The following is a 54,092-nucleotide window of genomic DNA, read 5'->3' on the forward strand; positions in this document are numbered from 1 at the left end:
CCTGGACGTCAAAGCTGCCGATCGCCGATCTCAAGGGCTTCTTCGGCGCACTCGGATGCTCATGCTGGGCCGTGTGACGATAGTGGAAGGGCGCAAAATGAAAACGATCGTCGGCGCCGCCGCATTGGCGGCCTCCATCCTGATCACTTCGTCGGCCGCACTCGGCGACGATGGTGCACCCGCAAAAGATAACAAGCGACCCTCCTGGGCGAAGGTCGTGGTGAACCAATCGCCGCCGAAGGCGGGTGCCTATTACAAGGGCATTTCGCGGACCGCGTTCAGCAATTCGAAATGGCCGCAAACGCGATGAAGGCGGCCAAGCCGCCCGTTAAGTCGAAGACCGTCTAACAAGGAAACAAAATGCTGAGCCTGTCTTCTCTCGAAAAACATCTCGCTGCCCGCCTGCGGCCAAGCCACGCCGGGCGATGGATCGTCTTCGTCGGCCTGTTGGCGCTTTGCTCGGCCTATATCCAGGGGCCGCTGACGAAGATCTTCGACTTTCCGGGTGCGCTTGCCGAGATGGATCACTTCGGCCTGCATCCGGCGCCGCTCTTTGCCGTCGGGGTCATCGTTTTCGAGCTTCTGATGTCGGCCCTCATTCTCATAGGTTTCTATCGCTGGGCGGCTGCCAGCGCGCTTGCGGCTTTCACGCTTGCCGCCACCTTCCTCGCGTTTCGCTTCTGGGAGCTTCCGCCCGGCATGGAGCGTGCGATGGCGACGAACGGCTTCTTCGAGCATATAGGCCTCAGCGGTGCCTTCCTGCTCGTCGCCTGCTACGATCTTCGTGAACGGGCATCCGCAGGAAAGGCTGGGCAATGACGGCAGCGAAAGAGGGCGCAGGGACGTTTGCGCCGTTGCGGCAGAAGGTCTTTGCGGTCCTGTGGGTGGCGACGATCATCGGCAATACCGGCAGTTTCATCCGTGATGTCGCCAGCTCCTGGCTCGTTACCGACCTGTCGGCGACGCCGGCCGCCGTTTCCATGGTCCAGGCAGCGGCGACCCTGCCGATCTTCCTGCTCGCCATTCCTGCAGGGGTTCTCTCGGATATTCTCGATCGGCGCAAATTCCTGATCCTGGTGCAGTTTCTGCTCGCATTGACGAGCCTCTGTCTGCTGTTTCTCTCCGCCACGGGCCTGCAGTCCGTGAGCTCGCTGATCGCGCTGACCTTCGTCGGCGGCATAGGGGCGGCACTGGTCGCCCCCACCTGGCAGGCGATCGTGCCTGAGCTCGTCTCGAGGCAGGACGTCAAGGGCGCCGTGGCGCTGAATTCGCTCGGCATCAACATCGCCCGCGCGATCGGTCCGGCGTTTGGCGGCCTGCTGCTCGCCTGGTCCGGAGCAGCCGTCACCTATGGCGTCGATGTCATCAGCTATGTCTTCGTGATCGCGGCGCTCCTGTGGTGGCGGCGCGGTGTATCGGAGGACGACGTTCTCGCGGAACGCTTCTTTGGCGCCTTCCGGGCGGGGTTGCGCTACGCACGCGCCAGTCGCGAGCTGCACGTGGTCCTGCTGCGTGCCGCCGTGTTCTTCGCATTTTCGAGCGCGATCTGGGCCCTGCTGCCGTTGGTCGCCCGCCAGCTTCTCGGCGGTGGCGCCAGCTTCTACGGCATCCTGCTCGGTGCCGTCGGCGCGGGTGCGATCGGCGGCGCGCTGGTGATGCCGCGCCTGCGTGCCCGGATGGATACCGACGGGCTGCTTTTGCTTTCCGCGGTGCTCACGGCCGCGGTAATGGGCGTGCTCTCCCTCGCGCCGGCGCAATGGGTGGCGGTTGTCGCGTTGCTCGTTTGCGGTGCCGCCTGGATCACGGCGCTGACGACGCTGAACAGCACCGCGCAGGCCATCCTTCCCAATTGGGTGCGCGGGCGCACGCTCGCTGTCTACCTCACCGTCTTCAACGGGGCGATGACCGGTGGCAGCCTGGCCTGGGGCGCCATCGCCGAAGCGATCGGCGTGCCCTTCACCCTGGCGGCGGCTGCTATCGGCCTTCTCTGCGTCGGGGTCGTCTTCCACGCCATGAAACTGCCGAAGGGCGAGGCGGACCTCATTCCCTCCAACCATTGGCCGGAGCCGCTGACAAGCGAGCCGGTCGAACACGACCGCGGCCCCGTCCTCGTGCTCATCGAATACACGGTCGACAAGGCGGACCGCTCCGAATTCCTGAAGGCGCTCGCCCGCCTGTCGCATGAGCGCCGCCGTGATGGCGCCTATGGCTGGGGCGTCACCGAGGACGCGTCTGACACCGGCCGCATGGTTGAGTGGTTCATGGTCGAGTCCTGGGCCGAACATCTGCGCCAGCACAAGCGCGTGTCCAAGGCCGATGCCGATGTCCAGGAAGATGTTCGTCGTTTTCACAAAGGGCCGGCGGCGCCGGCCGTACACCACCTTCTCGCGATCAACCGGCCGCAGCTCGGTTGACGTGGGTTGCGTTCCATGGCGTCCATCCGGCGCCGCGGAACGTGCCAGGAAGACACAAACACTAGAACCCAAGCAAAGGAACCGTTCCCATGACCGAAAACTTCGTCAGGACTGAAGACGGCATCGATATCTTCTACAAGGATTGGGGCTCGGGCCAGCCAATCGTCTTTCACCATGGCTGGCCGTTGTCGGCAGACGATTGGGACGCGCAGATGCTCTATTTCGTCAACAAGGGCTATCGCGTCATTGCTCACGACCGCCGCGGTCATGGGCGCTCTACACAGGTGAGCGAAGGTCATGATATCGCGCACTATGCGAAGGACGTCGCGGCACTGGTCCTCAAGCTCGAACTCAGTGATGCCGTCCACATCGGTCACTCCACGGGTGGCGGCGAGGCGGCGGCTTACGTTGCACGCCACGGTGCGGGACGGGTCGCCAAGCTGATCATGGTCGGTGCCGTTCCGCCGATCATGGTGAGGACCCCGAACAATCCCGGTGGCCTGCCGATCGAGGTATTCGATGGCTTCCGTTCCGCGCTTGCCGCCAATCGCGCTCAGTTCTTCCGCGATGTTCCAGCGGGTCCCTTCTACGGCTTCAACCGACCGGGGACTGAAACATCGGAAGGCGTCATCCAGAACTGGTGGCGGCAGGGCATGATGGGCAGCGCCAAGGCGCATTACGAGGGCATCAAGGCTTTCTCGGAAACCGACTTCACCGAGGACCTCAAGGCGATCGATGTGCCGACGCTGGTCATGCATGGCGACGACGATCAGATCGTTCCGATCGACGATTCGGCGCGGCTTGCCGTCAAGCTCCTGAAGAACGGCACCCTCAAGGTCTATGAAGGGTATCCACATGGAATGCTGACGACCCATGCCGATGTCATCAATCCTGACCTGCTTGCCTTCATCAAGGCCTAAAGGGCTGGCATGATCCGCGGCGTCTCGGTTACCGCGGACCGTGCCGGGACAAATCTTGGTGCCCGCACCGTGTTGATCGCGGTGCGGGTTCTGTCGTTCAAGCGTTTCCCTTCGCGGTTTTGCCAAGTGCCCCCATCAACCGGTCGATGAAGACGCGTACCTTGGGTGCGACAAGCTTCGTCGTCGGGTAGACGGCCCAGATCGCCAATGTCTCGGGCGCCGCATCTTCGAGGCGAATGCGTATTAGCCGACCTGCATCGAGATCGTCGGCGATATTCCAGTCGGAGAGCAGGGTGATGCCGGCACCAGCGAGGCAGGCCGCATGGCATCCTTCGATGCTTGTCGACGAAAAGCGGCTCTGCAGCCGCACATGCCTCTCGACCCCGGCGCTCAGAAAGGTCCAATGGCTGACGCCGTGCAGCGGCAGGCATTGATGATTGATGAGATCGCCACTGGTCCGCGGGCTCCCATGCTTTTCGACATAGGATGGCGAGGCGACGAGGGAACGCGGGTTTTCGGCCAGTTTTTTGGCGATCAAACTGCTATCTTTCAAACGCGCGACGCGGATCGCCAGATCAATGCCCGATGCCACCAGGTCAGGCATTGTGTCGCTCATATCGAGCGAGACCTTGAGCCCCGGGTGATCATCAAGCAGCGAAGGCATGAGCGGAGCAATCAGCTTGATCGAGAAGGCAACCGGCGCCGAGACGCGCAGGAGACCGGTCGCTCCGTCCCCGTCACCCCTCAGGAGCGTTCGCGCCTGCCGTTCGGTTTCGAGCAGACCCTGGGCATAGGGCAGAAAGGTTTCGCCCTCTGGCGTCAGCGACAGTGAGCGGGTCGTGCGGTGCATCAGCCGGACGCCAAGCGCCTGCTCCAAGGAGGCGAGCCGCCGGGTTGCGATCATGGGGGTGATGCCAAGCCGTCGCGCGGCCTCGGCGAGGCTGCCGCCGCTTGCCGCTGCGGTGAAGACGAGGACTTCGTCGAGGTCCATTGTATCGAAATCCGATATTCTGCTATTTATGATGGCGACACTACAGCGAATTTCGATAAGGCGATAGATCAAGCCCATCTCTCCAGTGAGAAGGGCAAGTGAAATGGTTACCCACGAAACGGAGCATTCCGGCCTCGGTCGAACCCGCATCTACGCCATGGCCGTCGCCAGCGGCATCGCGGTTGCAAACATCTACTATAATCAGCCATTGCTGGGGCTCATCGAAGCCGAGTTTCCTGGCGAGGCGGCCGTCGGCCTGCTTCCGACGGCGACGCAACTCGGCTACGCGCTCGGGCTGCTGCTTCTGTTGCCGCTCGGCGATATCGTCCGGCGCAGACGACTGATCGTCGGGCAGTTCCTGGCGATCGCGATAGCCGCGACCGCCGCGGCTTTGGCCCCGTCGCCGTTCTTGCTGATCGCCGCCTCGGTGCTGCTTGGAGCCAGCGCCACCGTCGCGCAGCAGATCGTCCCGATCGCTGCGATGCTGTCCACGCCTGACAAACGCGGGGCGGCGATCGGCACGGTCATGGCCGGAGTTTTGACCGGCATCCTGCTCAGCCGCACGGTCTCCGGCTTTGTCGGGGCCCATGCCGGCTGGCGAGAGATGTTCTGGGCAAGTGTGCCTCTCGCACTTGCAGCTTCGTTCCTGATGTTTCGGACCTTGCCGGATCTGCGCCCGGCATTGCGTTTGCCCTATCGCGAAGCCCTGGCCTCGCTCGCCACTCTTTGGCGGCGCGAGCCCGCGCTCCGTCTCGCTTCGATGGTGCAGGCGGCGCTTTTCGCATCCTTTACGGCATTCTGGACCGTGCTCGCGCTTTATCTTGCGACGCCGCGTTTCAATCTGGGCGCCGATGCCGCCGGTCTGTTCGGCATTGTCGGGGCAATCGGCGTGTTTGCGGCACCGGTCGCCGGCAGGATAGCGGATCGGCGAGGTGCGCGGTCCGTCGTCTGGTTCGGGGCGGCTCTGACGCTCGCTGCCTGGGTCGTACTCGGAGCCTGGGCCTCGATCGCCGGACTGGTGGTTGGCGTCATCGTGCTTGATATCGGCATCCAGGTCGCGCTGATTGCCAACCAGCACATCATCTATGCGCTCGAGCCCGCGGCGCGCAGCCGTATCAACACGGTCTTCATGACCAGCATGTTTCTTGGGGGAGCGGCGGGTTCGGCCCTGTCCTTCGCCGCCTGGAGCTATGGCTCCTGGCCGGGCGTCAGCGCACTCGGCCTCGCGCTTGCGGCGCTGGCGCTGGCCGCCAAGCTGCTTGCTCGACGAGCGGCCAGGCTGGAGACCTTGCGCTGAGGGATGAACCTAGGGAGCATGCTTCTTCGGCCGGCGGACGGCCCGGATCGTTCCGCTCCCGCCGCCGCCGCAGAAGAAGCGCTCGCCGCCATCGGACTCCAGCCCCGAGACACCGGCGCCTGATGGCATCACGATCCGCTCGAGCACCGACCCAGTCTCGGGGTCGACGCGCCTCAAGTCGCTGTCGTCGCCTTCCCAGGTGCCGTGCCAGAGCTCTCCGTCGACCCAGGTGACGCCCGTCACGACGCGCTTGGATTCGATGGTGCGCAGGATTGCGCCGGTTTCGGGATCGATCTGATGGATCCTCCGACCTCGGTGCTGCCCGACCCAAAGGGTTCCCTCCGCCCAGGCAAGGCCGGAATCGCCGCCGCCGCCCGGTGCCGGGATCGTTGCCAGCACGCGGCCGCTCTCGGGATCGATCTTCTGGATGCGGTCCTCGGCGATCTGGAACAGATGCTTGCCGTCAAAGGCGGTACCGGCATGCGCCGCGACATCGATCGAGCGCACCGGGTTCCCGCTTTCCGGATCGAGGGCATTGATCTTGTCGCCGGAGGCAAACCAGATGTTCCGACCGTCGAAGGTGACGCCATGGATGTGGTCGGCGCCAGGGAAGGGGCCATATTCGCGGAGGATTTCGGCTTCGGATCGTTTCATGGTTTCAATCCTAATTGCTTGGCAGTGGACCGGGGAGTAACAAGACTGTCGGGAATGTGGGCACAGGCGGGATCACCCAGCGTCGCGCCCGCCCGCGGCCGACCGGCAGAACCTTGCCTTCCGAGGAGAGTTCTTCGAGCGCCCGTTGCACCGTGCGCGGGCTGGCATCGAGCGCGATGGCGAGAGCGGAGCTCGACCATGCCTCGCCGTCGCCAAGAAGCGCCAGCATCGCCGCATGCCGATCGTCGACCGGCGGTGCAAGCACCACGACCGCGTGGTCGCCACGCGGAGCCAGCCGGAAGCCGTCGCTGGTCGCGCTGATATCCGCGAATGCGCGGAGTTCGTCGCGAAGCCGGCCGATCTCGACCCTCAATCGTGCCCGGTGAGATTCGTCGACATGTTTCGCGCCGAAGGCACGGGCGAGCAAGGCGCGCCGCGAGACATCGGTCGGCCACGCCTCTGCGAGAGCACGCGCCAGCGCGAAGAGCACCGGCCGCGTTGCAAGCGAAACGGCGGAGGCCTCGCGCCGGATGATGTTTCGGCACGCATCGACCACCAGGGTACCGGAGTTGAGCAGGGCTTCGACGTCGTCGAGCAGCAGCAGGCGCTCGCCTCCCCTGGTCAGAAGCCGGGCCGCCGGCGTCTTCAGGACAAGCGCCGCGCCTTCGACTTCCGCGACCAGCGCTGCTATGCCGGTTGCTCGCGCCGCTTCAGTCGCCCGGGCGAAGGCGCTGGCCGCCGAAGCGGTTTGCAATCGTCGAACGGCGAGGCCGGCAATCGCGAGCTCGTGCGTGGCTCTCGCCGGTGGAGTCAGCCGGCCCAGATCGACACCGGCAAGCATCTGTTCGGCCTCGTCGAGACGGCCGATCAGTAGCAGGCGGCGGGCGCCGAGATTGCGGGCGTGAGCGGCATTGAGGTGGTCGCCATGGTCTTCGAGCGTCGCGCGGGCTGCGTCGAGCGCCTTCATCGGCCAGGAGAGATCGCGCGAGACGATGGCGATCTCCGCTTCGGCAACGATGCATCGCGCGCGGGCCACGGCCTCCTTCGGGCCGAAGCCGCGCGCCGCCGCCTTCAACAGCGTCTTGGCGCGGCCGAGATCTCCGAGCTGAGCCATCGCGATGCCGCGGAGCGCCAGCGCCGGCGGGTCGTCGCGCAAGGCGACCCGCTTCAGCACGCCGAGGAGGTCACCAGCGGCCAGCGCCTGGCCTGCCGCGGTAATCAGCGAATCCATCGAAATCCCGTCACACTTGTCACTCCCCCAACAGTGCTTCGGCCTCTATCTATTGCTCGAACGGCCCGGGACAACAGAGAGGACCTTCGAGGCACAATCAAGTGGGTTGGATCCAGACGGGTTGAAGGCATGCCGCGAGCGACGCCCAGGCGAACCTGCAATAGTTACAAAATTCTGCAAATTTCGGTGTCGGCTTTCCGCTGGCGCCTGCGTCTTACAGGAACCAGTAAGAGGAGGTGCTCTGCACGTCCAAACCTGCTGCGCGATCAGTTTTGCACGTTATCGGCGCTGCCGGCCGTCTAACCGGGCGCTGCCAAGGAGATTGCAATGAGCAATTCGATTTATCGTTGGGTGATCGTGGCGGCTGGCGGCCTGCTTGGCTGCTTGGCGATCGGCGCCATGTTCTCACTTCCTGTTTTCCTGCTGCCGATCTCGCGGGATACCGGCTGGTCCGTCACCGGGGTCTCCAGTGCCATGACCATCGGCTTTCTGGCGATGGCTTTCGCCAGCATTGCCTGGGGCAGTCTCTCCGATCGCTGGGGTGCGCGGCCGATCGTGCTCATCGGCTCGGTGCTTCTGGCCGTGAGCCTGATGGCGGCCAGCTGGGTGACTTCGCTGATCGCCTTCCAGGTCGTCTTTGGCGTCGTTGTCGGCACCGCCACGGCGGCGATCTTCGCGCCGATGATGGCCTGTGTTACCGGCTGGTTCGATACGCACCGGAGCCTCGCCGTTTCGCTCGTTTCGGCCGGCATGGGCATGGCGCCGATGACCATGTCGCCGTTTGCGGCATGGCTGGTTTCAGGCTATGATTGGAGAACTGCATTGCAGATCATCGCCGTCGTCGTCGCGGTCATCATGATCCCGGTGTCGCTTCTCGTTCGCCAGGCGCCGGCACTTGCTGTCGGTGCTGCGGAGGCCTCTCCCGAGGAAGAGGCGCAATCGACGATGACGACGAGCCAGGTGCTGAAATCGCCGCTCTTCATTATCCTGCTGCTCACCAACTTCTTCTGCTGCGCAACCCATTCCGGCCCGATCTTTCACACGGTGAGCTACGCCATCACTTGCGGTATCCCCGTGATAGCGGCCGTGTCGATCTACAGTGTCGAGGGGCTCGCTGGCATGGGCGGACGCGTCGTCTTCGGCCTGCTCGGCGACCGCTTCGGGGCAAAGCGCGTGCTGGTTCTCGGGCTGCTGGCGCAGGCTTTTGGGGCACTGGCCTATGTCTTCGCCGCGGGGCTCGGCTCATTCTACGCTGTCGCCGCCCTGTTCGGCTTCATCTATGCCGGCGTCATGCCGCTTTATGCCGTGCTCGCGCGCGAGAATTTCCCCCTGCAGATGATGGGAACGGTCATCGGCGGAACGGCCATGGCCGGCAGCCTCGGCATGGCGACGGGACCGATTGCCGGCGGCATGATCTATGATGCGATGGCCAGCTATACCTGGCTTTATGTCGGCTCCTGGGGCATCGGTCTCGGGGCGTTCCTGATCGCGCTCACCTTCAGGCCCGCACCGCGCTATCAGCAGGCGGTTGCAGCGGCGTGAAGCAGTGCACTGAGATCGACGAGAAAGGGCTCCACCGGAGAGGTGGAGCCCGATCGAGTTGAGCTTTCATTTCGAGACGGCTGCGCCCGTCTTAGCGATCGTCGATCCTGACCGTTCGTGCGCCGACATGGAGCGCCCGGCCGGCCCCCATGCCCATGATCGCCACGCCGATGCCAAGGGCGATGAAGAGTATGGAGCTGGCTGCGAAGTTGCCGGTCCAGCTGCGAATGAAGCCCACGAACAGCGGGCCGATGGCGGCGAGCACGTATCCGACGCCCTGGGCCATGCCGGAGAGGTGGGCTGCGACATGGGAATCGGGCGAGCGCAGCACGATGAGGGTCATCGCCGCGGCAATCAGGCCACCCTGTCCGATACCTTGAAGAACGGCCCAGACGAGCACCGTCGACAGCGGCGCAAAGAGGATGCCGATCAGGGCGATGACGGCAGCGGCCGCGAGCGTCACGCAGACGGCGCGCTGGTCCCGGCGGCGGACGGCAAAAGACGGCACGAGCAGGCAGGTGACGACCTGCATCATGATCGAGGCCGAGACGACCGCGCCGGCGGTTGCGGCATCAAGGCCGCGCTCGCGAAGGATCGGCGCCATCCAGCCGAAGACGCAATAGGCCAGTGCCGACTGCAACCCCATGAACAGGGTTACCTGCCAGGCGAGGCGATCGCGCCAGAGGCCGACAACGCGGAAGCCGCTGTGGCGGGCCTGCGCCTTGCCACGCAGCGCCTGTGGCGCCCAGATCAGGAGCACGATCAGAGCTGGCACCGCCCAGGCTGCGAGCGCGCCGGACCAGGAGCCGGCGACATGGTGCTCGATCGACAAAGTGAGGCCGGCGGCACTGGCCGCGCCAGCGCAGAGCGCCATAGTGTAGAGGCCCGTCATCATCGCGGCCCGGTCGGCGAAGTCACGCTTGACGAGGCCTGGGAGGAGGACGTTGCCGACCGCGATCGCCGCACCGGCGGTAAAGGTCGCGAGGAACAGCAGCGGCACGGATTGAACGCCGCGCAGGCCCGTGCCGAGCGTCAGAAGCAGCAGCACGCCAAGAAGCGTGCGCTCGGCGCCGAAACGTTGCGCGAGTTTTGGCGCAAGCGGCGCGAAGATGCCGAGGCAAAGCACCGGCAGGGTGGTGAGTACGCTGGCGCCTGCGGTCGACAGGCCGGTTGCCTGCATCACCTCGGGCAGCAGCACTGAGAGGCTCGAAAACAGTGGCCGCAGGTTGAAGGCGATCAGGACGAGGCTCACGCCAAGAAGAACACGGGCGCTGCGGCTCAAGACAGGCGGTTGCGGCGCCGGCAGGCTGTCGGCCTCGGCATCGATGAGCTGGTCTTCGAGGTCCAGTGGCTCGGCGGTTTCGGCCTTGTGGGGGTCACGAAAAGTCTGGTTCATTGGGTAAGAAGCCGATCAAGTTCAGCGAGGACGGGGGCCATGAACGCCCGGACGGAGGCCGCGGCCTGGTCCGGATCACCGGACGCGATGGCCTCGACGATCGCCGCATGCGCCCGGTCGTCCGGTTCGGGAAGGTCGCCGCGAAGGGTCGAGTGGATGGTTTCGAGGATGGCCGAGGTGAAGAAATCATAGAGCTCGACGATCGCTTTGTTGCCCGATGCCTCGACGATCGATCTGTGGAAGGCGATGTCGCGTTGGCCAAAGGCATCGCGTCCTCCATCGGCCACCGTGCCGCGGGCGCCAAGCAGCTTGAACATGCGCTCGAGGTCTTCAGGCGTATGGCGGAGTGCCGCCAGCCGCGCCGCCTCGACGTCGAGTGCCGCGCGTGCTTCCCATTGGTCGCGCAGACCGGTGCGCTTGACCCGGTCGAGCGCGCCCGAGGTGTCGACGGTCGAGCGGACATAGGTGCCGGAGCCCTGGCGGGCGTCGAGAAGGCCCTTCGAGATCAGGACCCGAACGGCTTCACGCACGGTGCCGCGGCTGACGGCGAGTAGTTCGGTGAGTACCGTTTCGTTCGGAATGCGCTCGCCGACTGCCCAGCGGCCGCTAAGGATTTCCGTTCGCAGGCTTTCGGCTGCGCTCTCGGTGAGATTGGTACGATTGATCGGCTGCATCGTCTGCTCATCAAGTCATCAGATGATTTGACGAATAGGCCAAGTTGATGCGTGAGTCAACGCGGCCGGGCGGCACCAAGGGGCAGCGAACCGGCTCGAGTCTCTTTCCCTGAAGCGTGCCTCGTCGAGGAGCTGCGAGCCAGCACAACCGACAGAAGCCGGAAATGCTGGCTTGATGTCTAGAGCATCCCGCTCTCAGGTGAAGTCACTGGAGGCGGGATGCTCTAGAATCAAAGTGCTAGAGCGTCCTTTGTGCGTTCAGTTGACCGCACGGCGCTCTGGCGTTGAACCGGCCGAAATACAGCCGGACCGCGGACCTCAGTTGAGCCTGAGATCGAGGCCGGGATGCAGCTTCTTGAGGTTCGGTAAGGATTTCGATTGCCACGGGATTTCGGAGGTTCCGCGCACCGTCAATTGCACGTTCGGGCGATTGCGCGCCTCGATCGTCAGTTTGGCGAGCAGGTTGATCCCGGACGAGTTCAGAAACTGCAATTCGGTCAAATCGATCGTGATGTGCTCAGGCTCGGTTTCGAGCACGCCCATGACGGTCGAGAAGATCGGGGCATAGGCTTCCGTTCCCGGCAGCCGCATCGTGCCTTCGAAATGGATGTCGTTGCCTTCGGACCAAACGCGATACTCTTCTACGTCCTTGTTTTCCATGTTCACCGGCTCATCAGTTCGAGAGGTCTGGGACCGTAATGGAGGCATAGGTCTCCAAGGAGGTTTCGCCGTCGTCACCCTGGGCGCCAAAAACCCAAGCGAAACGAACGCCATAATCGCTCATCAGCGTCAAAAGACCAAGCCCCGAGCCGCTCTTGCCGAGCCCGGTTGCGTTTGCCTCGATACGCTCGATGAGCAAGTCGCCGGGGTCGCCGTCGGCGATCTCGGAAAGCAGTTCCTGGAAGCGGGCGGCCGCTTCGTTGTCGATCACGTTCGACACCTTCGTGCGGAAGCTGTGGCCCTCGAGGGCAGCCTCGACGACGACAGAACCGGAGGCGCGGAACTTCACGGCATTCTCGACCAGTTCGTTGGTCAGGTAGCCGATATTGTGGCGCACTTCCCGATAGGTGTTGCGCGAAGCGCGGTAGCGCAGCGCGGCGAGTTCGGCGACGAAATCCGAAGCCATGGCGCAATGCTTCCAGCTGAGATCGAGCGGCCCGTCGTAGAGACGCAGCCGGGTCATCTTCTGGTGGGCACCGATCGTCAGGTCCGCCAGTCCGTAGAGCGTGGTCATCTGATCACCTGTGTCTCATGACGACGAGCGTGATGTCGTCATATATCTTCTGCTTGCCGATATGCGCCATCAGGTCGTTGATGATGCCCGCTTTGACGTCCTCGGCGCTTTGTCCGTAAAACTTTCCGGCGCTTGCGCACAGCCGCTCGATGCCGAACAGTTCGCCCTTGGCGTTCGCCGCCTCGGTCACGCCGTCCGTGTGTAGCACGATCATGTCGCCGCGGCCGAAGGATATCTCGCGGGTGGCGACGAAGCGCGAAATATCCGATTCGAGACCGATCGGCAGGCCGAGGTCGAGCGTGTCGATCCGCTCGATTTCGGCACCCTTGCGCACCACGATCAGCTCCTCGTGCTGCCCCGACAGCGTCAGGCGGCCGTGGTCGTAGTCGAGGAAGGCCAGCGACAGATGCTTGTCGGTGTTGGTGCGCACGATGTTCTTGTAGATGGCGCGGTTGAGGCGGTTGAGGAACTGCTCCGGGTCCATGTCGCCGGCTTCCTGCAGGGCGCGGGCGACCGACTGCACCATCAGCATCAGCACACCGCTTTCAAGGCCATGACCGGTCACGTCGCCGATGCCGATCTTAAGGCGCTCGCCGTCACGCAGCACGTCGTAGTAGTCGCCTCCCACCTCGTCGGCCGGCCGCATATAGGCGGCGATCTCGAGGTCGGCGATTTCCGCGAGCTCGCCGGCCTTCGGCAGCACCATCATCTGGATCTGCTTGGCGACGGCGAGTTCGGCCCCAAGGCGCAGGTTCTCGCTGCGCAGTTGGGTATTCAGCGTCGAAATCTGGTGGTTGGCGTCCTCGAGCTGCTTGGTGCGTTCGGTCACCAGGTTTTCGAGGTTCTCGGTGTGGTAGCTGATCTCTTCGGCCATGCGGTTGAACGCGATGGCGGCTTCACCGACTTCGTCGCGCGTCGTAATGGGCACACGGACGGAATAGTCCTTCGCTTCGATGCGGGTCGCCGCGCCGGCGAGCGCGCTGATGCCGCGGGTCACGCGTTTGGATATGCCGAATACGGCAAGCGTGACGAACAGCAGCGAAGCGAGCAGGGCCAGGATCTGATAGATGAGGATGCGGTTTGTCGCTTCAGAGATACTCGCCTGCGCCGCAAACAGTGAGGCATAGATTTCCCGCTCCGGCACGACGATGCCAATCGACATGGTCTCGCGGCGCACCGGACCGGACACCCAGAAGTTCTCTGGCTCGAGCTGCTTCAGGAGAATGAGGTAGGGGACCTTCTCACCGCTCTCGTCGAGTAGTACCCGCTGAATGGCGCCATCGGCGCCAAGCGGCAGCTCTGTGATCGCGGGCTGTACGCTGCGGCGTAGCGAGCGCTCCAACCCGGTGACGCCTTGTCCACCAGTGTCGCTCGACCGCTGCAGGCCGATTACCTTTTCGCCGACCGGATTGATGGCAAGCACATTGCCGTCGGACATCACCAGAAATCCGAAGCCACTGTCGCCGACTTTGACGCTTTCGACAACCTCGGCCAGTTGATCGAGCGTGATATCGGTTCCGGTCGCTCCGGCGACACCCTTGCGATCGGGCGTCCAGAGCGGCTGGAAGAAACTGACGATCAGTTTGCCCGAGGCGGCATCGGTGTAAGGTGCCGTTTGCGTGGTATCGGCTGCAACGGGCCTGAGGTTCGGATGCTTCGCCCATTCCTCCCAGGACTCGTAGAGGCCGGGGAAGAAGAAGCTCCAGAAGTTGGCTTCGTTGTGACCGGGGTAGAGACGGTCGAATGTCTGCGCCTGATCGGCATAGGGCGCCATCCGCAAGATCGGCCGTTCTTTTGGCCCGACATAGTACATCTGCAGTTTGGAGCGGCCGTGCGCAAGCAGGGCGGGAGCAACCAGATCGAGAACGGCGCTGTTCTCGATATCGGTCTGCACCTCGGGTAGCGGCCGGTGGTCGGGGCCAAGGAGATAGCTCCAAACGCTTACGCTCGAGAGCTGTCCTGGAAGGTTCTGCGCCCACCCACCTTTGGGATCGTAGGTGACTGTAACGGATTCCGGTGCGTGCCGGGCAAGTGCCTCCCCCACGTCGGACCTGCGCACGGGGCGGTCGATCTGCGCCTGCAGCACGCCCGCGAGCGTGGCGACGTCGGCGTGAACCTGGCCGAGCAGAAGATTAACCCGCGCGGCCGTCGAAACCGCGTAGGTGCGCATGTAATCTTCGTTGGCCTTTTGCAGGCCCTGTCCGACCTCCGTCGTCGCGTCACGCGACAATCTTTGAACGTTCCAGAGCGCCAGACCGCCTGTTAGCAGGAGGTCGAAGAGCACGGCGCTGCCGACGACCAGTACGAACTTGGCGCGAAAGGATCTCAAACCGAACCGGGGACGTTGGATATTGCTTGCGCTCATAGTGGTTTGCGCCCGGACGCTGCCCAGATCGGCCAGCCTGCATAGCCCTTCGGATGCAATGCAGCGAAGATGTGGTCCCGGAAGCCCTGGCGAAAACGGTCGATGAATTCGGGTGCTTCGCCGTGTCTCGCCGCCATTGCCGCAAACATCTTCTCCCAGCCGGCGATGATGTCGGCGAAATCCTGTGGGTCACCGTCCAGATTTGTGACCATGAAGGATTCGACCAGGATGTCGTCGAAGCCCGCGTCGGCGAGATAGCGCCGGCTCTTCGGCCCGAGCTCCACATCCATCTCGAAATGGCTCAAAAGCCTCGCGAGCTCGTTGTAGGTCCATTGGATGCTTTGCGCCCGCGGCTCGCCGAGGCAGTGCGAGTTCTTCTCGTTGGTGATGTAGACCCGGCCGCCCGGCTTCACGATCCGATAGAGTTCCTTGAGAAGCAGCTCCGGCTGATTGAAGATCTGCAGCGAGTGGCGGCAGGCCACGAAGTCGAACTGGTTGTCCTCCAGTAGCATCTCCGACGCATCGCCATAGGTATATTCGATACCCGTCACGCCGAACTCCGCCGCCACCGTGCGGGCATAGGCGAGGCTCGGCTTCGAGTGGTCGAGGGCGACGATCCGCGCCGGCTGAAACTCCTTCTGCGCGAGCACGGCGAAATCGCCGATGCCGCAGCAGATGTCGGCCACGGCGATTCCGGGCCGCATGCCGTGGCGCGGCAGGATGGTGCGCTCGTGGCGCCAGGTCAATTTCGTCTGCGCGCGGAGGATTGGAATGAAGCTCGTATCCTCGAAGTAGTCCTGGCCGGGATAGAACATCGAATCATAGACCTCGACGGAGATCTGCGGCTCGATCGTGCTCAGGTGCCGGAACATGCGCGTCGTCCAGCTAACGACGCTGGACGTGACGATGACCAGACGCAGGTCCGATCGCTCGCGGCAGGCGTCGAGGGCGACCCGGATGAAGGCCTGGAAGGCCGTGTTGTTCATCTGGATGAGGCGCTTCACATCAATATAGAGAACGCCGCGCACCGCATCGATCGCTTCTCTCAGCGCATGGATGCTCTCGGCGATTTCATCGATCGAACGCGGCCGAATCGTTCCAGCAAGCGAGAAGATCTGGCTGTTCGGGTCAAAACCGACCTTGAAACGCTGAGGAAGACCCGCCGCGATCAACTCACCATTCCTTCACCTTCAAGAGGAAGATCCACGATCAGGGTGATGGCCGGAGCCACATCCTCGTCAAGCCGGAGGCGGGCGTCGTAGTTCACAGCGAGGTCCAGAAGCACCGATTCCCGGCTGGGGGCAAGGTCGTTGGAAATGGCGTCGAGGTAGCGGGCCTGGGCATCGCTCTCACGGGTTTTCGATACCGCTTCACGATAGAAGCGCGCCTGGCCCGGCGGGCAGGGGAAGCTCAGCTGAACCCGCTCCGTGGCGCCTTGGCGATAGATCGACAACCCGATCTTGCCGTCGGTGGTGCCGCCGCGAAATGAAACCTCGAGAAGCTCGTTGAGCGCGGAGGAAAAGAAGTTCGAATGCCGTACCGGATCGGTCCGGTTGTGGCTGATCATACGCGCGAGGTAGCTCGAAACATGATCGCAATGGTGCCAGTCCGAGAGGAAATCTTCCATCTCCATATCGAACTGAAGCAAGGGCTCGAAAGCCGTCTCCGTGGTCTTGTTGACACTAGCACCCATGCAGCAATGTCCTCCGCACCCCGAACTCTGCCACGGCCATACGGCACTTTCTATAATGATTTCTAACCACGCAACCCCCGGATTTTGCACGTAAACAACCCAGGTGATGCGCCGCGCGTCCCGCCGCGCAACGCACGGATGCGCCTAGAGCGTTGCCATTGCCGACGAGCGGCGAAGATAGGCGCCAATGGCGTCCGCCGGCATCGGCATGCCCAGGAAGTAACCCTGCAGCCGGTCGCATCCCTCTTTCCGCAGCCAGACCGCCTGTCCAACCGTTTCCACGCCTTCGGCGGTCACGCGCATACCAAGACCGTGGGCAAGGCCGATGATCGACCGGACGATCGTCTGGCTCTTTTCGTCGCTCTCCAGATCCTTGATGAAGTAGCGGTCGATCTTGATCGTATCGAAGGGGAAGTTCTTGAGGTAGCTGAGCGACGAATAGAAGGTGCCGAAATCGTCGAGGGAGATCTGGATACCGAGCACGTTGAGCGTGTTCAGCGTGTCGAGGTTGTTGGTCGTGCGTTCAAGCAGCACCGATTCTGTGACCTCGAGCTCAAGCCGGTCGGCCCTCAAACCTGCCATGTCGATCGCCTGGGCGATCCGGTCTGTCAGGCCCTCGCGCAGGAACTCCGCCGGCGACAGGTTGACGGCGACGGTGAAGTGCGACGGCCAGGTGGCAGCCTGCCGGCAGGCCTCCTCCAGCACCCATTGGCCGATCTCGTTCATCAGGCCGTCGGCTTCCGCCATCGGGATGAAGACGTTGGGCGGGATCGTGCCGACCAGCGGATGGTGCCAGCGCACAAGCGCCTCGAAGCCGACGATCGAAAATGGCGGCTCGACGAGCGGCTGGTACTCGATCGAAAACTGCTTGTCCTGCAGCGCGGTGCGCAGACTGCGGCGCAGCATCTCGCGCTGTTCGAGCACGATCAGCATGGAGCGGCTGAAGGTCTTTGCCCGGCCCCGTCCGTCCTTCTTGGCGGCATAAAGCGCAATGTCCGCCGCCTTCATCAGTTGCTCGATGTCGTTTCCATCATTCGGCGCAATGGCAATGCCGATGCTGGCGCCGACGAAGACGGAGATGCCGTCGATCGTGAAAGGTTCGCTGAACGCCTGGATCAGGGTTTCGGCGAGATACTCGGCGTCTGCCGGCTGGTCGCTGTGGCGCTGGATGACGGCGAACTCGTCGCCGGCGAGGCGATAGGCGACTTCGCCGTCGCGAAGGGTGCCGCGGATGCGCTCGGCGGCCATTTTCAAGACCGCGTCGCCGGCGCCGTGGCCGAGCGTGTCGTTGACCGGCTTGAAATCGTCGAGGTCGATCTGCATCAGCGCCAGCTTCTCGCCCGGCGTCGGCAGGATGCTTTGCAGATCGTCGCTGAACTGCCGCCGGTTGGGCAGGCCGGTCAGCACGTCGTGGGTCGCCTGGTGCAGAAGCAGCGCGCGCTCGCTTTCGCCATGGCTGCCCACCTCGCGGCGGGTCGAGCGGCCGCTCGTTTCGAGCACGCCGATGCCACGCATGGCGCGGAAGACGAGCAGCGTGCGCCGTGATTTGGTGGTGGCGTCGACGACTTCGACGCTGCGCGGCACGCCGTGAGCGATGACGGATTCAACCGCGGCCTTCGACACCGGCGCAAGCAACTCGGGATAGAGATGCCACAAGGTGGCATCGACGAGCGTGCCGACTTCGTAAGTTTCCTGCAGCGCCGGCGAGGCGCCGGTCAGATGAAAGGCTTCGTCATAGAACGAGAGGACTTCGTCCAGATGGGCCGCAACGGGATCTTGCACTGAAGCTGAAGCAGACAAGGTTGCGTCAGTGTCCGGCATGCTTGCCTTTCCCTCTCTATTTCGAACGCGCCGGAAGAATGTAAAAGCCCGCTCCAACGGCGCTCCGGTTCGGCTCGTCCTTCTGCAAAGCTACCGCGTCGCCCGCCCGGGTCAATGCCAATAGGCTGCTTGCGATCTTACCTGTGGAAACCTCGCTTCGGAGCATGGCGAGCGCTGCTCGATATCCTTTGCCCCACACGGTTGTATATAAGCTTCATCTTGTATCATTTGCCATCATTGCATGCAATTTGGGGCGGAACAGCTGTGGGCGTTTCGGTTCCGCCTGCACGCATGTTCCATTGTGGGACGCCATATCAACAGGGGTTTCGGGTGTCTACTGCGGCCGGTCGCGGTTAAGCAAACGGCAGATACGCCCGGGCAACGGGGCCGTCGGGCTCCGTTTAAGTATCGGTTAACCATAAAGGAAGTTTTCAGGGGATTATGTGGCTTCACCCATCCCGCGATCAACCGGAATTAAGAACCACGGGCGAGTTGGCCACCGGGTTGCCGGCGGCCAATCGCTATTAGGCTCAGTGCGTGCTCAAGATCACGTCGATCTTCTGGAAGGTCCGGACGTCGATCAAGCCCTTGTCCGAAATCCTGAGTTCCGGAATGACGACGAGGGCCAGCAGCGAGTGCTGCATGTAGGCGTTGTTCAACCGGCAGCCGCAGGCGCGCATCGCCTCGACGATGGCCGCGGCCTTCTCGGCAACGATCTCCGCCCGCTGATCCGACATCAGGCCGGCAACGGGAAGTTCGACCAGAGCCAGCTCGCGGCCTTGCTTGATGACGACGATGCCGCCGCCGACCTCATGCAGTCGGTTGGCGGCCTTGGCCATGTCCGCCTTGTTCGTGCCGACGACGATCATGTGGTGGCTATCATGCGCGACCGTGCTGGCGATCGCGCAATCGCTGCCGTAGCCGAAGCCGGAGACGAAGGCGTTGACGACGTCGCCGGTGCCGCGGTGGCGTTCGACGAGGGCGATCTGGCAGATATCGTTGGCCCTATCCATCTGCACGAAGCCGTTTTCGATTGCGACCTCGGCCTCGAGCGCGCGCGTCGGCGCCTGGTTTTCGACGACGCCGATCACGTTCACCCGCGCCCTTGTAGCGCGTGCATTGGACGGAATGTCGAAATCCGCGGCGGTCAGCATCCGGCCAAGATGGACGGTGTTGCGGGCGCTTTCCGGATAGACATAGGCCGGGATGTCGCGCACCAGCGTCCCGCCTTCGGCCATGAGTTCGCCGCGGGCAAACACCATCTCGATCGGCAGCGCCGCGAGATCCGAGGTGACGATCAGGTCCGCCCGCCGGCCGGGCGCTATCGATCCGAGCTCGCGCTCCAGGCCGAAATGCTGGGCGGTGTTGAGCGTCGCCATCTGGATGGCGGTAATCGGTTTCAGCCCCTGTGCGATCGCATGGCGCACCACGCGGTTCATGTGTCCGTCATGAACCAGCGTGCCGGAATGGCTGTCGTCGGTGCAGAGCAGGAAATTGCGCGGATCGAGGCCGGATTCGGTGACGGCCTTGATCTGTGCGGCAACATCGTACCAGGCGGAGCCAAGGCGCAGCATGGCGCGCATGCCCTGGCGAACGCGGGCGATCGCGTCCTCTACGGTGGTCCCCTCGTGGTCGTCGGCCGGGCCGCCGGCGGCATAAGCGTGGAATTCGCGGCCGAGATGCGGCGAGGCATAGTGCCCACCGACGGTCAGCCGCGCATCCTGGGTCGCGGCGATCTCGGCCATCATCTTCGGATCGTTGCCGGCGACACCGGGGAAGTTCATCATTTCGCCAAGGCCGATGACGTTCGGCCAGGCGAGCGCCTCGGCGACATCTTGAGCGGAAAGCTCGGCGCCGGCGGTCTCAAGGCCCGGCGCGCTCGGCACGCAGCTCGGCACCTGGACGAGCACGTTGACCGGCAGGCTCTGCGCTTCCTCGTTCATCAGCCGGACGCCATCGAGGCCGAGCACGTTGGCAATCTCGTGCGGGTCGATGAACATGGTGGTGGTTCCGTGCGGGATCACCGCGCGGGCAAATTCGGTGACGGTGACGAGACCGCTTTCGACATGCATGTGGGCGTCGCAAAGGCCGGGCACCAGGTAGCGGCCGTTCGCATCGACGACCTTGGTGTCGGCGCCGATCGTGTGGCCGGCGTCCGGGCCGACATAGGCGAAGCGGCCAGCTTTGACGGCGATATCGGTGCCGGGAATGATCTCGCCGGAATAGACGTTGACCCATTTTCCATTGCGGATCACGAGATCGGCCGGCTTGCGGCCCATGGCAACGTCGACCAGTTCGGGTGCGGTTCTCGACCAGGGTTGAAGCATGTTTGTTTCCTTCGGATGGGCGATGTCGGCGCCCTTCCATAAAAAGGAGGGCGCCGAAGGATTTGCTGGTGGTCTATTGAGTCTGGGCGACGAGGGCTGCGGCAAGCAGCGCGACGAACCACATGACCGGTATTACATCGCCGGCCCGGCCGCAGACCAGCTTGATCAGCACATAGGCGATGATCGCAAGCGACAGGCCGAGCGTGATCGAGAAGGTGAGCGGGATCAACACGATCGCGAGGAACGCCGGGATCGCCTCATCGAGCGCGTTCCAGCGGATGTTGCTGATCGGCTCGGACATGAAGAGACCGGTGAGGATCAGCACCGGCGCAGTGGCCACCGCCGGCACCAGCGAGAGCAACGGCGACAGGAACAGGAAGGGCAGGAAGAGCAGGCCGGCGATAAGTGCCACCAGACCGGTCCGGCCTCCTTGCTGGATGCCGGCGCCGGATTCGAGATAGACGGTCGCGGGGCTGGTGCCGAGCGGGGCCGAGATCAGTGCGGCGATCGCATCGACATGCATGGATTCGCGGATGTTGCGCGGCATGCCGGTCTCATCCTTGAGGTCGGCCGCTTCCGCGAGGCCAAGGAATGTGGAAAGCGCCTCGATGAAGTTGGTGAACAGGAAGACGAAGATGAAGGGCAGGTAGATCAGGTTGAGCGCGCCCAGGAGATCGATCTGGCCAACGAAGCTGAAATCCGGTGCGGCGGAGAAACCGCTCCAGTTGACCAGCGTGTGCACGTCGGGCGTCTCCGGCCAGAAAGCGCTGCCGTCACCCCACCAGCGGCCGATCGGGATCGCAAGAATGGTGGTGAGGATCATGCCGGCCATCATCGCGCCGGGAACGCGCCGCACCACCAGCGCCACCGTCAGCACGAAGCCGGCGATGAAGGTGAGCGTCACCGGGTTGAACTGGGTCAGCCCGACGATGGTATCCGGGTTGGCGACGATGAACTTGGCGTTTTCCAGGCCGATCAGCGCGATGAAAAGTCCGATGCCGCAGGCGATGCCGTAGCGGAGATCAACCGGGATCGCCTCGATGATCGTCTGGCGCAGGTTGAAGAACGCCATGACGGTGAAGAGCACGCCGGCCCAGAAGACGCAGCCGAGCGCGACCTCGAGCGGAACCTTGGCGCCGACGACCATTGTGTAGGCAAAGAGCGCGTTGATGCCCATGCCTGGCGCCACCAGAATGGGGCTGCGCGCATAAAGCCCCATGGCGCAGCTGCCGATGAAGCTGACGAGCACAGTCGCCGTCACCCCTGCCGAAAACGGAATGCCGGCATGCGCCAGGATCGAAGGATTGACGACGATGACGTAGGAGGCGGCGAGAAAGGTCGTGAGTCCCGCGAGGATTTCGGTACGGACGGTGGAGCCGAACCGCGAGATCTGAAAGTAGCGGTCAAGAAGCGCGTGAAGCCAGGATCCCCCCGGGCTAGGTGCCGCCTCCACGGTTTTGTTCTGTATGTTCATTTTGTTCCCCTTTTTTTGAAACGACTGAGGGGGCCGGCATGACCGGCCCCCTCTTCAGGCATTATTCCGCGGCTTCGGCGCGCTCGTCTCCTCGAGCGGGCGAAAACGGCGAGATCACCTTCAAGCCCACGCAATCGACGACGCCGAGGTCGGTGATTGCATATTCCGGGATCGCCGTGATCTGCAGCACGAACATGTACATGAAAGGCCAGGGCAGCGGGCAGCCGAGGGCTCGGGCCGCATCGTCGAGTTGGTCTTCCAGCGCCGCCATCTCGGCCGGTTCGATGTCGGAGACGATGCCGCCGATCGGCAGGTGCAGGAAGGCTCCGACCTTGCCGTTGCGGACCACGACCTGGCCGCCATTGTTGGCGATCAGGTGGTTGATGGCGACGCGCATGTCTTCGAGGTCGGCGCCGATGCAGATGATATTGTTGTCGTCAGGCGCGGTAGAGCTGGCGATCGCCCCTTCCTTGAGGCCGAAGCCGGAGGTGAAGGCGACCGGGCGATTGCGCGTCTTGCCGTAACGCTCGACGACGGTGACGTATTGCACGTCCCTTGCCGGATCGGCGAAGACCTGACCGTCCTTGACCGCAAGCGTCACGTCGTGGCGGGTGCGCACAAAGATCTTTTCCGGCGTGACGGCGATCGCCATCGCCTCGGCCGTGTCGCCGGTGCCGTCATAGGCAACCTTCAGGTCGCCGGGCTCAAGCGCCGCAACCTTGACGGAGTTGAGCAGTGCCACGCTTCGCTCCGGCGGCGTCAGTTCGATCGCCATCTTGCCGTCACGGGCGACCACTTCGCCCTTGGCGACGACCGTCTCGATGTTGAAATCGCGCAGGTCGTTGACGAGCAGGATGTCGGCGGCGCGGCCGGGCGAGATCGAGCCGACCTTGTCGTCGATCCTCAGCGCATCGGCGCCGTTGATCGTCGCCATCTGGATCGCCGCCATCGGCGAAATGCCCATGGCGATCGCCATGCGGACCATGTTGTCGAGATGGCCGCGCTTCAGGATGTCGCTCGCGACCACGTCGTCGGTGCAGAAGCTGATGCGGCGGAGCGCCTTCACGCCCATTTCCGTCACGATGCGCAGGTTGTCCGCAAGGAAATGCGAGATCGAGGATTCACGCACCACGACATGCATGCCGGCGCGCAGCTTTTCGAGCATCTCTTCCGGCGTGTAGCTCTCGTGGTCGGCGCGAACGCCCGATTGCTGGTAGCCGTTAAGCCGTGCGCCGCGCGTCATCGGGCAGCAGCCAAGCACCGGCAGTCGGCTCTTCTCGGCGAGTTCAAGCGCCGCCAGCACGTCGGCGTCTTCCTCCTGGATGAATTCGCGCACCGTCTCCCAGATGCCGACGCATTCCGGCCAGTGGTGTGTCGCCTGGTGGTCGGCCGGGCTGAAGTAGTGGCCGACGGTCGAGCGCGGCATGGTGTAGGGCGTCTTGCAGGGGGCGCCCCAGAAGACTTTCAGCGGCGTCTGCTTGGCTTCATCGAGGAACTCGCGTGCTGCCGCCGGCCCGCCGACGACGATGATCTGGTCGAGGCCGGTGACGATCGAGGTCGTGCCGAGCGGAACGACGGCCTTGGCAAAGCTCGTCAGAGACATCTTCGAGCATTCGACATGCAGATGCCCGTCGATCATGCCCGGCGCGAGATATTTGCCCGTGGCGTCGACGATCTTGGTCTCAGGGCCGATATAGTCGGAGATGTCGCCGACGGCGATGATGCGTTCGCCATAAATGGCGACGTCGGCCTGATAGATTTCCTCCGAGACGACATTGACGAGGCGACCGCCCCGGATCGCCAGCGTTGCCTTGCCGCCGGTGCCTGATGCGGCGCGAATGAATTCTCTGATATCGCTCACTGGAACCTCTTCTCCCTTAGCTCCAGTGAATATTCCCAATTCCCATCCGTTTGCACAATGGGCCGAAATAGGCTAATTTCTGGACATATCATCCAAGATTTTGGACGAAATATGGATCTCTCGCTTATCGACTGCTTCGTAAAGGTTGCGGATTCCCGTTCGATTTCAGCGGCTTCCAGGCGGCATCGGCTGCCTAAGTCGACGCTCAGCCACAAGATCCGTCAGTTGGAGGACGAGTTCGGCATCGAGCTCTTCGTGCGCGAGGGGCACCAGCTTCATGTGACCGATGCGGGCGCCGAATTCCTGCGCTATGCACGGCTCATCCAGTCGAATTGTGAGGATGCGGCAACCGCAATGGCCGAGATGCGCCAGGAGGTGGCAGGCACGCTGAGGGTCGGCTCGACAGGCGAATTCGGCACGACGATCACGTCGGAACTGCTCTACGCCTTTCGCCAGCAGTATCCGCAGGTCAATCTCGACGTCGTCTTCCTCACCTCGCGCCAGCCCTTTTCCGACGTCACCGAGCAGGCGCTCGACGGCATCTTCCACTGGGGCGAGCCGTCGGATGTGGATTACATCAGCCGGCGGCTTTCGGTCTCGTCCTATGGTCTCTTCGCCAGTCCGCAATACATCGCCCGCCACGGACAGCCGGAAAATCCGGACGAACTTGCCGGCCATCGCGGCCTCGTCTTCCGCCAGCCGACGCGGCTGCAATCCTGGTACCTGACGCAAGCCGGCGAGGACGAGGTGGACCTGCTGCCGGCTGCGACCTGCACCACCAACGACTACTGGACGATCAAGTATTTCGCGGTGGCAGGCGAGGGCATCGCCTACCTGCCTGACTTCTTCGTCGAGACCGAGCGGCAGGCCGGCCTGCTGGAACCGGTGCTTCGCGACTGGCGCTCGCCGCAGACGGCGATCAACCTCATCTATTCGCGCCGCCGGCACGTGTCGAAACGCTTCAAGGCCTTCGTCGATTTCTGCATCGACTTCTATCGCGATCGGGATCGGGTGAAGATCCCGCGCTATTACGTCGAGCGGGTCAGCCTTTGACGCTGGTCGTCGCCTAGCGAAGCAATGTAGGAAGCATGCTCGCGCCATCGACATTGCCGCCGCAGAGCAGCACGACATTGGTCTGGCCGGCGTATTTTTCGGCGACCTGGCGGAAGCCGGCGAGCGCGAGGGCTGCAGCCCCTTCGACCAGCATATGCTCGTCAAGAAGCAGCTCGCGCATCGACGCTTCGATTTCCGCCTCCGTGCACGTAACCACCGCGTCGATGACGGCCATAGCCAGCGCGAGCGTGACACTGTCTTCATCCAGGCCACCGGCGACCGCCTCGGCGAGTGTATCGAGATGTTCCGTCTCGACGACGCGACCCGCGTTCATCGAAGCGGCAAGTGCTGCGGAATTGGCGGCGGAAACGCCGATGACGCGAGTGTGCGGGCTGAAACTCTTCAGCACCGAGCCGATGCCGCTGATCAGCCCGCCGCCGCCCATGGCGACGAAGACATTGTCGATGCGTTCGGCCTGTTCCAGCAGTTCGAGCCCAATGGTTCCCTGTCCGGCGATGATCTCATGATCGTTGTAAGGCGAGACGTAGACACGCTTGTCCGATGCGGCCAGCCGCTGGGCTTCCTGTTCGGCGAGCCCTGTTTCGCCGCCGTGGAGAATGACGTCGACGCCATAGGAGCGGATGCGTTCGAGCTTCGCCGCCTTGACGATCTCGGGCAAGACGACGGTCAGCTTCTGACCGATCGCGCTTGCCGCATGGGCAGCACCGATACCGTGGTTGCCGGCGGAGGCGGTGATGACCCGCTGATCTCTCGGCATCGACGTCATCTTGCTGGTGGCACCCCTAATCTTGAAGGAACCAGTCAGCTGCAGGTTCTCCGCCTTGAACAGCACAGTCGAGGATGTTTGCCGTCCGACTGCGCGCGAGGGGATCAGCGGCGTCTCATAGATGAACGGACGGATGCGCTGGCGCGCCTGGACGGAGAGAGCTGCTGTTTCGAAGATATTGGTGTTCACGGTGTTGTTCCTTCCATACGCCCAAGCAGACCGAGCGCAGCGAGCACGGTACGGGTGATGGCGATATCCTGTGTCGCGATCCCCGTCAGGTCGGCGATGGTGATGTCTCCGTCCGAGCGCCGACCCTTGGTCGCACCGGAAAGAACCGCTCCGAGCGCAACGCAGCGCCCTTCGCCGATCGATCCTGCCCGCGCAGCGGCGGAGAATTCGCCGTGATCTAGGCATTGCTCGGAGAGATCGACGAAAAGCCGATCGGCGCGGGCAACGAGCGCGATGTCGAGCTCCTGCTTGCCCGGCGCATCCGCACCCATGGCGGTGATGTGCGTGCCGGGAGCGATCCAGTCCGACCGGATCAGCGGCTCTTTCGAGGGTGTCGTCGTCACGGTCGCATCGGATTGGCGGCACAGCGTTTCCAAGTCGGTTGTCGCCTCGATGGCAAGCTCAAGGTCTGCAAGATCGGCAAGCACAGCGGTTACCTTTTCCGGCGACCGTCCCCAGACCGTGAAATGAAGTTTTCGATCCGAGAGCGCGGCGAGCGCGCGGATCTGGATGCGCGCCTGCGTACCGGTGCCGACGATCCCGACCGAGCGGGTGTCGCTGCGCCACAGAGCCGTCGTTGCGATGGCACCGCCGATGCCGGTGCGCAGATCGGTCAGCAAGCCCTTGTCGTCGAGCACCGCGACCACGTCGCCGGTCTCGGCGGAGATTGCAACCATCATGCCGTTGCTGGATGGCAGCCCCCTGGTCGGGTTGTCATAGAAACCGGAGGCGATCTTCACGACGAAGATCGGATCGCCTTCGATGTAGCCGTACTTGATATGGCAATCGGCATTGCGGCCGATGAGCGGCAGGTAGCCGACCGGCGGCAGGTTGGCGCGCCCATCTGTCACAGCAATATAGGCGTCGCGGATGGCCGGGGCCGCGAGTGTCAGCAAGGGCAGGCTCGCGAGTTTTTCGCGGTCGATGACGATCATGACTCGCTGCCCTCGCTCAGATATTTGTAAACGGTCGCCCGGCCCATGCCGAGGATACGGGAGATGTAGGAGGCGGCGTTCTTGCCGCCGAAGGCTCCATCGGAGGAAAGAGCGATCACCAGCGCCTGCTTGTCGGTCCGGCTCATGGACGAAATCGTCAGCCCGCGCACCGTCGTCCATTGCTGGACATACTCGTTGACGCGCTCGTGCCAGTCTTCCTTGAACAGGCTCTCCGGCTTGTCGCTGCTTGCGGGCACGCGGACAAGCGCGTTGAGGGTCCTGAGTGCGGCGTGAAAGTCCGAGACATCGGCGTTGATGCAGAGCACGCCGATCGCCTTGCCGTCTGTACCTCGCAGCACAGCGCTGATCGCTTTGATCGAGCGGCCGTCCCAATTGACCTTCTCGTAGGGACCGATGACCCCGTCCGCTTCCTTGAAACCGATTTCGCTGAGCAGCGAGGGTTCGCCGATTTCCCGCTTGGAAAAATTACCGGCGATGTGGATCACGGTTTCGGTTGCGAGATCGTGCAGCACGACTTCGGCATAGGGCTGGAACAGCAAGGCGATCGCGTCGCAGACCAGCATATGCGGGCGGAGTTCGGGATTCACGGCCTTTCCTTTCTTCAGGAACCGCCCTTAAATCACCCGTGGACTAAAATGTCCATATTGGATTTTGCGTCCGCACATCTCAAAAACCGCGACAGCGGCGAGCGATGATTTTCGCACGCTGCTGTTGGAGCTGCCGATGGGAGAGTGGGGATCAGGGGTGGCGCACGCAGGTAATGCGGGCGCCGGAATGGGCTCAGCCCTTGTTGGGGCCGCCGCGCCAGGTGCACAGCAGATGATCGAGCGACAGCTTGCCGGGACCGGAAGCCATGAGGCCGAGTGCCATTGCCGCCCAGGTGATGTGGATGGGCCAGCCGTCCGGAACGGTCAGTTGTACGATTGCTGTCATGACCAGCAGCCCGAACGCGACAAAGCGCGTTGCGAGGCCGAAGACCAGCAGGATCGGCAGAAGGATCTCGGCCGAGCCCGCAGCAAAGGCCATGGCGGCTGGCGCCGGGTACGGGTAGGGACCACCGGGAAGATGCAGCTGGAACTCCGAGCTGAAAAGCAGGACGGCGACGTCGTTCAACTGCAGGAAACCGTCCCACTTGCTCATGCCGGACCGGAAGAACGGCACCGCCAGCCCAAAGCGTAGCACGAGTTGAGCGAGCCAGAGAGGAGCGAGCGCGCCGACCGCCCGGTTCGCGCGGCGGGCCCATTGCGACAGGTCGGTGGCATTGACGCTATTTCGGGAGCTGGATGCAGACATCATGGTTTCTCCCCGTAATGAATGGCCAAAAAGGCGCCGGCCTCGAGCGCCGTTGCGATGGCGGTGGCGAGGTCGAGTGAGGGATATCGGCTTGTCGCCTCCTCTGCCGCCGTGGCCAGGGGAACACCTGACAGCAGCCGGTCGAGCAGAATGTCCGCTCCGGGTGTGAGGTTGCGGACAGCCACCTCCAGTTCCGGGCGGGTGATCAGCGCGCTTTCCGATGCCGAGGTCTCGATGCGGCTGACCGGGCCGATCGCCCGGTTGACGGCAAAGATTGTCACAGCAGGAAAATCGGAACGGACGATGCGGACCGCCGGGTGTGCCATGAAGACGGCGTCGCCGAGCCGGTTCGGCGGGACGGCGGCGAGTGCATCGGGCGTCAGGGCCGGCGCATCCGCCGCGTGATAGACGTCGAGCCAGGCACGTTCGATCCGCGCCACATCGGCGAGCCAGGGCATGGATTGCGCATACTCGTAGCGCGCGATGAAGTCGGGAAAGTCCCGGCCGTATTCGAAAAGAAGCGGCGAAGTCGGGGGCGTTTCCCGCACGTGAAAGCGGGCCATGGCACGAAAGAAGGTTTCCCCGGTGATGCGCTCAGTCGCCGGGAAGGTCGCCGCCAGCGCCTCGATCAGGCTGACGGTGACGTTGTTGCGGTAGACGTTGAAGCGTTTGACCGCCGCCTTGCCGTTCGGGCCAGAGACCAGCGCCGGCGTCTGCTGTTCCGGATCGAGAAGCGGCGGCACGAAGCGGGCGACATAACTGCCGGCGGCGCCAACGGGCGCGGTGGGTATTCTGCTAGACGCTTGCACGGAACTTCTCCCGTGACCCCACCTGCGCATGGCGGTCGAGGATCCGTTGTGCGGCCGTGGCCTCGCGCTTCAGCACTGCCCAGTCGGGAATGGCGCTGTCCCATTCGATCAGCGTCGGGATGGGGTCGGTCCGGGCGATGACCATTTCGTAGAGTTTCCAGACGGCATAGGCGACCGGCCCGTCGTGGCTGTCGATCAGCAGCAGCTCGCCCTCGTCGTCCTGCTGTTCCGCGTGCCCGGCAAGATGGATCTCGCCCACATGCTCCAGCGGAAAGTCGCCGAGATAGTCGAGCGCGGAATAGCCCTGGTTGGTGGCCGAGACGAAGACGTTGTTGACGTCGAGCAGCAGTCCGCAGCCGGTGCGTTTTACCAGTTCGCGAATGAACGCCGTTTCGCTCATCGTCGATTCCCGGAAGGTGACATAGGTCGAGGGATTTTCGAGCAGCAGCCGGCGGCCGATCATCTCCTGGACCTCGTCGATATGATCGGCGACGCGAGCGGCGGTCGCCTCGGTGTAGGGCAGCGGCAAGAGGTCGTTGTAGAAGGTGGTTTCGTGGGTCGACCAGGCGAGATGCTCGGAGACAAGGGCCGGTTCATAGCGGTCGACCAGATCCTTGAATCGGGCGAGATGCGTCTTGTCCAGCGGTTGTGGCCCGCCAATCGACATGCAGACGCCATGCAGTGAGACCGGAAAGTCCTCGCGGATGCGGGTAAGTGCTGCATGCGGCGGACCGCCGGCGCCCATGTAGTTTTCCGCATGAACCTCGAAGAAGCCGCCCGGGACGTCATCGGCGAGGATTGCCGGCAGGTGCTGGTGCTTGAAGCTGGTTCCCGCCAGCCCGGCGATTTCATGTTTCGGCAGACGCTGGCTCACCAAGGCAAACCGGCCGCCGTATCCTGTCGAAGTGCTCATCGCCAATCCCGTTCAGTGTTCGAGTGCTTTTCAGTGGCGGGCTGAAGCGCCACCGTTTGGTGAAAGCCTGTGCGGAACGGGACGCGATTGCCCCGCATCCCGTTCCGCTCTGTGGTGGATCAGGAAGGCATGTCGCGGGCCAGCGGCTGCGGCGAGCCCTTGCGACCGTCGGGCAGTTCCATGGTCGTGCAGGTGCCGCCATCGACAAACTTCCAGGCGTTGCCCTGATAGTCGACCGTGGACGTAGCCTGGCAGGTCGTGCCCGGTCCGGCGGCGCAATCGTTGTGACCCTTGAGGGCGACGCCGAAGCACTTTTCCTTGCCCGCATCCATCGCGCTTTTGACCTGTGCTTCGGTGAGCGGCGCTGCGGTCGCGAGCGTCGACAGGGCGGCCGCAACCGCGCTTGCGAGCATTGCGCTGCTGATTGTGGACTTCATGGACATCATTCTATCTCCGTGTTGAACTCATCCCGTGCGTCCTGTCTCAGGCGCACATCAGGTCTTTCGTCGCGGAGACAGGGGGCGTTACATAACGTTGGCAACACGCTTTCGTGATGCGTTCGCGAGCGGTCACGATGATGTCAGCCGGCTTGACAGCGCTGCCCATGCGAATTTGGGATGAGTGTGTAACAAACGCCTGGAATCAGCGAATGGGGAGGAAAGGCGCGAGTGAGCGGCGCGGAGGACGAACATCTCGCAAGTTTGCTTCGCCAGGCCTTGGCCGGTGACGAGAAAGCCTATGGCGACTTCCTGCGTGATGCTGCGCTCGTAATCCGCGGTTGGGCGAGGCGGTGGACCGCGGGCGGCGGCGTCGATGCGGAGGATATCGTCCAGGAGGCGTTGCTGGCGGTGCACGTCAAGCGTCATACCTGGCGAGGCGATGCGCCTGTTATCCCTTGGCTCCATGCGATCGCCAGGCACAAATTCGTCGATGCCGTCCGGCGGCAGGCCCGCCGCCCGACGGTGGGCATCGAGGAATATGAAGAAACTCGTGCGAGCGCCGAATCCGAAAAGGCCCGCGATTGGGAGATCGGCCGGGCGCTGGAGGGCCTCGCGCCCGGGCAACGGGCAGTCGTCAACGCGATCTCGATCGAAGGCTGCACGATCGCCGAAACGGCGCAGAGACTGGATATGAACGAAACGGCGGTTCGCGTGGCGCTTCACCGCGGCCTGGCTGCAATCGCCCGCCGATTTGGACGAAACTGACATGGACACGAACGATCTCATCAAAGCTCTTGCAGCGGATACCCGGCGGCCCGGATTGTCTATGAATACTGTGTGGCTGGGCGCCGCAAGCGGGGCGCTCATGCTCGCCGGGCTCGTCTTCTTCATGATGCTTGGGCCGAGGCCGGATATCGCCGCCGCTGTTGAGACGCTGCGCTTCCTGTTCAAGTTCGTGGTCACCGGTTCCCTCGCGGCGGCAGCCTTCGCAGCCATGCGCGTTGCGGCCTGGCCCGAAGCCGAGTTGCGCAAGCTGCTGCCCTATCTCTGCGTCGCGCCGTTGCTGGTGCTCGTTGGTGTCGCGCTGGAGCTGATCGCCCTGCCGTCTGATACCTGGGCTGCAAAACTGATCGGCACCAACAGCGTGCTTTGCCTGACCTTCATTCCTCTGATCGGCTTGGCGCCGCTTGCGCTCTTCCTGCTGGCGCTGCGCCACGGCGCGCCATCGCGGCCGGCGCTTTCCGGTGCGCTGGCGGGGCTTGCCGCAGGTGGCATCGCTGCGACCTTCTATGCCGCCCACTGCCCCGACGACTCGCCGCTCTTCGTCGCGACCTGGTACACGATCGCGGTCTTTGGCCTGACGCTGCTTGGAGCCATTGGCGCGCGTTTGGCCGTCCGCTGGTAGCAGAGCCGGCCAGCCTCCGATCGGATTGAAGCGGTGGTGAAAACAAAAAAGGCCGGCAAGGCCGACCTTTTCCCGTTCGCTGCGTCACACTGCCAGTACATCCGTGGTCAGGGTTTCCGCGCGAACTTCGCCCGGAGTCTTCGGATGAATTCCGGCGGGCTCCACGGGCAATTCGATGATGCCTATGTGTGGTGCCCGGCTACGGTTTTCAAGCCCTTGGTCCAAAAACGCGGTGGCACCTTCGTTTCCGGTACTTCCACTAGCAATGGATGCTGACGCCATGTTCGTGCAGGAGCGCAACGAGGTGCTCGTCCCGCAGCTTGTCGGTGACCAGCGCATCGATGTCGGCAAGCGACGCAAGCCGGACGAGCGCCCGCCGGCCAAATTGCTGCTGTCGACTGCGAGAATGACGCGCTCGGCCTGGCGCATGGCGGCCGAGACGGCGGCGACTTCGGCGTGATCGTCGTCGCCGATGTCGGCGCTGGTCGAAGCGGGCATCGACTTCAACATCGCGCCGGACGCGACCTTTGGCGTCAACTACACCGGGCAGATTGCGTCGGGCGTCTCCGACCACGGCGTCAACGCCAAGCTCAAGGTGAGCTTCTAAGGCTCACGCCGAGCAGCAGAGCATTGCAAGGGCTGACCTTGCTCGAGGATTGGAACGCCGCGCGGTAATGCGCGGCGTTCTCGACGTTCGCGATCTGCGTCCAGCGACTGTTGCGAACCGGCCGCAGCCGCGACGATTGGCGCCATGGCAAGATTTCTGCACTTGGCGGTTGCGCCCGATTCGCCTATAAGTCGTCATCCGGCAACCAATCAGGGAGGTTTTAAAAGATGCCAGCTTTTTCTTTCTCCCTACGGGGCGGCGTACAGTTCTGAGCTGGACGCAGAAGGGCACTTTCGCCTTTCCGTCTTTTCCAGGTCGGAGTTCGTCTCGCTGACCTTGGCCCTTCCTCCCCGGAGGACGCTGCCAAACCAATGATGCCGCATCGGAAGCTGGGTTCCTTTTTTCGGCATACTCCGTTTTGAATCAGTTTTGAGGCCGATGCATGGGCATCGGGCAATCGTTATGGCTTTTACTCGTTACGATCTGCGCGGCGGTGCGTTCCGCAGCGCTCTTGGTTTCACTTGGGTCCATTGGAAGCGGCAGCCGCTGCGGATCAGTGTCATCTTTGGCATGGTTCTGCTGTCAACGCTCGCCGACGTCCTGACGCCGCTCTATTCCGGCCGGCTTGTCGACGCCGTCGTTTCCGGCGGGGCAGCCGATCAGCTTGCCTGGGATGCGGCGATTGCCGCATTCTGGATGCTGATGGCGCTCTCGCTCGGCGCGATCATACTCAGGCACTTCACCTTCCTGGGCGTCACCGATCTGACGCTCAAGATGATGGCCGACATCGCGTCTGCCGCCTTCTACCGCATCCAGCGCTTCTCGACCGACTGGCACGCCAACAGCTTTGCCGGTTCGACGGTGCGCAAGGTGACGCGCGGCATGTGGGCACTCGATCTGTTGAACGACACCTTGCTTGTGGCCCTGTTCCCGTCCGTCGTAATGCTCGTCGGCTCGACGGTGCTGATGTCGTTCTACTGGCCGATGATGGGTGTCATCATCGGTGTGGGTTCGATCGTCTTCATCGTCGTGACGATCCTCCTGTCGCTCGGCTATGTCGCGCCGATGGCGAGCCTTGCCAACCGATGGGACACGAAGCTCGGCGGTGCGCTCGCGGATGCAGTCAGCTGCAACATCGTGGTCAAGGGCTTCGGCGCCGAAGGCCGGGAGGATGCCCGCCTCGCCAAGGTTCTCGCCAAGTGGCGGGACCGCACGCGCAGAACCTGGATACGCGGCACGACCAACGGCACGACACAGGGAGCAATGCTGCTCGTCTTGCGCGCGGCGGTGATCGGCTTTGCGCTCCTTTTGTGGTCGCGCGGGGAGGCAACGGCCGGTGACATCACCTTCGTGCTCACCTCGTTCTTCATCCTGCAGGGCTACCTGCGTGAAGTCGGGCAGCACATCCGCAACTTGCAGCGCTCGATCAACGACATGGAGGAGCTCGTCGACATCCATGGCCAGCCGCTCGGTATCGAGGACAAGGCCGACGCCAAGCCGATCCGGATCACCGATGGCCGCATCGAGTTCAAGGATGTGACGTTCCACTACGGTGCGCACCGCAAGCCGCTCTACGACCGGTTCTCGGTGACGATCCGGGAGGGCGAACGTGTCGGTCTCGTCGGGCATTCGGGCTCGGGCAAGACGACCTTCGTCAAGCTGATACAGCGTCTGCACGACCTGAAATCCGGGCAGATCCGGATCGACGGTCAGGACATCGCTTCGGTGGCGCAGACGTCGCTGCGTCAGCAGATCGCGATCGTCCAGCAGGAGCCAATCCTGTTCCATCGCTCTCTGGCGGAGAATATCGCCTATGCGCGACCGGACGCCACGCAGAGCGAGATCGAGAAGGCGGCGAAGCTCGCGAGCGCCCACGACTTCATCACGTCCCTGCCGAAGGGCTACGGCACGTTGGTGGGCGAACGCGGGGTAAAGCTCTCGGGCGGCGAGCGGCAGCGCATCGCCATTGCGCGTGCGTTCCTGGCGGACGCACCGATCCTGATCCTCGATGAGGCAACCTCGAGCCTCGATTCGGAATCGGAGGTCTTGATCCAGCAGGCGATGGAGCGGCTGATGCTCGGACGCACGACGCTGGTGATCGCGCACCGTCTGTCGACGGTCAGGGCGCTCGACCGGCTGCTGGTCTTCGATCATGGCCGGATTGCCGAGGAGGGCACGCACGATGCGCTGATCCGCCTCGACGGCGGCATCTATCGCGGCCTCTTCGAGCGCCAGGCGCTGGAACTGACCAAGGGGCTGGTGCTGAACGACCAGTAGGGCTCTCGGGAGCCTGCCAGAACAACCAACCGCCGCGCCTGACGAAGGCGCGGCGAATTCTACCTTTCCTCGCCAAGCCAGCGATCGATGCCGCGCGCGGCGGCACGGCCAGTGGCAAGGCAGGCGGTCAGCAAATAGCCCCCGGTCGGCGCTTCCCAGTCGATCATCTCTCCCGCAACGAAGGTGCCGGGCAGTGCCTTCAGCATGTAGCTTTCGTCGATCGCATCCCACTGAACTCCGCCTGCCGAAGAGATAGCTTCGGTGATCGGCCGCGGGCGCAACAGCGGTATCGGCAGGGCCTTGATCAAGGCAGCGAGATCAGGTGGGGCCATCCGGGCGGCTGCGGGCGCCAGTTCGCGCAACAGGGAGGCTTTCACGCCTTCGAGCCCGGCTCCCTTGCGCAGGCGGTTTGAGAAGCTGGTCTTGCTGTCGAGGCGGCCAAGGTCCTTTTCCAGTCTCGCAACGCTTCTTCCCGGCGTGAGATCGACTATCAGGTCTGCTTCTTCGCCGTGCGCCAGCCGATCTCTGAGGGCGGCTGCATGGGCGTAGACAAGGCTGCCTTCGATGCCGTTCCTCGAAACGACGAATTCACCAGGAACGGTCCCGGCCGCGGACGTAGCTGTGACACCCTTGAGCGCCGCACCCGACAAGCGGTCGCGGAAAGTTTCGCTCCAGTTGACGTCGAAGCCGCTATTGGCGGGTTGGAAACTGGCGACGGCCACACCTTTCTCCTGCAGCCAAGGGAGCCAGCCGGCGTCCGATCCGAGGCGGGGATAGCTCGCGCCGCCGAGTGCGAGCAATGTCGCATCGGCACACACAAGCTTTTTGCCATCAGGTGTGTCGAAGGCGAGCTCGTTGCCCTCAAAGCCTGTCCAACGATGTCGGGTCAGGGTCCGGACCCCACGACCTTCCAGCGATTTCAACCAGGCGCGCAGCAACGGCGACGCCTTCATGACCTCCGGAAACACACGCCCCGACGAGCCGACGAAGGTTTCGGTTCCGAGATCTGCCGCCCATTGCCTTATCTCGTCGGGCGTGAAGGCATCGAGCGCCGCGCGCAGCCGCGGCGAGGCGTCACCGAAGCGTTCGGCAAAGACGGCGTAGGGTTCGGCATGGGTAATGTTCAGGCCGGATTTTCCGGCGAGCAGGAACTTGCGCGCGACCGTTGGCATGCTGTCGTAGACGGTGATCGCGTGGCCGCGCTCCGCCAACCCCTGCGCCGCCATCAGCCCGCTTGGCCCGCCGCCCACAATGGCGATGTTCTTTTGTCCCATGCGCTTGCCCGGTCACAGATTCCATGTCGCCGCACTCTTGGCCCGGCGGCGCGCGGCGCGCAACCCCGCGCGACGAGCGCTCAGCGGCGATTGGAACTGTTGAGCTTCCGCTCGAGCCAGAGGCTGTAGCGCGAACCCGTGAAGCAGATTGCGAAATAGACCAGCGCCGCAAAGATATAGGCCTCGCTGTAGAAGCCGAGCCAAGTCGGGTCGGTCGCCGAAGTCTTGGCCGCGTTCAGCAGATCGTAGATGCCGATGACGGCGAGCAGCGAGGTGTTGAGCACGATGCCGATCGAGAGGTTGACGATTGCCGGGATGACGGCAGTGAGCGCCTGCGGCAGCACGACCAGCCGCAGCATCTGGATCCGGCTGAGGCCGAGGGATAAGGCCGCCTCCTTCTGCCCGGAGGGGATCACCTGCAGGCCGGCGCGGATGACTTCGGCGAGATAAGCCGAGAAGAACAGGCTAACGCCGATCTGGGCGCGCAGCAGCTTGTCGATGGCAGCACCGCTTGGCAGCGCCATCGGCACGATCAGCATGGCCACATAGAGAACGGCGATCATCGGCACGCCGCGTAGCACCTCGATGAAGGCAGTTGCCAGGCACCGCACGATGCCCATGTCCGATTGGCGGGCAAGCGCCAGCAGCAGCGCGATCGGGAAGGCGAAGGCGAGGCCGGCGATCGAGACGGTGAGCGTGATCGGCAATCCGCCCCAATGATTGGTCGACACCGGTTCCATGCCGGCTGTGCCCGCCATCAGCAGCCAGATCACGACAAGGGCCAGCAGCCAGACCGGTACCAGGCGGAAGCTCCAGAAGCGGGGAAGGGCAGAGACCGTGAGCAGCGCCGTGATGAGAGTGAGCACCAACGCCGGTCGCCATTGCAGCGGGGGCGGAAAGAAGGCGAAGAGCATGAATCGAAACTTGGCACCGACGAAGGCCCAGCAGGCGCCGGCCGTCTCTGTTGCGCAATCGGCCGACGTGCCGGACCACACGGCATCGACGACGGCCCAGCGGAAAAAGGGAAGTGCGAGCCAGAGCATCGCCGCGAGCGTGGCAAGCGTGACGAGGCCATTGGCCCAGCCGCTGAAGAGGCCGTCGCGCCAACGGTGCCAGTCGGGCGCGACGGGCGGCGCAAGTTCGATCTGGCTCATCGCTTTCCTTCCTCGCGCAGAACCACGCGGCGGTTGTAGAGGTTCATGACGGCCGAAACCGCAAGGCTGTTGGTCAGGTAGACGGCGGCGATGATAATGATCGCCTCCAGCGCCTGTCCTGTCGTATTCGCCGTCGTGTTGGCGACGCTGACGAGGTCCGGGTAGCCGATCGCGACCGCGAGGCTTGAATTCTTGGCCAGATCTAGGAAGCTGGAAATCATTAGCGGCGTAATCACCCGAAGCGCCTGCGGCAGCACGACGAGGCGCAGGATCTGAGCGGGTTTCAGCCCGAGCGCCCGGGCCGCCTCCCATTGACCCGATTTTACCGACTGGATGCCGCTGCGCACGATCTCGGAGATCGAGGCCGAGGCATTGACGACGAGGCCGATCAGCAGGGCTGCGAACTCGGGTGTCAGCGACAGGCCGCCGCGAATGTTGAAGCCGCCCTTGGCGGGGATTTCGACAGAGGCCGCGAAACCTAGGGAGGTGAGGGTGAGGTAGCAGAGGGCAAGCGCCCCGAGCGCAGCACCGGCCGACTTCGGCAGATAGAAGGCTGAGCCTGCAAACAGGCGACGGCACAGGACGAGCGCGGCGAGGACAGCCAGCACCACCACCGAAAGCCAGACCACCGCTGGCAAGCCTTCGACCGAGAGCGAGGGAAGATAGACGCCACGATTGCTGAGATAGATGCTGCCGAGGAAAGAATAGGCGCCGCGCGGCGGCGGCAGCGCGTGGATGATGGCGCTCCAGAGAAAGAGTTGCAGCAACAACGGCGTGTTGCGCAAAAGCTCGACATAGGAGTGAACGAAGCTGGCCAGCAGCAGGTTGCCCGAGAGTCGCGCGATGCCGAGCGCAACGCCGAGCACGGTTGCAAGCAGGCAGCCGACGACCGCGACCTTGATCGTGTTGGCAATGCCGGCGCCAAGCGCGCGGGCATAGCTGTCGCCGGCGGAATAGGAGAGCAGACTCTCGCCGATCTCGAAGTTCGCCTGGTGAGAGAGAAAGGCGAAGCCCGGCGTCAGCCCCATGCGGTGCATGCTGTCGGCGGTGTTCTGGCCCAGGAATGCGAAGAGCAGGAGCACGACGACGAAAAGCAGGCCTTGCAGCAGTGGCAGCGGCCCGATCCAGGTGCGCAGCCGCGAGACAGGTCCGGGCCCCGAAGGGCCCGGTCGGCTATGGCGTGTCATGGGAAAAACCATGAAGCGGCTCAGCGGAACGGCGGCGAGTAGAGGAGGCCGCCCGCGGTCCAAGGCTGGTTGTAGCCGCGTTCGAAGTTAAGGGCCGTGCCCTTGCCGACGTTGCGCTCGAAGATTTCGCCGTAATTGCCGACGGTCTTGACGATGTTGTAGGCGAACTTCGGATCAAGGCCGATCGCTTCCCCAAGCGAGGGATCGACGCCGAGGAAGCGCTTGATCGCGGGGTCCTCGCTCTTCAGGAACGTGTCGACATTGTCCTTGGTGATGCCGAATTCCTCGGCCTGGATCGTCGCATAGACGGTCCAGTTGACGATTTCGAGCCACTGGTCGTCACCGGCGCGAATTGCCGGCGCCAGCGGTTCCTTCGACAGACGCTCCGGCAGAAGCACGTAATCGTCGGGCTTCGAAAGCTGCGTGCGCTTAGCGGCAAGGTCGGTCGCGTCCTGGGTGAGCGCATCGACACGGCCGCTGTCGAGCGCCTTCAGGAACTCGCCGGTTTCTTCGATCGTGACCGGCGTGAAGGCCTTGCCCGTCTTGCGGAAGAAGTCGGCGATGTTGAGCTCGCCGGTCGTGCCGCTCTGGACGCCGATGGTCGCGCCGTCGAGTTCCTCGCCCTTGCTGACGCCAAGATCCTTGCGAACCAGCAGGCCCTGGCCATCGTAGAAAACGACGGGACCGAAATGGAAGCCAAGCTTGAAGGCGCGGCTGACGGTCTGGGTCACGCCCGAAAGCAGGATGTCGAACTCTCCGGACTGCAGCGCCGGCAGGCGCTGCTGCGGCGAGGAGTTGGTGAACTCGACCTTTTCGGCGTCGTTGAAGACGGTGATCGCGATGGCGCGGCCGAAATCGACGAAGAAGCCCTGCCAGCGGCCGCTGCTATCGGGCGAGAAGAAACCCGGCGTGGTACCGACGCCGACCTTGATCACGCCGCGCACCTTGATCTTGTCGAGCGTTTCGCCGGCAAGCGCTGACGTGGCGATGAGGCCGGCCGCCAGCGCTGCCGTCGCGGCAAAGGCTTTTGTGAAAAGTTTTCGGTGAGTGAAATGTCGCTGCATGAAGGCCCCCAAGCCATAAAGGAATGTAACTGCGCATCCACGGCAGAAGCGCCCGATGCTGCTGAAATAATTAAATCTATAGAAATTATATAATAGGTATTTTTGTGCGAAATTGACGCGCGGCCCGAAACAGATTTCGCCGCCTCGTTTTCGCCGGGAACGTTTTTGACAAGCGGGTGGTTGGCTTGCGCGCGTGGCGGCGCGGTCCGCTCGCCTGAAGCTGCACGACCGGGCCTCCCGGTGCACTCCAGGGCTGTACCTCTTGTTGAGATCGGCGGAAGTTCCTAGGTTCCGCCGATCGATTGGTTTATCTCGTTGGCGATGCGGCTCTTTGCGGAAAAATGGTGGAAACGGGTAGGATGGGGCGCGCCGACATCGGTCGCCCTGCATCTCATCGTCGTTTTTCTGCTGTTGTTCGATCTGCCGCTCGAACTGCCGAAACCTCCGAAAGAGCAGACCGTCAACGTTGAGCTCGTTCCTCCCCCTGAGGCGAAGGAGGAGAAAAAGGCCGAACAGAAGAAGGCAGGGCCGAAAAAGGGCGAAGAGAAGAAGGCCGAGCAACCGAAGCCGCAAGCCAAGCCCAAGCCCCAACCGAAGCCAGAGCCGAAGTCGAAGCCGGAACCCAGGCCGGCGCAGCAGTTGCCGCAGTCCTTCGCCTCCGCCATGGCCAAGACCAAGCAGGACAACAAGGAGGCCGAGCTGCCGCCGGCTGCACGGGACACGGTAAAAAAGACCGAAACGTCCGAGCCGGCAAAGGCTGTGGACGACAAGGCAAAGCCAGCGGACGAGCCGCCAAAGGTGCCCCCGGCGGAGAAGAAGGAACCGGTGAAAGAGCCGAAACCCCTGTCGGCTCTGGCTGTGCCCGCAAAGTCATCCGAGAACGCCACACAGAAGGCGGATGAAAAAGCCGCCTCGACGGTGGCCGAGGCGAAGCCTGAGCCAAAAGAAACGCCTCAGGCCAAGCCGCAGGAGGTCAAGTCGGAACAGGAGACCGCAAAGGCAAAGCCGGCCGATGCTGCGGCAAAGGTCGAACTCAAGCCGGTTCCGAGCAAGATGACCGAAGCAAAAGAACTGTACTCGGCAAAGTCGATTGCTGACCCGCGGGTGAAACAGGCGCTGATCAACCTGCCGGTCAAGAGGCGCATCCTGCAACTGTGCAATCTCGAGGCGCTGGAGCAGATCCGCAGCCAACGACCGGATACCCCGCCGGAAGGGCTGGTGCCCTTCGGACCGAAAGGCGGCTTCATCTCGAAGAACCGGATGGACGCGAGCGGCGGAGCCTATCAGAGCAAAGCGAATTGGTACGACGTCGATTTCAAATGCGTCGTCAATGAAGAGGCGACGGAAGTGACCTCCTTCAGCATCGCCATAGGCGACGCGGTGCCGAAGACAAGCTGGAGGGAGCGTCGTCTTCCCGGGAACTGATACTCCAGAGCGGATCCGGATGTTGACTTTTCTTGCCTGCCGAACCCCTTAAGGCCCGGCAGGCGCAGGTGCGAGTTGCCACTCCCGCCCTGATCTTGGTCGGCTACTCCGCAGCCTGCAGCGTCCGTTCGCGATAGACGGAGACCAGCGACGTGCCGAGCATTGCTGCGACCGCGGCGAAAAGGAAGACGCCTGCGGGTCCCTGAAGTTCGACGAGAAGGCCGCCGAGGATCGCGCCTGTGGAAATGGCGATCTGGAACGTCGTGAGCGTTGCTGCTCCCGCACCTTCGGCCTCGTCGCCGGCGGCGCGGCTCAGGAACGATTGCACACTGACCGGCAGCGCGCCGAACGCGAAGCCCCAGGCGGCCGTGGCAACAATGGCGACGGCGGGCAGTACGCCGGCAAGCGCCAGCGTCAGAGTGGTGACAGCGACGCCGGCTGCGGCCGACATCATCGACAGCCGCGTGCTGCGCTCGGCCAGGAATCCGCCGGCAATATTGCCGAAGAATCCGCCGATACCGAAGGCGAGCAGGATCGCCGTGATCGCCTCGACACCGAACTGCGGCACCTGCTCAAGGAACGGGCGAACATAGGTGAAGCCGGCAAAGTGACCCGTGACGACCAAGAGGATCGTCGCAAGGCCGAGCCGGATCGCCGGACGCTTCAGTACGTTGAGGATCGTGTTGAGGCCGGTCGTCCCGACAGGCGGAAGGCGGGGAACCGTCAGCGCCTGCACGATGAAGGTGACGATGCCGACGGCGGCAGCGAGCAGGAAGGCATAACGCCAGCCGAGCGTCGCGCCGATCCAGGCGCCGACCGGGGCCGCGCAGACCGTCGCGATCGACACACCCGACATGATGATCGCCATCGCCCGCGGCATCAGCCGGGCGGGAACGAGCCGCATGGCGAGCGCCAGCGACAGCGCCCAGAAGCCGCCGAGCCCGATGCCGAGCAGCAAGCGCGCGACAAGCAGCATCGGAAGACTTGAGGCAAAACCAGCGATCAGGCTCGAAATCACCAGAAGGGCGGTCAGGGTCAGAAGGACGTTCCGCCGGTCGAAGCGCCCGGTGTAGACGACGATCGCCGGACCGGCGATGGCCGCGACGACGGCCGTGGTGGTGACCGACTGACCGGCCGCGCCGACGGTGACGCCGAGATCGGCGGACATCGGCGTCAGAAGACTTGCCGGCAGAAATTCCGCCGTGACCAAGCCAAAAACCCCAAGCGACAGGGACACGACGGCCGCCCACAAGGGCTTTTCTCGCTCATCCGCATGTCCCGTGGGCTTGGCGACAATACCATCCATGACTTTCATCTCCATTGCATGTGGCGATGAAAATATGCATGGCGTGTTGGAGTTTCTATGCTAGAAAATCCAAAACACTGTGCCGATTATCCAAAGATGGGATGAGAGATGAGCGATGCGCTAACCGAGATTCTGCGCGGCCTGAGGCTCGACGGAGTGGAATATGGGCGTTGCCAGCCCTGTGCGCCATGGGCAACCTCCTATCCCGCGCAGGAACCTGCGCGTTTTCATTTTCTCGCATCCGGTTCCGCCCATCTGCAAACGCCCGACGGCGCCTGGATGGAGCTGACGCCGGGCGATGCCGTGTTGCTGCCGCGGGGCGACGCGCATGTGCTTGCCAGCAAGCCGGGGCTGCCGGCGATCTCGATCCGCGATCTGCCGAAACGGCAGCTTTGCGACGGCATCGTCGATGTGCAATGTCCCAATTCGGACAGCCAGAACCTTCTGTTCTTCGCGGTCATGCAGTTCAACGTCGACCGACTGCATCCTCTCCTCCAGCTGATGCCGTCCGTCATGCGCACGAGCGATCTCGCGTCGAGCGAACCGTCGATCCCATCGCTGCTCGACACCATGACGCGCGAGGCGGCGATGCAGCGCGTAGGTTCCGGCGGCATCCTGGCGCGGCTTGCCGACGTGCTGACCGCAACGATCATCCGTGCTTGGGTAGAACATGGCTGCGGCACCGCGACCGGCTGGCTGGCCGCGGTCCGCCATCCGGAGGTCGGTCGCGTTCTTGCCGCCATTCATCTCGATCCGACCAAGGACTGGTCGGTGCCGGAACTGGCAAAGCTCATGGGCGCATCGCGCTCGGGTTTTGCCCAGCGCTTTGCCGATACGGTCGGCGAGACGCCCGCCCGTTATGTGGCGCGCATGCGCATGCACCAGGCGCATCAGTGGCTGCGCGAAGGAAAGCGCGTGGCCCATGTCGCCAACCGGCTCGGCTATGATTCCGAGGCCTCGTTCAGCCGCGCCTTCCGCAAGATCATGGGTGCGCCGCCAAGTCATTCCCGGAGCCTGACGTCGCCTCCGGATCATCTGGCGTCCTGACCTGCCGGGCTGCATTGTCTCAGAACTTGACGGCGCGATCGGCCCTTGCGCCATGATCCCGTCGATGTATCCGCCGGCGTTGCAGGCTACTCATGAAACTATTCCATTTTTGAGATGCCGTTTTGCCAACGATAAAGGTAGGGTGCCCCGCGACGAAACGTCTGTTTCGCGATCGGGTCGACGGGCAAGGAAGTGACGGGAAAAATGATAGATATCAAATGCTTGCGACTTCGGGACCTCGGCTTCCGGCCGGGCGTCTATGAACCCGGCCCGTTGAATGCCATTACCGATGTCGAGGGCGTCGCGGTCGGTCATGCCACCGTGGTCGAGGGGGATCGCATCCGCACCGGCGCGACCGCCATCCTGCCGCATGGCGGCAACCTGTTTCAGGACAAGGTGCCCGCAGCGCTTGCGGTGCTCAACGGCTTTGGCAAGTTCGCAGGATCCACCCAGGTCGAGGAGCTCGGTGAGCTGGAAACGCCCGTCGTTCTCACCAATACGCTTGCGACCGGCCGGGCCATCGAGGCAATCAACCGCTGGACCCTGGCGCAGCCCGGCAACGAGAAGGTCGTGTCGCTGAACGCTGTCGTCGGCGAGACCAACGATTCCCGTCTCAACGACATTCGCGCCGGCCGCCCGACCATCGACGAGATCGGTGCAGCCCTCGCCGCCGCGAAGACTGGTGCCGTGGAGGAGGGGGCTGTCGGCGCCGGTGCCGGCACGGTGGCCTTTGGCCTCAAGGGTGGCATCGGGACCAGTTCGCGCCGCGTCAAGGCGGCCGGGGAAATCTTCACGCTCGGGGTGCTCGTTCAATCCAACTATGGCGGGCGGCTCACCGTCTGCGGTCGTGCCTATGATGCGCCGGCGGCACACGACCGGGATGGATCCATCGTCATCGTAATCGCCACCGACGCGCCGCTCTCCGCGCGCAATCTCAAGCGTCTCGCCGAGCGCGGCTTTGGCGGCCTTGCCCGCACTGGGGCAGCACTCAGCAACGGCTCCGGCGACTATGCGCTTGCCTTCTCGACGGCGCCATCCGTTCGTCGAACGAAGGCACGGCGGGCAGCGATTGCGGATTACCCGGACCTTCCGAACGACCTGATGTCGCCGCTCTTCGAGGCGGCCATCGGGGCAACCGAGGAGGCAATCCTCAATTCGCTGACCATGGCGCGAACGACGCACGGCTTCAACGCCGCGAACGGCAAGCCAAGCACGGTCGAAGCGATCTCGCTCGAGAGGCTTCGCGACTTGAGAGAGCAGTGATCATTGCGCCATGGATCGCGAGTGGTGTGGCGATCCACGGCTGCACACCAAACCTAATATTTATGGAGCCCACATGTCCCAGCCGCCCATTCGCACAGTCTATCTCAACGGCGAGTTTCTGCCGGAGAACGAGGCGCGCCTCTCGATCTTCGATCGCGGCTTCCTCTTCGGCGATGGCATCTATGAGGTGACCGCTGTTCTTGACGGCAAGCTGATCGACAGCGCGCCGCATATGGCCCGGTTGGAACGTTCGGCGCGTGAAATCGACGTGCCGCTGCCGGTGTCGACCGAGGAGATCGTCGCGATTGAAAAGCGGCTGGTGCGAGACAACGACCTTGTCGAAGGCATCGTCTATCTCCAGCTCACCCGCGGCGCCGAAGACCGGAACTTCCTGTTCTCGGAGGATATCAAGCCGACGCTTCTGCTCTTCACCCAGGAGAAGACGCTGGTGGGCGTCGCTGCGACGGAGAAAGGCCTTTCGATCAAGACTGTGCCCGACCAGCGCTGGGCACGCCGCGACATCAAGAGCGTGTGCCTGCTGCCGCAGGTGATCGCCAAGCGCATCGCCAAGGCCGAAGGCTGCGACGAGGCCTGGATGATCGAAGACGGCTTTGTCACCGAAGGCGCTTCCTCCACCGCCTATATCATCACCGAGGACAATCGCATCGTCACCCGCGGCAACAGCCAGGCGACCTTGCCCGGTTGCACGCGGCTTGCCGCACTGGCGCTGGCGCGCGAGCAGGGGCTGACGCTAGAAGAACGGCCCTTCACGCTCGACGAGGCGCTGAGCGCCCGCGAAGCCTGCCTGACCAGCGCCTCGAATTTCGTCGCACCGATCACCCGGATCGACGGCAAGCCTGTTGGCTCCGGCGCACCGGGCCCGATCGTCAAGCGCTTGCGTGAACTCTATCTGGAACACGCACGGCGGACGGCGATCTAGGTGGCGCGGTTCTGGGCTATCGCCTAGGCGGTGGCCTCAAGGCTCTGCCAGACACGCCCGACGATCGGGCGGCGGTTCTCCCTGGCGCGATAGAGGCGGATTTCGACGCTGACGTCCCAGCGAGGCTCGGCTGCCCGGACCAGGGAGCCGCTTGCCAATTCGTCCGTCATCAGGCTCTCGGGAACCCAGGCGATGCCCCAGCCGGCTTCGGCCATGGCTTTCAATCCCACGGACATGCTGCCTTCGTGCACCCTTTGCGCCGGCGGCAAATTGGGACTGATCAGCTCGTCGAGGAGTTGGCCGAAGAAGGACGACTTCTCGTATCTCAGATGCGGGAAGGGTTTCGCCCTGCCTTCGAGCAGGTGCTTTGGCGCACCTGTTTTGTTTGCGGCCGAGACGGGAAGGATGCGCTCGTGTCCCAGCACACGATGCTCGAAGGCCTGTGGGTCGAGCAGGTGCGGAACCTGGGTGTGGGCGTAGGTGAGCAGGAAGTCGCATTCGCCGTCGACGAGCGAGTTGAGGTTTTCCTCCATGCTGCCGGAATCCGGACGAAGCCGCGAAAACAGCGGTCCGACCCTGGCATTGATGCGGGTCATCCACTGCGGAAAGAAGGTGAAGGAGAGCGTGTGCAACGCCGTCAGCGTAATCGTTCGGGCGTCGGACCCTTCCTCTAACCGCAGGTCGCGGCGGGTCTGGTAGAGTTGCTTCAGCGTCGCCTGTGCCACGGGAACGAATTTCGCACCCGCCTCGGTCAAACGCGAAGGATAGGTCGCCCGATCGACCAGCGTTGCCCCCAGCCACGCTTCCAATTGTCTTATACGGCGGCTGAAGGCCGACTGCGTCACGTGGCGCTCGTCCGCCGCCTTGGAAAAATTCAGCGTGTTGGCGAGCGCCAGAAAGTCCTCAAGCCATTTGATTTCCACTGACGCGCTCCCGTAAAGCTCGGCTCCCGCCGTCATCTGCGGCGAGAAAGCCTCCTTTTAGGCGGTGCGGCAGCGCCATCAAGAAAAATCAGCCGCGCCGATGGTACTCGATCATCCGGGCGCGGCTTGTCACCAGTTCGAGACGGTCAGGCCCAAGCAGATGCAGGCAGATGCGCTTCACCCATGGACCGTCGTTCAATGTGAACAGGAAGCGGTCGTTTCCGAGTGCGGTCAGTGCAAGGGCCTGACGGGTCGGACCGATGCCCATCAACACCGTACCTTTATCGACCGTGAATTCCGCGTCTTCGTTCGAGCGCCAGACGCCGCAGAGCGAGGCGGGAACGGGCTCTTCGGTCTTTGCCGGGAGGAAACGTCTAGCAGCATGACCGACCTCGCCGACTAGAGCGGCACCATCACGGTGAAGCCTTAGGGGTGACGAGGCAGAGCGCGACGAGACCCAGCCTTCGCCGTCGTCATGGAGCGTCTCGTCGGCATCGAGATAGGTGCAGGTGCTGCCCTTGATCTCGATCCACCAGGGGCCGGTCTCCGTCACATAGAGACCGTCGCCGAAATCGGTCACGGGAGCCGGCAGCGTGAGCCCGGTGAGCGCTGCCATGCTTTCGAGCGCGATCTTGTAACCGTTGATATCTTCGCGATTGGAAACGACGACGAAGCCGGCGCGCGTTTCGGGATCGAGCAGGAAATAGGTCTTGTAGCCGGGGTGTGAGCCGCCGTGGCCGACGAATTCACGCGGGCCTAGCCAGGACTTGCGCAGGCCCAGGCCGTAACCCGTCGGTCGCCCGTCGGCAAGAAACCGGGTCGCCTGCAATTTCTGCAGAAGACCGGCGAAGCGACCTTCGTCGCCGAGCAGGGCCTGTAGCCAGGTGGCGAGCGCCCGGGCGCTGCCGGTCAGGCTGCCCGACGCGGAAATGTGCAGACCGGCGGCGGAAAGCTGCCAGCTTTTGCCCGAATGCCAATAGCCGGGAACGAGGTCCTCCACCGGGTCGTTCCAGACGTCCGGCGCCTTCAGCGCGATGCCGAGCGGCGTTGAGATCTCGCGCTGGACGAAATCGTCGAAACCGAATCCCTTGCGCCCCAACGCCGCTTCGACGAGGCGGTAGCCGGTGTTCGAATAGGAGACCTCGGTGCCTGCCGCGAAGTTCAGCCGCTCAAGGCGCGAAATGTAATCGAGCAGCGCTCCGGCCTTGGTTTCCGTGTAGACGGAAAGGCCAAGCAACGACAGGCATTCGCGGGTATCCGGCAGGCCGCCGCTCATGTCGAGCGCCTGTCCAACCGTCACTTCGGCAAGCGGCGAACGCAATTCCGGAAGGTGTTGGCCGAGCGGATCGTCGAGGCCTATCAGATCGCTGTGCGCGAGCACCATTGCCGAAAAGACGTGTTTGGTGAGGGATGCATAACGCACGACGCTGTCGACCGCGAACGGCGCAAACGTGGCGAGGCTCTCGACGCCGGCCGCATGCGAAAAGCAGATTCCGGATCCGTCGAAACCGATGACGGCGCCGCCCGGCTCGTCCGCCGCCCATTGTGCGGTCAGGCGTCTCGCTGTTGCTTCGGCGGCTTGCCAATCCAGCGATGCTCGCTTCGTCATGTCCATTCTCCGTCCTGTTCGCGGGGTGTTGCCGCGCGCGTTTTCTGACTAAGCACGACAGCCGCATGCGCTGCCAATTCCGATTCCGGCAGGGCCTATGCACGGTTTGCATTTGCCCGGCATGGCTGCATTGGGTTAGGGCGGCAGGGAAAAATGGTGCGGTTCCCGCACCCAATGTCTATGGTCCGTCCGCGACTATCTATGAGTCGCGCACAGGACAACAGGTTGAGAAGGCGATCCAGAATTGGCGACCCAAGCGAAAATCCCGGTCTTTGACGGACATAACGACGTGCTGTCGCGGCTTTGGCGTTCGCCGGGCGGTGCGCCGGAACGCCGCTTTCTCGACGGCGCCGATACCGGACACATCGATCTCGACAAGGCGGAGACGGGTGGCCTTGCCGGCGGTCTCTGTGCCGTCTACGTGGCTTCGCCGGGCCTGGCCAAGGACCGCAGCGGCGACTTTGCGACGCCCGATCAGCAAACCGCTCTCGAAGCTACTCTCGGTATGGCGAGCCTGTTGATGCGGATCGAGCGGCAATCCGAGGGACGGCTGAAGATTTGCCGCAGTGCTGGCGATATCCGCGATGCCATGGCCAAGGGCGCCTTTGCTGCGGTGTTGCATATCGAAGGCATCGAGGCTGTCGGCGCCGATCTCGACGCGCTCTATGTGCTCCATGCCGCCGGCCTGCGCACGCTTGGTCCCGTCTGGAGCCGGCCGAACATCTTTGCCTATGGCGTCCCTTTCCGTTTTCCCTCTTCGCCCGATATCGGTCCGGGCCTCAGCGAGGCCGGCAAGGATCTGGTGCGCGCCAGCAACGAGCTGAAGATCATGCTCGATCTTTCGCACATGAACGAGCAGGGCTTCTGGGATATCGCCGCGCTGTCGCAGGCGCCCCTGGTGGCGTCGCATTCCAACGTTCATGCGCTCTGCCCGCACAGCCGCAACCTGACGGACCGTCAGCTCGACGCGATCAAGGATACCGGCGGGCTCGCGGGTATCAATTTCGGCGTGCTGTTCCTGCGCGCCGACGGGACCAGGAACACGGACACGCCGCTCTCGCTCCTTGTCGACCACATCGACTATATCGTCGAGCGTATCGGTATTGACCATGTGGCACTCGGCTCTGACTTCGACGGTACGGCCATCCCTGCTGCGATGCGTAGCGCAGCCGACCTGTCTCTGCTTGTCGACCTTCTGCGGACACGCGGCTATGACGAGGCGGCGCTCGCCAAGATCTGCCACGGCAACTGGCTCCGCGTGCTGGAGACGACCTGGGGCGCGTGAGTTCCATTCGGAGCCACGTGTTCTCAAGCGGCCGAGCGTTTCAACGAAGGTCGCTAGGTTCTTGACGCTGCCGGCAGGGCTTCGAGCAGCACGCCGATCGCCGCATCGACGACGGCTGTGCGGCGATCCCTGGCGAAAAGCCCGTATTGGACGGCAAGCGGCTTCGGAACGCCTGACGAAGCGGGGAGCGCCCGCATCGTGCTCGCGCGCACGGCTTCTGGCGGAAGCAATCCAATGCCGAGCCCGTTCTCGATTGCGGCTTGAAGCGCCGTGATGCTCTGGCTCGTAAAGGTGATGCGGTGTTCCCGGCCCTGGTCCGCCAGCGTCTCGATCATGCGCCGGCGCCAGAGACAGGGCGCTGCGAATGCGACGAGGTCGACCGGTCGTGTCTCGTCGAACGCATAGTCCGTGGCGCAGACCCATTGCAGTTCGACGTTCCAGGTGGTGAGGGCGTCAGCCGTGACGACAGAGGTCGGCACGACCATGATGTCGAGTTCACCTTCGGGCCAGGTCCTTCCGAGCGCCACGCACTGCTCCACCACCACGTCGAGCCGGATCTCCGAATAGCCGCGCCGCAGCCGCCCGAGAGCCTCGGGCAGCGCCGTCGTCGCCACTTCCTCGGCAAGCCCGACCCGCACGCCACCGCTGAGATCGGCCTGTCGCAGCCGCGCGGCGGCTTCGTCGCCGAGCGCCAGCATGCGGGTCGCATATCCCAGGAACAGTTCGCCCTCGGGCGTCGGCACGACGCCGCGACCGGTGCGGTTGAAGAGTTGGCGGCCAAGCAGATCTTCGAGCCGGCGCATCTGCATGCTGAGCGCCGATTGGGTGCGGCCGGTCTGGGTAGCGACGCGGTTCAAGCTGCCTTGTCGACAGACCGCCACAAAGGCGCGCAGCAGGTCGATGCCGATCTGATCAGATATCATAATCTTTGAACTCTGTTGTCATCGATATCAGTCTACACGGGGAACTGCCGTGTGGCTATCTATCAGGTGTGAGAACAAAGGAGCGCTCCATCCGCATGCCCAAGACGAGCATGCCGGCACCCACCATCGACTAGGCACTGCCACGGCCCTGCGGCCACGATTCTCAACCCGAGGAGCAAATCCATGAAAGCAATCCGCGTGCATCAGCACGGCGGGCCTGACGTGCTCGCCTATGAAAACGTCGAACTCGGCGAACCTGGCCCCGGCGAGGTCCGGGTGCGCAACCGGGCGATCGGCGTCAACTTCGTCGACGTCTACCTGCGCCGCGGCTCCTACCCGCCACCGCAACTGCCGTTCATCCCCGGAAAGGAAGGGGCGGGTGAGGTGATCTCGGTCGGGCCTGATGTCGAAGGCTTCAAGCCCGGCGATCGGGTCGCCTATGCCGAGGCGCTCGGCGCCTACGCGCAAGAGCACAATGTGCCGGCCCATTTCCTCGTGCATCTACCTGACGATATCGACTTCGAGACGGGTGCGGCGATGATGCTGAAGGGCCTGACGGCGCAATATCTCCTGCGCCGCACCTTCCGTGTCGAAGCTGGCCACACCGTCCTCGTCCATGCCGCCGCCGGCGGCGTCGGCCTTATCCTAACGCAATGGGCGAAGCACCTCGGTGCCACGGTCATCGGCACCGTCGGCTCACCTGAAAAGGCCAGGCTGGCGCGGGCGAATGGCGCAGACCACGTGATCGACTACAGCAGTTCGGGTTTCGCCGACCATGTCCGTGAGATCACCAAAGGCGAGGGCGTCGATGTCGTCTACGACGGCATCGGCAAGACGACATTCGAAGGTTCGCTCGACAGCCTGCGCCCCTTCGGTCACTTCGTCAGTTTCGGCGCCGCCTCCGGCCCGATCCCACCGTTCGACATCACGACGCTGGCGATAAAAGGGTCGCTTTACGCGACCTGGCCGCTGCTGCCGGCGCACCTGGCGCGGCGCGAGGACGTGCTTGCCATGAGCAAGGATCTCTTCGACGTCGTCGCGAGCGGCGCGGTCAAGATCCCCGTCCACGCGCGTCTGCCGCTTTCGGAGGCGGCCGAGGCGCATCGCCGGCTCGAGGGACGCCGGACGACGGGTGCCATGGTGCTGTTGCCTTAGCGTTTGGTGGCTCGACCTGTCGGGCCCCAGACGCTCCTAAAGGTCACGTCTTGCTGGTGGCAGTCAGCCGGTTGTCGGCCCGCGTCACCGCAAGGCTTTCGGCGGGGCTTCCCGACGGATCTCCGTCGCCGAACACATCCATGGTGCAGGTGTGCAGAATGGTGGTGGGCTGGCTCGTGTGGTTCCACATCGTGTGGGTGCGCAGCGAAGGGAAGTGGGCGGAATCGCCGGCTTCCAGCACCATGCTCTCGCCGTCCACCTCCAGCGTCAAAGCCCCCTGGAGAATGAAGAAGATCTCTTCGCCCTCGTGCGACATCGGCTCGCTGCGGTGGCCCGGCGGTTCGTGGATGATGGTGCTTCTCAGTACATTGCCGGGGAAGGAGGCGGAGAGGCGTTCGTAGGAGACCGCGTTGCCGCGTTCTCCGCCGAGCCCATAGATCGGCCGGTGTTCACGGCGGGTGAACGGTGTCGCCACCTTCGGCGGGTTGAGGAAGCTGCCGGCCTCGACCTTCAGCGTCCGGCAGACGGCAATCAGCGAGGTCAGTGACGGGACGGTGATGCCGCGCTCGATCTGCGAAATGAAACCAACGGAAAAGCCTGCCTCGTCGGCGACCTCCTGAAGGGTCATCTTCAGCGTCTTGCGCCGTTGGCGCAGGCGATCGCCGAGCGACGGCGCCTCTGCCTCGCCGGTAGATGCGCCGCTGGCATGGTCCGTCGTCACTGTCTGTCCCCTTCTCGTCTCTCCTCAAGCTAGGGTGCGGCCCGATTTCCTGTCAATCGATTTTAGATATCCTAAAAATCATCCGCCGCAGCAGGAGGCCGGGAACGGCAAAAGGCAAACTCCTCGCACATGGTCGCCGAGGGCGCGATGGGAGGGTTGCGCTGCGCGCCTCAAGGGCTGCTGCGCGGTTGCTCCACCGTCGCCGCCACGATCCGGCGCACCACCGGAAGAACCACGAGCAGACTCGGGAACGCGACCAGCCAGGAGAAGGCCCAGGCCTTGAGCCATAGCGCCAAGAGATCCGGCTGCAGGCCGCTGCCGCTGGCCGTCGAGACAAAGGAGACGATGGCGGACATCAGCACGGAAAGGATCAGCGGCATGACGATCGCCTGGTATCGATGGGGGAGCTTCTTTGGCATAGGGATGACTCCAGGATTTCGAAAAAGAAAGGGAACGGCGCCGGACAGTCCTTGTTGCTAGGCTTGCGCCAACTCACAGATGAAGCCTTCGAGGCTGCGGGGGGCACGCTGAAGCGTCGCGCGGAGCGTCAGGCTGTTTCCACCGAGACCGACATCCGAGTAGTGGGCGTGGACCTTGGCCAGCAGGTCCAGTTGGTGGTCGGTGTACTTGGCGCGGATCGGTTTCGCCCAGTCGTGGAAGCCGATGTTTCCGGCGACGATCGGCCGCCCGAGCGCTTCGCTCATCATGCGGGCGATTTCCTCACGGTTGTGCCGTCCTTCGGCGCAGAGCTCGAGCGTTGCATAGGCGAGGCGATCCTCGGTCAGTGCAATTGCCGCGACCTCGGCGACGTCCCGGTAGTCGACCCGGGCGATGCGCGTCGTCGTCGGGAACGGCTCGGCGAAGGTGCCGGTTGCAAGCACACTTGGCCAGGCCGGGCGGAGGTTCTGCATGAAGTTTGCCGGATGCAGGATGGTGTATTCGAGCGGTGACGAATAGAGCGCGTCCTCCACCGGGATCTTGGCCGCATGGTTCTTCAGCCGGACATGGGTCGGCCGCTTCCTTGACCTGCTCGGCGAGCGGCTGAAGCTCGATTGCCTCTAGCAGGCTGTTGAAAAAAGGATCTGGCCTGACGGCTTTAGCCGTGATTCATTGGCTTCGTGAGTTTCGGGGTTGATGGATGCGCGGCGGCGATGTGAGGACGGGTGAACTCTTCAGCTATGTCGATCTGGAGGATCGTGTTCGTCGCGATCATCCGCTGCGGGCAATCCGGCAGATCGTGAACGACGCGCTGATTTCGCTGGAGCGGGAGTTTGCGGCGCTCTATTCGCCGATCGGGCGGCCATCGATCGCGCCTGAGAAGCTTCTGCGCGCCATGCTTTTGCAAGCCTTCTATTCGATCCGCTCTGAGCGGCTTTTGATGGAGCGGCTGGAATACGACCTTCTGTTCCGCTGGTTCGTCGGCATTGGCATTGACGATCCAGCTTGGGACCATTCGGTGTTTTCGAAAAACCGCGACCGTCTGCTGGAGGGCGACATCGCCGCGAAGTTCCTCGGTGTGATCCTTTCGCAGCCCAAGGTAAAGCGGTTGCTGTCAACGGACCACTTCTCCGTCGATGGCACGCTGATCGAAGCCTGGGCGTCGATGAAGAGCTTCAAGTCGAAGGACGGCCCAAGGGGCGATCATGGCGAACCGCCGGCGGATGGCGGCAGCCGGAATGCGGAAGCGGACTTTCATGGCGAAAGGCTTTCCAACGAGACGCATGCGTCAACGACCGACCCAGACGCAAGACTTTATCGAAAGGGCAAAGGCAAGGAGGCCAAGCTGTGCTTCATGGGGCATGGGCTGATGGAGAACCGCCATGGTCTGCTGGTCGATGCCTATCTGACGGAGGCCAACGGTTATGCCGAACGGGTGGCGGCACTGCACATGATCGAACCTTTCGCCGATCGGACACAAGCGATCACGCTGGGTGCCGACAAGGCCTATGACACAAAGGACTTCATCAAAGATTTGCGGTCGATGAAGGTCACGCCGCATGTGGCGCAGAATACCAAGGGTCGCCGCTCGGCCATTGATGGACGCACGACGCGTCATCCCGGCTACCGGGTCAGCCTGCGCATCCGCAAGCGCATCGAGGAGGCGTTCGGCTGGATCAAGACCGTCGCCGGGCAGGACAAGACGAAGTTCCGTGG

The 54,092-nt window shown here is 63.5% G+C and carries 51 protein-coding genes; 19 read left to right on the plus strand and 32 right to left on the minus strand.

Annotated elements, in window-relative coordinates:
• The 4 genes from AC3WWH_RS30480 to AC3WWH_RS30495 all read left to right on the plus strand — a co-directional run.
• The coding region (locus AC3WWH_RS30480) for a hypothetical protein (RefSeq protein WP_492377427.1) at window positions 1-310 on the plus strand (310 nt) is incomplete at its 5' end.
• A gap of 50 nt (window positions 311-360) precedes the next feature.
• Window positions 361-819, plus strand: a complete 459-nt coding sequence (locus AC3WWH_RS30485) for a DoxX family protein (RefSeq protein ID WP_082640674.1) — start codon at window positions 361-363, stop codon at window positions 817-819.
• Entirely contained in the window at window positions 816-2,414 is a 1,599-nt protein-coding gene (locus tag AC3WWH_RS30490) for an MFS transporter (RefSeq protein ID WP_492377428.1), read from the plus strand. The genes AC3WWH_RS30485 and AC3WWH_RS30490 overlap by 4 nt, the downstream gene beginning before the upstream one ends.
• 89 nt (window positions 2,415-2,503) lie before the next feature.
• The gene (locus tag AC3WWH_RS30495; protein ID WP_058320673.1) at window positions 2,504-3,334 is read left to right on the plus strand and encodes an alpha/beta fold hydrolase; all 831 of its coding nucleotides are present in this window, start codon (window positions 2,504-2,506) and stop codon (window positions 3,332-3,334) included.
• A gap of 97 nt (window positions 3,335-3,431) precedes the next feature.
• Here AC3WWH_RS30495 and AC3WWH_RS30500 read toward each other — a convergent pair whose 3' ends face one another.
• Window positions 3,432-4,325: a LysR family transcriptional regulator gene (locus AC3WWH_RS30500; protein ID WP_058320680.1), complete on the minus strand. Its 894-nt coding sequence runs from the start codon at window positions 4,323-4,325 to the stop codon at window positions 3,432-3,434.
• Between the two features lie 103 nt (window positions 4,326-4,428).
• On the opposite strand from AC3WWH_RS30500, the gene AC3WWH_RS30505 reads away from it, so the two are divergent.
• Window positions 4,429-5,622, plus strand: coding sequence for an MFS transporter (locus AC3WWH_RS30505; protein WP_492377429.1), 1,194 nt, complete (start codon window positions 4,429-4,431; stop codon window positions 5,620-5,622).
• Between the two features lie 9 nt (window positions 5,623-5,631).
• Here the strand turns inward: AC3WWH_RS30505 and AC3WWH_RS30510 are convergent, their stop codons facing one another.
• Together AC3WWH_RS30510 and AC3WWH_RS30515 are read right to left on the minus strand one after the other, a co-directional pair.
• Window positions 5,632-6,276: a Vgb family protein gene (locus AC3WWH_RS30510; protein WP_065376609.1), complete on the minus strand. Its 645-nt coding sequence runs from the start codon at window positions 6,274-6,276 to the stop codon at window positions 5,632-5,634.
• Between the two features lie 10 nt (window positions 6,277-6,286).
• On the minus strand, window positions 6,287-7,507 hold the full coding sequence (locus AC3WWH_RS30515; RefSeq protein WP_492377430.1) for a helix-turn-helix domain-containing protein: 1,221 nt from the start codon (window positions 7,505-7,507) through the stop codon (window positions 6,287-6,289).
• Between the two features lie 327 nt (window positions 7,508-7,834).
• Between AC3WWH_RS30515 and AC3WWH_RS30520 the strand changes: the two genes are divergently transcribed.
• The gene (locus tag AC3WWH_RS30520) at window positions 7,835-9,049 is read left to right on the plus strand and encodes an MFS transporter (protein WP_492377431.1); all 1,215 of its coding nucleotides are present in this window, start codon (window positions 7,835-7,837) and stop codon (window positions 9,047-9,049) included.
• Between the two features lie 91 nt (window positions 9,050-9,140).
• Here AC3WWH_RS30520 and AC3WWH_RS30525 read toward each other — a convergent pair whose 3' ends face one another.
• The 11 genes from AC3WWH_RS30525 to AC3WWH_RS30575 all read right to left on the minus strand — a co-directional run bounded on the left by AC3WWH_RS30525 (window position 9,141) and on the right by AC3WWH_RS30575 (window position 23,894).
• A complete protein-coding gene (locus AC3WWH_RS30525; RefSeq protein WP_492377432.1) occupies window positions 9,141-10,445 on the minus strand; it encodes a CynX/NimT family MFS transporter in 1,305 nt (434 codons plus the stop codon).
• Window positions 10,442-11,119 (minus strand): FadR/GntR family transcriptional regulator, encoded by a 678-nt coding sequence (locus AC3WWH_RS30530; protein ID WP_492377433.1) that lies wholly within the window; start codon window positions 11,117-11,119, stop codon window positions 10,442-10,444. Before AC3WWH_RS30530 ends, AC3WWH_RS30525 begins: the two co-directional genes overlap by 4 nt.
• A gap of 318 nt (window positions 11,120-11,437) precedes the next feature.
• Window positions 11,438-11,779, minus strand: a complete 342-nt coding sequence (locus AC3WWH_RS30535) for a slr1659 superfamily regulator (protein WP_057255452.1) — start codon at window positions 11,777-11,779, stop codon at window positions 11,438-11,440.
• Window positions 11,780-11,792: 13 nt separating this feature from the next.
• Complete coding sequence (locus AC3WWH_RS30540) at window positions 11,793-12,353, minus strand: slr1658 superfamily regulator (RefSeq protein ID WP_492377434.1); 561 nt, start codon at window positions 12,351-12,353, stop codon at window positions 11,793-11,795.
• A gap of 4 nt (window positions 12,354-12,357) precedes the next feature.
• A complete protein-coding gene (locus tag AC3WWH_RS30545; RefSeq protein ID WP_492377435.1) occupies window positions 12,358-14,718 on the minus strand; it encodes a SpoIIE family protein phosphatase in 2,361 nt (786 codons plus the stop codon).
• Window positions 14,715-15,890, minus strand: coding sequence for a class I SAM-dependent methyltransferase (locus AC3WWH_RS30550; RefSeq protein WP_057255455.1), 1,176 nt, complete (start codon window positions 15,888-15,890; stop codon window positions 14,715-14,717). The genes AC3WWH_RS30545 and AC3WWH_RS30550 overlap by 4 nt, the downstream gene beginning before the upstream one ends.
• The gene (locus AC3WWH_RS30555; protein ID WP_492377436.1) at window positions 15,887-16,411 is read right to left on the minus strand and encodes a ubiquinone biosynthesis methyltransferase UbiE; all 525 of its coding nucleotides are present in this window, start codon (window positions 16,409-16,411) and stop codon (window positions 15,887-15,889) included. The genes AC3WWH_RS30550 and AC3WWH_RS30555 overlap by 4 nt, the downstream gene beginning before the upstream one ends.
• Before the next feature lie 144 nt (window positions 16,412-16,555).
• On the minus strand, window positions 16,556-18,232 hold the full coding sequence (locus AC3WWH_RS30560; protein WP_057255457.1) for a putative bifunctional diguanylate cyclase/phosphodiesterase: 1,677 nt from the start codon (window positions 18,230-18,232) through the stop codon (window positions 16,556-16,558).
• Between the two features lie 530 nt (window positions 18,233-18,762).
• Window positions 18,763-20,559, minus strand: a complete 1,797-nt coding sequence (gene ade / locus AC3WWH_RS30565; RefSeq protein ID WP_492377437.1) for an adenine deaminase — start codon at window positions 20,557-20,559, stop codon at window positions 18,763-18,765.
• Between the two features lie 73 nt (window positions 20,560-20,632).
• Complete coding sequence (locus AC3WWH_RS30570; protein ID WP_492377438.1) at window positions 20,633-22,033, minus strand: NCS2 family permease; 1,401 nt, start codon at window positions 22,031-22,033, stop codon at window positions 20,633-20,635.
• A 61-nt stretch (window positions 22,034-22,094) separates the two neighbouring features.
• A complete protein-coding gene (locus AC3WWH_RS30575) occupies window positions 22,095-23,894 on the minus strand; it encodes an adenine deaminase (RefSeq protein WP_058323158.1) in 1,800 nt (599 codons plus the stop codon).
• A gap of 111 nt (window positions 23,895-24,005) precedes the next feature.
• Between AC3WWH_RS30575 and AC3WWH_RS30580 the strand changes: the two genes are divergently transcribed.
• On the plus strand, window positions 24,006-24,947 hold the full coding sequence (locus tag AC3WWH_RS30580; protein ID WP_058323157.1) for a LysR family transcriptional regulator: 942 nt from the start codon (window positions 24,006-24,008) through the stop codon (window positions 24,945-24,947).
• A 13-nt stretch (window positions 24,948-24,960) separates the two neighbouring features.
• On the opposite strand, the gene AC3WWH_RS30585 is transcribed toward AC3WWH_RS30580, so the two are convergent.
• The 7 genes from AC3WWH_RS30585 to AC3WWH_RS30615 form a co-directional block, all read right to left on the minus strand.
• Window positions 24,961-25,923, minus strand: a complete 963-nt coding sequence (locus AC3WWH_RS30585; RefSeq protein WP_492377439.1) for a pyridoxal-phosphate dependent enzyme — start codon at window positions 25,921-25,923, stop codon at window positions 24,961-24,963.
• On the minus strand, window positions 25,920-26,897 hold the full coding sequence (locus AC3WWH_RS30590) for a Rossmann-fold NAD(P)-binding domain-containing protein (protein ID WP_058323156.1): 978 nt from the start codon (window positions 26,895-26,897) through the stop codon (window positions 25,920-25,922). The genes AC3WWH_RS30585 and AC3WWH_RS30590 overlap by 4 nt, the downstream gene beginning before the upstream one ends.
• On the minus strand, window positions 26,894-27,505 hold the full coding sequence (locus tag AC3WWH_RS30595) for a helix-turn-helix transcriptional regulator (RefSeq protein ID WP_245299187.1): 612 nt from the start codon (window positions 27,503-27,505) through the stop codon (window positions 26,894-26,896). Before AC3WWH_RS30595 ends, AC3WWH_RS30590 begins: the two co-directional genes overlap by 4 nt.
• A gap of 193 nt (window positions 27,506-27,698) precedes the next feature.
• Window positions 27,699-28,211, minus strand: a complete 513-nt coding sequence (locus AC3WWH_RS30600) for a DoxX family protein (RefSeq protein ID WP_058323154.1) — start codon at window positions 28,209-28,211, stop codon at window positions 27,699-27,701.
• Entirely contained in the window at window positions 28,211-29,020 is an 810-nt protein-coding gene (locus AC3WWH_RS30605; protein WP_373419901.1) for an HvfC/BufC N-terminal domain-containing protein, read from the minus strand. The genes AC3WWH_RS30600 and AC3WWH_RS30605 overlap by 1 nt, the downstream gene beginning before the upstream one ends.
• Complete coding sequence (bufB, locus tag AC3WWH_RS30610; RefSeq protein WP_058323153.1) at window positions 29,007-29,933, minus strand: MNIO family bufferin maturase; 927 nt, start codon at window positions 29,931-29,933, stop codon at window positions 29,007-29,009. Before bufB ends, AC3WWH_RS30605 begins: the two co-directional genes overlap by 14 nt.
• 119 nt (window positions 29,934-30,052) lie before the next feature.
• Window positions 30,053-30,376, minus strand: a complete 324-nt coding sequence (locus tag AC3WWH_RS30615; protein ID WP_058323170.1) for a BufA1 family periplasmic bufferin-type metallophore — start codon at window positions 30,374-30,376, stop codon at window positions 30,053-30,055.
• A gap of 225 nt (window positions 30,377-30,601) precedes the next feature.
• Between AC3WWH_RS30615 and AC3WWH_RS30620 the strand changes: the two genes are divergently transcribed.
• The 5 genes from AC3WWH_RS30620 to AC3WWH_RS30640 all read left to right on the plus strand — a co-directional run bounded on the left by AC3WWH_RS30620 (window position 30,602) and on the right by AC3WWH_RS30640 (window position 34,662).
• Window positions 30,602-31,138 carry a sigma-70 family RNA polymerase sigma factor gene (locus AC3WWH_RS30620; protein WP_492377440.1) on the plus strand — a complete coding sequence of 179 codons (537 nt, stop codon included), beginning with the start codon at window positions 30,602-30,604 and terminating at the stop codon, window positions 31,136-31,138.
• 1 nt (window position 31,139) lies between these two features.
• Window positions 31,140-31,778, plus strand: coding sequence for an NrsF family protein (locus tag AC3WWH_RS30625; RefSeq protein ID WP_058323152.1), 639 nt, complete (start codon window positions 31,140-31,142; stop codon window positions 31,776-31,778).
• A gap of 280 nt (window positions 31,779-32,058) precedes the next feature.
• Window positions 32,059-32,238, plus strand: coding sequence for a hypothetical protein (locus AC3WWH_RS30630; protein ID WP_058323151.1), 180 nt, complete (start codon window positions 32,059-32,061; stop codon window positions 32,236-32,238).
• Between the two features lie 12 nt (window positions 32,239-32,250).
• On the plus strand, window positions 32,251-32,385 hold the full coding sequence (locus AC3WWH_RS30635) for an autotransporter outer membrane beta-barrel domain-containing protein (protein ID WP_113398904.1): 135 nt from the start codon (window positions 32,251-32,253) through the stop codon (window positions 32,383-32,385).
• Between the two features lie 462 nt (window positions 32,386-32,847).
• Complete coding sequence (locus AC3WWH_RS30640) at window positions 32,848-34,662, plus strand: ABC transporter ATP-binding protein (protein WP_492377441.1); 1,815 nt, start codon at window positions 32,848-32,850, stop codon at window positions 34,660-34,662.
• A gap of 59 nt (window positions 34,663-34,721) precedes the next feature.
• On the opposite strand, the gene AC3WWH_RS30645 is transcribed toward AC3WWH_RS30640, so the two are convergent.
• From AC3WWH_RS30645 to AC3WWH_RS30660, 4 genes are all read right to left on the minus strand, one after another.
• A complete protein-coding gene (locus AC3WWH_RS30645; protein WP_058323149.1) occupies window positions 34,722-35,936 on the minus strand; it encodes a TIGR03862 family flavoprotein in 1,215 nt (404 codons plus the stop codon).
• 80 nt (window positions 35,937-36,016) lie between these two features.
• Entirely contained in the window at window positions 36,017-37,090 is a 1,074-nt protein-coding gene (locus AC3WWH_RS30650; RefSeq protein ID WP_058323148.1) for an amino acid ABC transporter permease, read from the minus strand.
• Entirely contained in the window at window positions 37,087-38,277 is a 1,191-nt protein-coding gene (locus AC3WWH_RS30655; RefSeq protein ID WP_058323169.1) for an amino acid ABC transporter permease, read from the minus strand. The genes AC3WWH_RS30650 and AC3WWH_RS30655 overlap by 4 nt, the downstream gene beginning before the upstream one ends.
• A gap of 20 nt (window positions 38,278-38,297) precedes the next feature.
• Window positions 38,298-39,341, minus strand: coding sequence for an amino acid ABC transporter substrate-binding protein (locus AC3WWH_RS30660; protein ID WP_492377442.1), 1,044 nt, complete (start codon window positions 39,339-39,341; stop codon window positions 38,298-38,300).
• A 321-nt stretch (window positions 39,342-39,662) separates the two neighbouring features.
• Between AC3WWH_RS30660 and AC3WWH_RS30665 the strand changes: the two genes are divergently transcribed.
• On the plus strand, window positions 39,663-40,766 hold the full coding sequence (locus AC3WWH_RS30665; RefSeq protein ID WP_063891504.1) for a DUF930 domain-containing protein: 1,104 nt from the start codon (window positions 39,663-39,665) through the stop codon (window positions 40,764-40,766).
• A 103-nt stretch (window positions 40,767-40,869) separates the two neighbouring features.
• Here the strand turns inward: AC3WWH_RS30665 and AC3WWH_RS30670 are convergent, their stop codons facing one another.
• Window positions 40,870-42,072, minus strand: a complete 1,203-nt coding sequence (locus AC3WWH_RS30670; protein ID WP_058323146.1) for an MFS transporter — start codon at window positions 42,070-42,072, stop codon at window positions 40,870-40,872.
• A gap of 108 nt (window positions 42,073-42,180) precedes the next feature.
• Between AC3WWH_RS30670 and AC3WWH_RS30675 the strand changes: the two genes are divergently transcribed.
• The 3 genes from AC3WWH_RS30675 to AC3WWH_RS30685 all read left to right on the plus strand — a co-directional run bounded on the left by AC3WWH_RS30675 (window position 42,181) and on the right by AC3WWH_RS30685 (window position 45,322).
• A complete protein-coding gene (locus tag AC3WWH_RS30675) occupies window positions 42,181-43,119 on the plus strand; it encodes an AraC family transcriptional regulator (protein WP_057255476.1) in 939 nt (312 codons plus the stop codon).
• A 204-nt stretch (window positions 43,120-43,323) separates the two neighbouring features.
• The gene (locus tag AC3WWH_RS30680) at window positions 43,324-44,382 is read left to right on the plus strand and encodes a DmpA family aminopeptidase (protein ID WP_058323145.1); all 1,059 of its coding nucleotides are present in this window, start codon (window positions 43,324-43,326) and stop codon (window positions 44,380-44,382) included.
• 73 nt (window positions 44,383-44,455) lie between these two features.
• Entirely contained in the window at window positions 44,456-45,322 is an 867-nt protein-coding gene (locus tag AC3WWH_RS30685; RefSeq protein ID WP_058323144.1) for a D-amino-acid transaminase, read from the plus strand.
• Between the two features lie 23 nt (window positions 45,323-45,345).
• Here the strand turns inward: AC3WWH_RS30685 and AC3WWH_RS30690 are convergent, their stop codons facing one another.
• Entirely contained in the window at window positions 45,346-46,245 is a 900-nt protein-coding gene (locus AC3WWH_RS30690; protein ID WP_058323143.1) for a LysR family transcriptional regulator, read from the minus strand.
• 88 nt (window positions 46,246-46,333) lie between these two features.
• Window positions 46,334-47,854, minus strand: a complete 1,521-nt coding sequence (locus tag AC3WWH_RS30695) for a serine hydrolase domain-containing protein (protein ID WP_058323142.1) — start codon at window positions 47,852-47,854, stop codon at window positions 46,334-46,336.
• Window positions 47,855-48,098: 244 nt separating this feature from the next.
• Here AC3WWH_RS30695 and AC3WWH_RS30700 point away from each other — a divergent pair, with 244 nt between their 5' ends.
• On the plus strand, window positions 48,099-49,139 hold the full coding sequence (locus AC3WWH_RS30700; protein WP_058323141.1) for a dipeptidase: 1,041 nt from the start codon (window positions 48,099-48,101) through the stop codon (window positions 49,137-49,139).
• Window positions 49,140-49,192: 53 nt separating this feature from the next.
• Here the strand turns inward: AC3WWH_RS30700 and AC3WWH_RS30705 are convergent, their stop codons facing one another.
• Window positions 49,193-50,062: a LysR family transcriptional regulator gene (locus tag AC3WWH_RS30705; protein WP_058323140.1), complete on the minus strand. Its 870-nt coding sequence runs from the start codon at window positions 50,060-50,062 to the stop codon at window positions 49,193-49,195.
• Window positions 50,063-50,245: 183 nt separating this feature from the next.
• Between AC3WWH_RS30705 and AC3WWH_RS30710 the strand changes: the two genes are divergently transcribed.
• Window positions 50,246-51,217, plus strand: a complete 972-nt coding sequence (locus tag AC3WWH_RS30710; protein WP_058323139.1) for a quinone oxidoreductase family protein — start codon at window positions 50,246-50,248, stop codon at window positions 51,215-51,217.
• A 43-nt stretch (window positions 51,218-51,260) separates the two neighbouring features.
• Here AC3WWH_RS30710 and AC3WWH_RS30715 read toward each other — a convergent pair whose 3' ends face one another.
• The 3 genes from AC3WWH_RS30715 to AC3WWH_RS30725 form a co-directional block, all read right to left on the minus strand.
• A complete protein-coding gene (locus tag AC3WWH_RS30715) occupies window positions 51,261-51,938 on the minus strand; it encodes a helix-turn-helix domain-containing protein (RefSeq protein WP_063891503.1) in 678 nt (225 codons plus the stop codon).
• A 170-nt stretch (window positions 51,939-52,108) separates the two neighbouring features.
• Window positions 52,109-52,357, minus strand: a complete 249-nt coding sequence (locus tag AC3WWH_RS30720) for a DUF2798 domain-containing protein (RefSeq protein ID WP_058323138.1) — start codon at window positions 52,355-52,357, stop codon at window positions 52,109-52,111.
• Window positions 52,358-52,414: 57 nt separating this feature from the next.
• Window positions 52,415-52,909: a Rossmann-fold NAD(P)-binding domain-containing protein gene (locus AC3WWH_RS30725; protein ID WP_058323137.1), complete on the minus strand. Its 495-nt coding sequence runs from the start codon at window positions 52,907-52,909 to the stop codon at window positions 52,415-52,417.
• A gap of 167 nt (window positions 52,910-53,076) precedes the next feature.
• Here AC3WWH_RS30725 and AC3WWH_RS30730 point away from each other — a divergent pair.
• A partial coding sequence (locus AC3WWH_RS30730) for an IS5 family transposase (protein WP_492377443.1) occupies window positions 53,077-54,092 on the plus strand: 1,016 nt, incomplete at its 3' end.

This window comes from Ensifer sp. EB106-03-01-XG145 (genome assembly GCF_058792075.1).

What these genes read in the sequence shown, in the direction of transcription:
- AC3WWH_RS30485 (WP_082640674.1), top strand. Translation starts at nt 361, where the DNA reads ATGCTGAGCCTGTCTTCTCTCGAAAAACATCTCGCTGCCCGCCTGCGG.
- AC3WWH_RS30490 (WP_492377428.1), top strand. Translation starts at nt 816, where the DNA reads ATGACGGCAGCGAAAGAGGGCGCAGGGACGTTTGCGCCGTTGCGGCAG.
- AC3WWH_RS30495 (WP_058320673.1), top strand. Translation starts at nt 2,504, where the DNA reads ATGACCGAAAACTTCGTCAGGACTGAAGACGGCATCGATATCTTCTAC.
- AC3WWH_RS30500 (WP_058320680.1), bottom strand. Translation starts at nt 4,325, where the DNA reads ATGGACCTCGACGAAGTCCTCGTCTTCACCGCAGCGGCAAGCGGCGGC.
- AC3WWH_RS30505 (WP_492377429.1), top strand. Translation starts at nt 4,429, where the DNA reads ATGGTTACCCACGAAACGGAGCATTCCGGCCTCGGTCGAACCCGCATC.
- AC3WWH_RS30510 (WP_065376609.1), bottom strand. Translation starts at nt 6,276, where the DNA reads ATGAAACGATCCGAAGCCGAAATCCTCCGCGAATATGGCCCCTTCCCT.
- AC3WWH_RS30515 (WP_492377430.1), bottom strand. Translation starts at nt 7,507, where the DNA reads ATGGATTCGCTGATTACCGCGGCAGGCCAGGCGCTGGCCGCTGGTGAC.
- AC3WWH_RS30520 (WP_492377431.1), top strand. Translation starts at nt 7,835, where the DNA reads ATGAGCAATTCGATTTATCGTTGGGTGATCGTGGCGGCTGGCGGCCTG.
- AC3WWH_RS30525 (WP_492377432.1), bottom strand. Translation starts at nt 10,445, where the DNA reads ATGAACCAGACTTTTCGTGACCCCCACAAGGCCGAAACCGCCGAGCCA.
- AC3WWH_RS30530 (WP_492377433.1), bottom strand. Translation starts at nt 11,119, where the DNA reads ATGCAGCCGATCAATCGTACCAATCTCACCGAGAGCGCAGCCGAAAGC.
- AC3WWH_RS30535 (WP_057255452.1), bottom strand. Translation starts at nt 11,779, where the DNA reads ATGGAAAACAAGGACGTAGAAGAGTATCGCGTTTGGTCCGAAGGCAAC.
- AC3WWH_RS30540 (WP_492377434.1), bottom strand. Translation starts at nt 12,353, where the DNA reads ATGACCACGCTCTACGGACTGGCGGACCTGACGATCGGTGCCCACCAG.
- AC3WWH_RS30545 (WP_492377435.1), bottom strand. Translation starts at nt 14,718, where the DNA reads ATGAGCGCAAGCAATATCCAACGTCCCCGGTTCGGTTTGAGATCCTTT.
- AC3WWH_RS30555 (WP_492377436.1), bottom strand. Translation starts at nt 16,411, where the DNA reads ATGGGTGCTAGTGTCAACAAGACCACGGAGACGGCTTTCGAGCCCTTG.
- AC3WWH_RS30560 (WP_057255457.1), bottom strand. Translation starts at nt 18,232, where the DNA reads ATGCCGGACACTGACGCAACCTTGTCTGCTTCAGCTTCAGTGCAAGAT.
- ade (WP_492377437.1), bottom strand. Translation starts at nt 20,559, where the DNA reads ATGCTTCAACCCTGGTCGAGAACCGCACCCGAACTGGTCGACGTTGCC.
- AC3WWH_RS30570 (WP_492377438.1), bottom strand. Translation starts at nt 22,033, where the DNA reads ATGAACATACAGAACAAAACCGTGGAGGCGGCACCTAGCCCGGGGGGA.
- AC3WWH_RS30580 (WP_058323157.1), top strand. Translation starts at nt 24,006, where the DNA reads ATGGATCTCTCGCTTATCGACTGCTTCGTAAAGGTTGCGGATTCCCGT.
- AC3WWH_RS30590 (WP_058323156.1), bottom strand. Translation starts at nt 26,897, where the DNA reads ATGATCGTCATCGACCGCGAAAAACTCGCGAGCCTGCCCTTGCTGACA.
- AC3WWH_RS30600 (WP_058323154.1), bottom strand. Translation starts at nt 28,211, where the DNA reads ATGTCTGCATCCAGCTCCCGAAATAGCGTCAATGCCACCGACCTGTCG.
- bufB (WP_058323153.1), bottom strand. Translation starts at nt 29,933, where the DNA reads ATGAGCACTTCGACAGGATACGGCGGCCGGTTTGCCTTGGTGAGCCAG.
- AC3WWH_RS30615 (WP_058323170.1), bottom strand. Translation starts at nt 30,376, where the DNA reads ATGTCCATGAAGTCCACAATCAGCAGCGCAATGCTCGCAAGCGCGGTT.
- AC3WWH_RS30625 (WP_058323152.1), top strand. Translation starts at nt 31,140, where the DNA reads ATGGACACGAACGATCTCATCAAAGCTCTTGCAGCGGATACCCGGCGG.
- AC3WWH_RS30630 (WP_058323151.1), top strand. Translation starts at nt 32,059, where the DNA reads ATGTTCGTGCAGGAGCGCAACGAGGTGCTCGTCCCGCAGCTTGTCGGT.
- AC3WWH_RS30635 (WP_113398904.1), top strand. Translation starts at nt 32,251, where the DNA reads ATGTCGGCGCTGGTCGAAGCGGGCATCGACTTCAACATCGCGCCGGAC.
- AC3WWH_RS30640 (WP_492377441.1), top strand. Translation starts at nt 32,848, where the DNA reads ATGGCTTTTACTCGTTACGATCTGCGCGGCGGTGCGTTCCGCAGCGCT.
- AC3WWH_RS30645 (WP_058323149.1), bottom strand. Translation starts at nt 35,936, where the DNA reads ATGGGACAAAAGAACATCGCCATTGTGGGCGGCGGGCCAAGCGGGCTG.
- AC3WWH_RS30650 (WP_058323148.1), bottom strand. Translation starts at nt 37,090, where the DNA reads ATGAGCCAGATCGAACTTGCGCCGCCCGTCGCGCCCGACTGGCACCGT.
- AC3WWH_RS30655 (WP_058323169.1), bottom strand. Translation starts at nt 38,277, where the DNA reads ATGACACGCCATAGCCGACCGGGCCCTTCGGGGCCCGGACCTGTCTCG.
- AC3WWH_RS30660 (WP_492377442.1), bottom strand. Translation starts at nt 39,341, where the DNA reads ATGCAGCGACATTTCACTCACCGAAAACTTTTCACAAAAGCCTTTGCC.
- AC3WWH_RS30665 (WP_063891504.1), top strand. Translation starts at nt 39,663, where the DNA reads ATGCGGCTCTTTGCGGAAAAATGGTGGAAACGGGTAGGATGGGGCGCG.
- AC3WWH_RS30670 (WP_058323146.1), bottom strand. Translation starts at nt 42,072, where the DNA reads ATGGATGGTATTGTCGCCAAGCCCACGGGACATGCGGATGAGCGAGAA.
- AC3WWH_RS30675 (WP_057255476.1), top strand. Translation starts at nt 42,181, where the DNA reads ATGAGCGATGCGCTAACCGAGATTCTGCGCGGCCTGAGGCTCGACGGA.
- AC3WWH_RS30680 (WP_058323145.1), top strand. Translation starts at nt 43,324, where the DNA reads ATGATAGATATCAAATGCTTGCGACTTCGGGACCTCGGCTTCCGGCCG.
- AC3WWH_RS30685 (WP_058323144.1), top strand. Translation starts at nt 44,456, where the DNA reads ATGTCCCAGCCGCCCATTCGCACAGTCTATCTCAACGGCGAGTTTCTG.
- AC3WWH_RS30695 (WP_058323142.1), bottom strand. Translation starts at nt 47,854, where the DNA reads ATGACGAAGCGAGCATCGCTGGATTGGCAAGCCGCCGAAGCAACAGCG.
- AC3WWH_RS30705 (WP_058323140.1), bottom strand. Translation starts at nt 50,062, where the DNA reads ATGATATCTGATCAGATCGGCATCGACCTGCTGCGCGCCTTTGTGGCG.
- AC3WWH_RS30710 (WP_058323139.1), top strand. Translation starts at nt 50,246, where the DNA reads ATGAAAGCAATCCGCGTGCATCAGCACGGCGGGCCTGACGTGCTCGCC.
- AC3WWH_RS30720 (WP_058323138.1), bottom strand. Translation starts at nt 52,357, where the DNA reads ATGCCAAAGAAGCTCCCCCATCGATACCAGGCGATCGTCATGCCGCTG.